53 protein-coding genes and 1 riboswitch (1 of these 54 running past the window's edge) are annotated in these 56,984 nt (G+C 73.1%); of the genes, 16 read left to right on the forward strand and 37 right to left on the reverse strand.

Annotated elements, in window-relative coordinates; genetic code table 11:
• A partial coding sequence (locus tag ACIGZJ_RS15810; RefSeq protein WP_396457747.1) for a hypothetical protein occupies window positions 1-647 on the forward strand: 647 nt, incomplete at its 5' end.
• A 126-nt stretch (window positions 648-773) separates the two neighbouring features.
• Here the strand turns inward: ACIGZJ_RS15810 and ACIGZJ_RS15815 are convergent.
• Both ACIGZJ_RS15815 and ACIGZJ_RS15820 read right to left on the reverse strand, forming a co-directional pair.
• Window positions 774-1,445, reverse strand: coding sequence for a GNAT family N-acetyltransferase (locus tag ACIGZJ_RS15815; RefSeq protein WP_396457748.1), 672 nt, complete (start codon window positions 1,443-1,445; stop codon window positions 774-776).
• 135 nt (window positions 1,446-1,580) lie between these two features.
• Window positions 1,581-2,393: a hypothetical protein gene (locus ACIGZJ_RS15820; RefSeq protein WP_396457749.1), complete on the reverse strand. Its 813-nt coding sequence runs from the start codon at window positions 2,391-2,393 to the stop codon at window positions 1,581-1,583.
• Window positions 2,394-2,572: 179 nt separating this feature from the next.
• On the opposite strand from ACIGZJ_RS15820, the gene fxsT (ACIGZJ_RS15825) reads away from it, so the two are divergent.
• Complete coding sequence (fxsT, locus tag ACIGZJ_RS15825; RefSeq protein WP_396457750.1) at window positions 2,573-4,591, forward strand: FxSxx-COOH system tetratricopeptide repeat protein; 2,019 nt, start codon at window positions 2,573-2,575, stop codon at window positions 4,589-4,591.
• Window positions 4,592-4,720: 129 nt separating this feature from the next.
• Window positions 4,721-6,862 (forward strand): tetratricopeptide repeat protein, encoded by a 2,142-nt coding sequence (locus ACIGZJ_RS15830; protein ID WP_396457751.1) that lies wholly within the window; start codon window positions 4,721-4,723, stop codon window positions 6,860-6,862.
• A gap of 112 nt (window positions 6,863-6,974) precedes the next feature.
• Here the strand turns inward: ACIGZJ_RS15830 and ACIGZJ_RS15835 are convergent, their stop codons facing one another.
• Complete coding sequence (locus tag ACIGZJ_RS15835) at window positions 6,975-7,922, reverse strand: zinc-binding alcohol dehydrogenase family protein (protein ID WP_396457752.1); 948 nt, start codon at window positions 7,920-7,922, stop codon at window positions 6,975-6,977.
• 170 nt (window positions 7,923-8,092) lie between these two features.
• On the opposite strand from ACIGZJ_RS15835, the gene ACIGZJ_RS15840 reads away from it, so the two are divergent.
• The 7 genes from ACIGZJ_RS15840 to ACIGZJ_RS15870 all read left to right on the forward strand — a co-directional run bounded on the left by ACIGZJ_RS15840 (window position 8,093) and on the right by ACIGZJ_RS15870 (window position 17,081).
• Entirely contained in the window at window positions 8,093-8,557 is a 465-nt protein-coding gene (locus tag ACIGZJ_RS15840; protein WP_396457753.1) for a MarR family winged helix-turn-helix transcriptional regulator, read from the forward strand.
• Between the two features lie 249 nt (window positions 8,558-8,806).
• Window positions 8,807-9,949, forward strand: a complete 1,143-nt coding sequence (locus ACIGZJ_RS15845) for a tetratricopeptide repeat protein (protein ID WP_396457754.1) — start codon at window positions 8,807-8,809, stop codon at window positions 9,947-9,949.
• Window positions 9,950-10,014: 65 nt separating this feature from the next.
• Window positions 10,015-10,941, forward strand: a complete 927-nt coding sequence (locus ACIGZJ_RS15850; RefSeq protein ID WP_396457755.1) for an NADP-dependent oxidoreductase — start codon at window positions 10,015-10,017, stop codon at window positions 10,939-10,941.
• A 64-nt stretch (window positions 10,942-11,005) separates the two neighbouring features.
• The gene (locus ACIGZJ_RS15855) at window positions 11,006-11,941 is read left to right on the forward strand and encodes an AraC family transcriptional regulator (protein WP_396457756.1); all 936 of its coding nucleotides are present in this window, start codon (window positions 11,006-11,008) and stop codon (window positions 11,939-11,941) included.
• Between the two features lie 103 nt (window positions 11,942-12,044).
• Complete coding sequence (locus tag ACIGZJ_RS15860) at window positions 12,045-14,147, forward strand: tetratricopeptide repeat protein (RefSeq protein WP_396457757.1); 2,103 nt, start codon at window positions 12,045-12,047, stop codon at window positions 14,145-14,147.
• 118 nt (window positions 14,148-14,265) lie between these two features.
• Entirely contained in the window at window positions 14,266-16,599 is a 2,334-nt protein-coding gene (gene fxsT / locus ACIGZJ_RS15865; protein WP_396457758.1) for an FxSxx-COOH system tetratricopeptide repeat protein, read from the forward strand.
• A 59-nt stretch (window positions 16,600-16,658) separates the two neighbouring features.
• Window positions 16,659-17,081, forward strand: coding sequence for a hypothetical protein (locus ACIGZJ_RS15870; protein ID WP_396457759.1), 423 nt, complete (start codon window positions 16,659-16,661; stop codon window positions 17,079-17,081).
• A 72-nt stretch (window positions 17,082-17,153) separates the two neighbouring features.
• Here ACIGZJ_RS15870 and ACIGZJ_RS15875 read toward each other — a convergent pair whose 3' ends face one another.
• On the reverse strand, window positions 17,154-18,392 hold the full coding sequence (locus tag ACIGZJ_RS15875) for an MFS transporter (protein WP_396457760.1): 1,239 nt from the start codon (window positions 18,390-18,392) through the stop codon (window positions 17,154-17,156).
• A 56-nt stretch (window positions 18,393-18,448) separates the two neighbouring features.
• Here ACIGZJ_RS15875 and ACIGZJ_RS15880 point away from each other — a divergent pair, with 56 nt between their 5' ends.
• Window positions 18,449-19,450 carry a helix-turn-helix domain-containing protein gene (locus tag ACIGZJ_RS15880; RefSeq protein WP_396457761.1) on the forward strand — a complete coding sequence of 334 codons (1,002 nt, stop codon included), beginning with the start codon at window positions 18,449-18,451 and terminating at the stop codon, window positions 19,448-19,450.
• A 154-nt stretch (window positions 19,451-19,604) separates the two neighbouring features.
• Here ACIGZJ_RS15880 and ACIGZJ_RS15885 read toward each other — a convergent pair whose 3' ends face one another.
• The 3 genes from ACIGZJ_RS15885 to def form a co-directional block, all read right to left on the reverse strand.
• Entirely contained in the window at window positions 19,605-21,050 is a 1,446-nt protein-coding gene (locus ACIGZJ_RS15885) for an RsmB/NOP family class I SAM-dependent RNA methyltransferase (protein WP_396457762.1), read from the reverse strand.
• Window positions 21,051-21,156: 106 nt separating this feature from the next.
• Window positions 21,157-22,092 carry a methionyl-tRNA formyltransferase gene (fmt, locus tag ACIGZJ_RS15890; RefSeq protein WP_396457763.1) on the reverse strand — a complete coding sequence of 312 codons (936 nt, stop codon included), beginning with the start codon at window positions 22,090-22,092 and terminating at the stop codon, window positions 21,157-21,159.
• A 43-nt stretch (window positions 22,093-22,135) separates the two neighbouring features.
• Complete coding sequence (gene def / locus ACIGZJ_RS15895; RefSeq protein WP_396457764.1) at window positions 22,136-22,681, reverse strand: peptide deformylase; 546 nt, start codon at window positions 22,679-22,681, stop codon at window positions 22,136-22,138.
• A gap of 244 nt (window positions 22,682-22,925) precedes the next feature.
• Here def and ACIGZJ_RS15900 point away from each other — a divergent pair, with 244 nt between their 5' ends.
• On the forward strand, window positions 22,926-23,540 hold the full coding sequence (locus tag ACIGZJ_RS15900) for a hypothetical protein (RefSeq protein WP_396457765.1): 615 nt from the start codon (window positions 22,926-22,928) through the stop codon (window positions 23,538-23,540).
• 114 nt (window positions 23,541-23,654) lie between these two features.
• On the opposite strand, the gene ACIGZJ_RS15905 is transcribed toward ACIGZJ_RS15900, so the two are convergent.
• The 14 genes from ACIGZJ_RS15905 to pyrR all read right to left on the reverse strand — a co-directional run bounded on the left by ACIGZJ_RS15905 (window position 23,655) and on the right by pyrR (window position 40,398).
• Window positions 23,655-25,742 carry a primosomal protein N' gene (locus ACIGZJ_RS15905; RefSeq protein WP_396457766.1) on the reverse strand — a complete coding sequence of 696 codons (2,088 nt, stop codon included), beginning with the start codon at window positions 25,740-25,742 and terminating at the stop codon, window positions 23,655-23,657.
• A 178-nt stretch (window positions 25,743-25,920) separates the two neighbouring features.
• Window positions 25,921-27,129 carry a methionine adenosyltransferase gene (gene metK / locus ACIGZJ_RS15910; RefSeq protein WP_392933968.1) on the reverse strand — a complete coding sequence of 403 codons (1,209 nt, stop codon included), beginning with the start codon at window positions 27,127-27,129 and terminating at the stop codon, window positions 25,921-25,923.
• Window positions 27,130-27,280: 151 nt separating this feature from the next.
• Window positions 27,281-28,516, reverse strand: a complete 1,236-nt coding sequence (gene coaBC / locus ACIGZJ_RS15915; protein WP_396457767.1) for a bifunctional phosphopantothenoylcysteine decarboxylase/phosphopantothenate--cysteine ligase CoaBC — start codon at window positions 28,514-28,516, stop codon at window positions 27,281-27,283.
• 212 nt (window positions 28,517-28,728) lie between these two features.
• The gene (gene rpoZ, locus ACIGZJ_RS15920) at window positions 28,729-28,995 is read right to left on the reverse strand and encodes a DNA-directed RNA polymerase subunit omega (protein WP_387952142.1); all 267 of its coding nucleotides are present in this window, start codon (window positions 28,993-28,995) and stop codon (window positions 28,729-28,731) included.
• Window positions 28,996-29,032: 37 nt separating this feature from the next.
• On the reverse strand, window positions 29,033-29,590 hold the full coding sequence (gene gmk, locus ACIGZJ_RS15925; RefSeq protein WP_396457768.1) for a guanylate kinase: 558 nt from the start codon (window positions 29,588-29,590) through the stop codon (window positions 29,033-29,035).
• A 48-nt stretch (window positions 29,591-29,638) separates the two neighbouring features.
• Window positions 29,639-29,965 carry an integration host factor, actinobacterial type gene (gene mihF / locus ACIGZJ_RS15930; RefSeq protein ID WP_030056187.1) on the reverse strand — a complete coding sequence of 109 codons (327 nt, stop codon included), beginning with the start codon at window positions 29,963-29,965 and terminating at the stop codon, window positions 29,639-29,641.
• A gap of 327 nt (window positions 29,966-30,292) precedes the next feature.
• On the reverse strand, window positions 30,293-31,126 hold the full coding sequence (pyrF, locus tag ACIGZJ_RS15935) for an orotidine-5'-phosphate decarboxylase (protein ID WP_392933959.1): 834 nt from the start codon (window positions 31,124-31,126) through the stop codon (window positions 30,293-30,295).
• A gap of 95 nt (window positions 31,127-31,221) precedes the next feature.
• On the reverse strand, window positions 31,222-32,322 hold the full coding sequence (locus ACIGZJ_RS15940; RefSeq protein WP_396457769.1) for a quinone-dependent dihydroorotate dehydrogenase: 1,101 nt from the start codon (window positions 32,320-32,322) through the stop codon (window positions 31,222-31,224).
• A 117-nt stretch (window positions 32,323-32,439) separates the two neighbouring features.
• Window positions 32,440-35,751, reverse strand: a complete 3,312-nt coding sequence (gene carB, locus ACIGZJ_RS15945) for a carbamoyl-phosphate synthase large subunit (protein WP_396457770.1) — start codon at window positions 35,749-35,751, stop codon at window positions 32,440-32,442.
• Complete coding sequence (carA, locus tag ACIGZJ_RS15950) at window positions 35,744-36,901, reverse strand: glutamine-hydrolyzing carbamoyl-phosphate synthase small subunit (protein ID WP_392933952.1); 1,158 nt, start codon at window positions 36,899-36,901, stop codon at window positions 35,744-35,746. The genes carB and carA overlap by 8 nt, the downstream gene beginning before the upstream one ends.
• Complete coding sequence (locus ACIGZJ_RS15955; protein WP_396457771.1) at window positions 36,898-37,464, reverse strand: hypothetical protein; 567 nt, start codon at window positions 37,462-37,464, stop codon at window positions 36,898-36,900. Before ACIGZJ_RS15955 ends, carA begins: the two co-directional genes overlap by 4 nt.
• Window positions 37,461-38,765: a dihydroorotase gene (locus tag ACIGZJ_RS15960; RefSeq protein WP_396457920.1), complete on the reverse strand. Its 1,305-nt coding sequence runs from the start codon at window positions 38,763-38,765 to the stop codon at window positions 37,461-37,463. Before ACIGZJ_RS15960 ends, ACIGZJ_RS15955 begins: the two co-directional genes overlap by 4 nt.
• Before the next feature lie 26 nt (window positions 38,766-38,791).
• The gene (locus tag ACIGZJ_RS15965; protein ID WP_396457772.1) at window positions 38,792-39,769 is read right to left on the reverse strand and encodes an aspartate carbamoyltransferase catalytic subunit; all 978 of its coding nucleotides are present in this window, start codon (window positions 39,767-39,769) and stop codon (window positions 38,792-38,794) included.
• 5 nt (window positions 39,770-39,774) lie between these two features.
• Entirely contained in the window at window positions 39,775-40,398 is a 624-nt protein-coding gene (gene pyrR / locus ACIGZJ_RS15970; protein WP_396457773.1) for a bifunctional pyr operon transcriptional regulator/uracil phosphoribosyltransferase PyrR, read from the reverse strand.
• A gap of 328 nt (window positions 40,399-40,726) precedes the next feature.
• On the opposite strand from pyrR, the gene ACIGZJ_RS15975 reads away from it, so the two are divergent.
• Window positions 40,727-41,230 (forward strand): transcriptional regulator, encoded by a 504-nt coding sequence (locus ACIGZJ_RS15975; RefSeq protein WP_031072501.1) that lies wholly within the window; start codon window positions 40,727-40,729, stop codon window positions 41,228-41,230.
• Between the two features lie 112 nt (window positions 41,231-41,342).
• Here the strand turns inward: ACIGZJ_RS15975 and ACIGZJ_RS15980 are convergent, their stop codons facing one another.
• The 6 genes from ACIGZJ_RS15980 to ACIGZJ_RS16005 form a co-directional block, all read right to left on the reverse strand.
• The gene (locus ACIGZJ_RS15980; protein WP_396457774.1) at window positions 41,343-42,320 is read right to left on the reverse strand and encodes a hypothetical protein; all 978 of its coding nucleotides are present in this window, start codon (window positions 42,318-42,320) and stop codon (window positions 41,343-41,345) included.
• A 180-nt stretch (window positions 42,321-42,500) separates the two neighbouring features.
• Window positions 42,501-43,328, reverse strand: a complete 828-nt coding sequence (locus ACIGZJ_RS15985) for a thioesterase family protein (protein WP_392933938.1) — start codon at window positions 43,326-43,328, stop codon at window positions 42,501-42,503.
• 127 nt (window positions 43,329-43,455) lie between these two features.
• A complete protein-coding gene (nusB, locus tag ACIGZJ_RS15990) occupies window positions 43,456-43,893 on the reverse strand; it encodes a transcription antitermination factor NusB (protein WP_350521226.1) in 438 nt (145 codons plus the stop codon).
• 4 nt (window positions 43,894-43,897) lie between these two features.
• Entirely contained in the window at window positions 43,898-44,461 is a 564-nt protein-coding gene (gene efp / locus ACIGZJ_RS15995; RefSeq protein ID WP_396457775.1) for an elongation factor P, read from the reverse strand.
• Window positions 44,462-44,544: 83 nt separating this feature from the next.
• A complete protein-coding gene (locus ACIGZJ_RS16000; protein ID WP_396457776.1) occupies window positions 44,545-45,651 on the reverse strand; it encodes a M24 family metallopeptidase in 1,107 nt (368 codons plus the stop codon).
• 76 nt (window positions 45,652-45,727) lie between these two features.
• Window positions 45,728-46,867: a HoxN/HupN/NixA family nickel/cobalt transporter gene (locus ACIGZJ_RS16005; protein ID WP_396457777.1), complete on the reverse strand. Its 1,140-nt coding sequence runs from the start codon at window positions 46,865-46,867 to the stop codon at window positions 45,728-45,730.
• Between the two features lie 32 nt (window positions 46,868-46,899).
• Window positions 46,900-47,093, reverse strand: a riboswitch (cobalamin riboswitch).
• 95 nt (window positions 47,094-47,188) lie between these two features.
• Between ACIGZJ_RS16005 and ACIGZJ_RS16010 the strand changes: the two genes are divergently transcribed.
• Window positions 47,189-47,593, forward strand: coding sequence for an ArsR/SmtB family transcription factor (locus ACIGZJ_RS16010; RefSeq protein WP_396457779.1), 405 nt, complete (start codon window positions 47,189-47,191; stop codon window positions 47,591-47,593).
• Between the two features lie 67 nt (window positions 47,594-47,660).
• Here ACIGZJ_RS16010 and ACIGZJ_RS16015 read toward each other — a convergent pair whose 3' ends face one another.
• Both ACIGZJ_RS16015 and ACIGZJ_RS16020 read right to left on the reverse strand, forming a co-directional pair.
• Window positions 47,661-48,140: an SRPBCC family protein gene (locus tag ACIGZJ_RS16015; protein ID WP_396457780.1), complete on the reverse strand. Its 480-nt coding sequence runs from the start codon at window positions 48,138-48,140 to the stop codon at window positions 47,661-47,663.
• A complete protein-coding gene (locus ACIGZJ_RS16020) occupies window positions 48,137-48,616 on the reverse strand; it encodes an RNA polymerase sigma factor (RefSeq protein WP_396457781.1) in 480 nt (159 codons plus the stop codon). Before ACIGZJ_RS16020 ends, ACIGZJ_RS16015 begins: the two co-directional genes overlap by 4 nt.
• 171 nt (window positions 48,617-48,787) lie before the next feature.
• Here ACIGZJ_RS16020 and ACIGZJ_RS16025 point away from each other — a divergent pair, with 171 nt between their 5' ends.
• Entirely contained in the window at window positions 48,788-49,249 is a 462-nt protein-coding gene (locus ACIGZJ_RS16025) for a DUF3995 domain-containing protein (RefSeq protein ID WP_396457782.1), read from the forward strand.
• Between the two features lie 96 nt (window positions 49,250-49,345).
• On the opposite strand, the gene ACIGZJ_RS16030 is transcribed toward ACIGZJ_RS16025, so the two are convergent.
• The 8 genes from ACIGZJ_RS16030 to mltG form a co-directional block, all read right to left on the reverse strand.
• Window positions 49,346-50,155 carry an Fpg/Nei family DNA glycosylase gene (locus ACIGZJ_RS16030; RefSeq protein WP_396457783.1) on the reverse strand — a complete coding sequence of 270 codons (810 nt, stop codon included), beginning with the start codon at window positions 50,153-50,155 and terminating at the stop codon, window positions 49,346-49,348.
• A gap of 86 nt (window positions 50,156-50,241) precedes the next feature.
• Window positions 50,242-51,144 (reverse strand): ATP-binding protein, encoded by a 903-nt coding sequence (locus tag ACIGZJ_RS16035; RefSeq protein WP_396457784.1) that lies wholly within the window; start codon window positions 51,142-51,144, stop codon window positions 50,242-50,244.
• A gap of 151 nt (window positions 51,145-51,295) precedes the next feature.
• Window positions 51,296-51,724, reverse strand: coding sequence for a type II 3-dehydroquinate dehydratase (aroQ, locus tag ACIGZJ_RS16040; RefSeq protein WP_396457921.1), 429 nt, complete (start codon window positions 51,722-51,724; stop codon window positions 51,296-51,298).
• A gap of 8 nt (window positions 51,725-51,732) precedes the next feature.
• Window positions 51,733-52,821: a 3-dehydroquinate synthase gene (gene aroB, locus ACIGZJ_RS16045; RefSeq protein WP_396457785.1), complete on the reverse strand. Its 1,089-nt coding sequence runs from the start codon at window positions 52,819-52,821 to the stop codon at window positions 51,733-51,735.
• A complete protein-coding gene (locus ACIGZJ_RS16050) occupies window positions 52,814-53,335 on the reverse strand; it encodes a shikimate kinase (protein WP_396457786.1) in 522 nt (173 codons plus the stop codon). The genes aroB and ACIGZJ_RS16050 overlap by 8 nt, the downstream gene beginning before the upstream one ends.
• Entirely contained in the window at window positions 53,332-54,516 is a 1,185-nt protein-coding gene (aroC, locus tag ACIGZJ_RS16055) for a chorismate synthase (RefSeq protein WP_396457787.1), read from the reverse strand. The genes ACIGZJ_RS16050 and aroC overlap by 4 nt, the downstream gene beginning before the upstream one ends.
• A 153-nt stretch (window positions 54,517-54,669) precedes the next feature.
• On the reverse strand, window positions 54,670-55,500 hold the full coding sequence (locus tag ACIGZJ_RS16060; RefSeq protein WP_396457788.1) for a shikimate dehydrogenase: 831 nt from the start codon (window positions 55,498-55,500) through the stop codon (window positions 54,670-54,672).
• 34 nt (window positions 55,501-55,534) lie between these two features.
• Entirely contained in the window at window positions 55,535-56,938 is a 1,404-nt protein-coding gene (mltG, locus tag ACIGZJ_RS16065; protein WP_396457789.1) for an endolytic transglycosylase MltG, read from the reverse strand.
• A 36-nt stretch (window positions 56,939-56,974) separates the two neighbouring features.
• Here mltG and ACIGZJ_RS16070 point away from each other — a divergent pair, with 36 nt between their 5' ends.
• On the forward strand, window positions 56,975-56,984 hold the 5' portion of the coding sequence (locus tag ACIGZJ_RS16070; RefSeq protein WP_396457790.1) for a hypothetical protein. 497 nt of this gene lie beyond the right edge of the window; only the first 10 of its 507 coding nucleotides appear in the window; its start codon is at window positions 56,975-56,977; its stop codon lies beyond the right edge, outside the window.

Here is a 56,984-nt window from a genome sequence, read left to right on the forward strand (position 1 = left end):
GGTCCGCCCAGGTGCTGGCGATCGGCAACGACGGCAACGTCTACCACCAGACCCGCTTCACCAACGGCAGTTGGAGCGGATTCGCCCCGCTCCCCGGGATCGGCACCCCGACCATGGCGGCCTGGGACGTCGCCATCGCCGGCCTGCCCGACGGGTCCGCCCAGGTGCTGGCGATCGGCAACGACGGCAACGTCTACCACCAGACCCGCTTCACCAACGGCAGTTGGAGCGGATTCGCCCCGCTCCCCGGCGTCGGAACCCCGACCATGGCGGCCTGGCGGGTGGCCCTCGCGGGGCTGCCGGACGGCTCCTCGCAGGTGCTGGCGATCGGCAACGACGGCAACGTCTACCACCAGACCCGCTTCGCCAACGGCAGTTGGAGCGGCTTCGCCGCGCTCCCCGGCAACGGCACGCCCACCGTGGCCGCGCGGACGGTCGGCATCGCCGGCCTGCCGGACGGTTCGTCCCAGGTAGCGGTGATCGGCAGCGACGGCAACGTCTACCACAAGACCCGTTTCAACAACGGTGGTTGGTCCCTCTTCGGTGCCGTCCAGGGCCCGTACGGCGCCAGTACCTTCCCGGCCCAGCGCGCTGCGATCGCCGGCCTGCCGGACGGCTCCAGCCAGCTGGTGGTCACCCGGAGCTGACCCGGGCACGCCCGGCCACCCGGCGCGCCCACCCCACGCGCCCACCCCAGCACCCGCCCCTGCCTTGGCAGTTCCCAGGGCAGGGGCGGGCGCCGACGGCGAACAGCGCCACGCCCGGTCGGCCGACTACCCCCGCGCCGAGCGGGCGGCGACGCGCTTCTCCAGCCGCGCCCGACAGTCCGGCCACTCCTCGGCGGTGATCGAGAACATCGCGGAGTCCCGCAGCCGACCGGCCTCGCCCGGCGCCCACGACCGGGACCAGTTCCGCAGCACGCCCTCGAACCGCGCGCCCACCCCGCTGAGTGCGGCCCGCGAGCGGCTGTTGCGCGCGTCCGTCTTCAAGTCCAGGCGCGCCACACCCCAGTTCTCGAACGCGTGGCGGAACAGCAGCAGCTTGGACTCGGAGTTCACCCCCGTACCCTGGGCCGACGCCGCGAGCCAGGTGTAGCCGACCTCGACCGCGAACAGCCTTTCGACTGCTACCAGCCCCTCGACCGCGAACTGCCCCTCGCCTTCGCCCGGAGCCCAGACCCGCGGATCCAGGAAGGCCGTGGCACCGACCACCCGGTCCGTCGCCCGCTCCACCTGCGCGTACGGCACCACCGTTCCGGCTGCGGCCTTGGCCAGTTGGGACTCGACGTACTCGCCGACCTCGGCCGCGCGGGGCACCCAGGTGAACCGGTACCCGCCCCGATCCTCCTCCGCCGCCTCGGCCAGGCCCTCCGTGTGGCGGCGGTCCAGCGGCTCCAGGCGCACCAGCGCGCCTTCAAGTACCGGTCCCTCAAAGACGAAAGCCATCAATCCCCACTCCGTGCCGCTCCGAACGATCTCCACCGACGGCCCGAAGGCTGTCAGACCCGCCCCGACACGTCATGCGAATTACGGACCGGAACCACCAGCCCACCACGTCGGAGACACCACGACGCCCACCGCTCAGGCGGACTTGGGGAAGTCCTTGCGCTTGATCTTCGCCCGCCGCCCGTCCGGGTGGTGGAACACGATCCCCTCGGCCAGGCTGCCCGGCGCGTACCGGCTCTCCAACCCCGCGAGGTAGTCGCGCAGTTCCCGGTAGCTGCGAGGCACGTCCCCGTACGCCGGGATCTCCAGGTTGAACGGCACACAGCGGTACTCGTCCAACTGCAGCGGGTTGCCCTGGATCCGCGGCCCGAGCGCCTCGCAGGCGTGCTCGCCGTCCGGCCACCCGGCGACGTCGGTGTTGCGGGCCGCGGTCAGGATCCACCTGTCCTCGGGGCCGTGCTCGTCCGTGTCGACGTACCAGCCGTCCGTGATGCCCTGCTGCTTCTGCACCTTGCTGGGGTTGCGCCGCTTCTCCACCCGCACCAGCCGGCCCGCGCGGGTGGTCAGCCTGACGTTGGTGCCGTCGAGCTTCTCGGTCGGCGTGCCCTCGCCGTCGAACACCCAGGCGCACTCGGCGCGGGGGCGGTCCACCACCCGGAAGTCGCCGTCCCGCTCGAACAGCGTGGGGATCTTCTCCATGACCTGTATGCCCTTTCTGACCTGACCGACGAGTTCCTCGTGGGTGATCGCCCCGCCGGCCAGCCCTGCGGCCAGTGCGCGGACCAGGTCCGCGACCGAGACCTCGGCCTCGACGGCGACGCGCTTCAGCGCCTTCTTCTCCTCGGGCGACACCCAGGCGACAAGCCGGGACCACCCCTCGGGCGGAGTCCACCGCGCGAGCCGCTCCGGATCCTTGCGTGGGCGTCCGCGGCCTTTGACCTCATCCATGGCGGTCAGCGTAGGGATCGTTTTGATGTTGTGTCAATTGGCATAACAGAAAATAGCAGCCCTCTCGGAGCCGCCGACGCCGGCCGCCGACGCCGACCGCCCACGCCCCGCCGACTCCCGTCGCCCGGTGCGAGAATGGCCACCACTACGTCGGCCGACTTCTCCTCGGGGTGGATCTGTTGAGCGACACACCGGCCGTCACCGCGTCCGGCGCCAGGTCGGCCGCCGCCCAGCACATCGGTGCGGCCTTCACCGGCGACACCCACATCGTGCTGCCCGTCGACGTCCTCAACGCGGCCCGCACCATCACCGTCGAGCGCGGTACCGGCAACCTCGCCCCGCGCCCGGTCTGCGTGGGCCGCGACGAGGACCTCGCCTGGCTGCGCCGCGTCCTCACCAGCGACGGCAGCTCGGCCGTCACGCAGTCCCCCGCCGTCCACGGACTCGGCGGCATCGGAAAGACCACCCTCGCCCTGCACTACGCCCACCGCCACCGCGACAGATACACCCTGGTCTGGTGGATCAACGCCGAATCCCCGGCCCGCATCGAGCAGTCCCTCGCCGCACTGACCATGCAGCTCTACCCCGCATGGGCCGACGCGGCCTCCGAACAGGCCCGCACCGCCTGGGCCACCACCTGGCTGCACTGCCACCACGGCTGGCTGCTCGTCTTCGACAACGCCGAGGACCCGGCCGACCTGCGCCCCTACACCGGCGCCCTCGCCGGCGGCCACCACCTCATCACCACCCGCCGCGCCACCGGCTGGCCGCGCACCACCCCCACCAGGCCGCTGGGGACCCTCGCTCCCGAGGAGGCCGCCCACCTGCTCTGCGCCCACGCCCTCGGGGACACCGAACCGACCCCGGACGAGCTACAGGACGCGCGCCTGCTGGCCGCCGACCTCGGCCACCTCCCGCTCGCCCTCGACCAGGCCGGCGCCTACCTCGTCCAGCACCCCACCGTCACCCTCGATTCCTACCGCCGCACCCTGGACACCAAGTTGGCCAAGGCCGCCGACGGCGTCGACCCCGAACGCACCATCGCCACCATCTGGACGCAGACCCTCACGGCCCTCGAAGACCGCAGCCCCCTCGCGATCACCGTGCTGAACACCCTCGCCTGGCTCGCCCCCGACGACATCCCCCTCGCACTCCTCCGCCACCTCGGCCCCGAGGAGCAACTCGCCGAAGCCCTCGGCCTCCTGCGCACCTACAGCATGGTCACCCTCACCCGCGACACCGTCGGCGTCCACCGCCTCGTCCAGACCGTCCTGCGCAAGCAACCCGGCCACCCCGGCCGGCTCGATGCCGAACACGCCCTCGACACCGCCCTCGACGCCCTCCCGGAACCCCCCGACCTCGCCCCGGCGCCCGACTGGGACCTCCTCATCCCCCATCTCACCGCCCTCGCCGACACCACCCCGTCCGACCACCACGAGGACCGCGCCGGACTGCACTACGACACCGCCGCCCAGTACCTCTACCGCCAAGGCCACGACGCCCGCACCATCCCGCTGCGGCTGGCCCACCTCAGGCAGTGCGAGCTGATGCTGGGCGGCCTTCACCACTACTCCCTCTCCGCACGCAACAACCTCGGCGCAGCCCATCGAGCCGCAGGCGACCTCGAACGTGCCACCTCCCTCTACGTGACGACCCTCGCCCAGAGCGAGGAGGTCCTCGGCCACACCCACCCCGACACCCTGATGAGCCGTAACAACCTCGCCGCCGCGTACCAGCAGGCCGGCGACCTCGAACGTGCCACCTCCCTCTATGTGACCACCCTCGCCCAGAGCGAGGAGGTCCTCGGCCACACCCACCCCGACACCCTGCTCAGCCGTAACAACCTCGCCGCCGCGTACCAGCAGGCCGGCGACCTCGAACGCGCCATCGCCCTTCACGTGACGACCCTCGCCCAACGCGAGCACGTCCTCGGCCACACCCACCCCGACACCCTGATGAGCCGTAACAACCTCGCCAGCACCTACGCATCGGCGGGCGACCCCGAACGCGCCGTCCCCCTCCTCGAAACCACCCTCGCCCAGTGCGAACAGGTCCTCGGCCACACCCACCCCCAGACCGTCACCACCCGCAACAACCTCGACTTCATCCGTCGGCAACCCGTCACCACCCAACCCGACCAGGCCACCCAGCCCACCCGACCCCGCTGGTGGCAGTGGCGCAGGCGCAAGGCCGACTGACCCGCCGCCGCCCCCGATCCGCCCGATCCGCCCGATCCGGTGCGACAATGACCCCCGACCTTTCGGCCAACTTCTCCTCGGGGTGGATCTGTTGAGCGCCGCACGGGCCAGCACCAGGGCAGTCGCACCGTGACCGACCCCTACCAGCCGATCACGGCGGCGGGCGACCGATCGGCCGCGGCCCACACCATCCACACCGCCGTCACCGGCGACCTCGTGCTGCCCCTCGACGTCCTCAACGCCGCCCGCACCATCGGCACCGAACGCGGTACCGGCAACCTCTCCCCGCGACCGGTCTGCATCGGCCGCGACGAGGACCTCGCCTGGCTGCGCCGCATCCTCACCAGCGACGGCAGCTCCGCCGTCACCCAGGCACCGGCCGTCCACGGCCTGGGCGGCATCGGCAAGACCACCCTCGCCCTGCACTACGCCCACCACCACCGGGACGCCTACACCCTGGTCTGGTGGATCAACGCCGAATCCCCGGCCCGCATCGAGCAGTCCCTCGCCGCCCTCGCCCGGCTCCTCTACCCCGCCTGGGCGGACGGGGCGTCCGAGCAGGCCCGCGCCGCCTGGGCCACCCACTGGCTGCACTGCCACCACGGCTGGCTGCTGGTCTTCGACAACGCCGAGGACCCGCAGGACGTCGCCCCCTACACGGGCGCCCTGGCCGGCGGCCACCACCTCATCACCACCCGCCGCGCCACCGGCTGGCCCCGCACCACCCCCACCCGGCCGCTGGGAACGCTCGCCCCCGAGGAGTCCGCCCAACTCCTGTGCGCCTACGCCTTCGAGGCCACTGAACCGGGCCCGCACGACCTGCACGACGCCCGCCTTCTCGCCGCCGACCTCGGCCACCTCCCGCTCGCCCTCGACCAGGCCGGCGCGTACCTCGCCCAACACCCCACCGTCAGCATCGACACCTACCGGCGCACGCTCGGCACCAGACTCGCCCAGGGCGCCGACGGCATCGGCCCCGAACGCACCATCGCCCGCATCTGGACCCACACCCTCGCTGCGCTGGAGGAGCAAAACCCGCTCGCCGTCACCGTGCTGAACACGCTCGCCTGGCTCGCCCCCGACGACATCCCCCTCGCACTCCTCGGCCACCTCGGCACCGAACAGGAGCTCGCCGAGGCCCTCGCCGCCCTGCGCACCTACAGCATGGTGGCCCTCACCCGCGACACCGTCGGCGTCCACCGACTCGTCCAGACCGTCCTGCGCGGCCAACCCGACCACCCCGGCCGCCAAGAGGCCGAACACGCCCTCTGCCAGGCCCTCGACGCCCTCCCCGATCCCCTCGGCTACGACCCGGCCCCCGACTGGGACCTCCTCATCCCCCACCTCACCGCCCTCGCGGACACCACCCCGCCAGGCTCCTACGACAACCCCGCCACCCGGCACTACTACGTCGCGGCCCAGTACCTCTACCTCCAAGGCCACGACGCCCGGACCGTCCCGCTCCGGCGCGCCGACCTCGTGTACTTCGAGCAGTCCCTGGGCGAGCTCCACGCCGACACGCTGCTCAGCCGCAACAACCTCGCCCTCGCCTACGAGTCGGCCGGCGACCTCGACCGCGCCATCCCCCTGTTCGAGACCACCCTCGCCCAGTGCGAGCAGGTCCTCGGCCACACCCACCCCCAGACCCTCACCGCCCGCAACAACCTCGCCAGCGTCTACGAGACGGCGGGCGACCTCGACCGCGCCATCCCGCTCTACGAAGCCACCGTCGCCCAAAGCGAGGAGGCCCTCGGCCACACCCACCCCGACACCCTGCTCAGCCGCTGCAACCTCGCCTACGCCTACTACGTGGTCGGCGACGTCGACCGCGCCATCCCGCTCCTCGAAACCACCCTCGCCCAACGCGAACAGGTGCTCGGCCACACCCACCCGGACACGCTCATCACCCGCAACAACCTCGCCAGCGCCTACGAGACGGCGGGCGACCTCGACCGCGCCATCCCGCTCTACGAAGCCACCCTCGCCCAAAGCGAGCAGATCCTCGGCCACACCCACCCCGACACCCTGACCACCCGCAACAACCTCGCCTACGCCTACAGTTCGGCCGGCGATCACGACCGCGCCATCCCCCTCCTCGAAACCACCCTCGCCCAACGCGAACAGGTCCTCGGGCCCACCCACCCCCAGACCACCACCTCCCGCAACAACCTCGCCCACGCCCTCCGGCAACGCGACGCCGACCAGCCCGTCCACCGCCTCCGCCGCCTCTGGCGGCCGTGGCGGCAGTGGCGCAGACGCAGGCCCCGCTGACCAACCCGCTGCACCCGCTCACAGGCGGACCGCCGGACGGGGAGGCGCCCTCAGGCACAGGCCGCAGCACCCCATGGATCCGGCAGGCCCCCGCCCCGTCCCCGGCGGCCCGTCAGGCGACGCGGAGGACGCTCTTGCCGAGGGTCGCCCCCTCGGCCAGGCGCTGGACGGCGACGGCAAGCTCCGCCAGGTCGTACTCGGCCGTGACGTCCACCTGCACCCGGCCGTCGGCGACGAGGCCGAGGGCTCGGCGGGCGCTGTCGGCCAGCCGCTCGGGGTGGGTGCGGCTGAGCAGGTTGCTGTTGTAGGTCAGGAGTGAACGACCCTGCATGAGCAGGTCGTTGGCGTCGGCGAGGACCGGTTCGTAGGTGGCGAGGTTGCCATAGGCGACCAGGCGGCCGTGTGCCGCGAGCCGGTCGAGGCCGGACCGGCGGGTCGGACCGCCGACCGGGTCGAGGATCACGTCGAAGGGCTCGTCGTCCGGCCCGGCCGGGAGCTCCCCCCGCAGCACCAGCCGGGTGTAGCCGAACCGGGCGGCGTAGTCGGCCCGGGCGGCGCTGCCGACCACACCGACGATCCGGTCGGCGCCGGCCAGTCGGGCGAACTGGGCGGCGAGCGTGCCGACCCCGCCGGCGGCCGCGTGGATCAGCACGCTCTCGCCGGGCCGGACGCGTGCGGCGGTGTTGACCAGGTCGTAGGCGGTCGGCGCGGCCCATCCGAGGCCGGCGGCGGTCCGCAGCGACAGGTCGCCGATGCCGAGGGCGAGCTCGGCGGAAGCCAGCACCACCTCGGCACAGGCGCCGGCGGTGGTCAGTGCGGTGACGGGCTCGCCGACGCGGTTCGGGTCGACGCCCTCGCCGACCGCGGTGATGTGCCCCGCCGCCTCGAAGCCGGGCACGAAGGGGCGCGGCACCGGAAAGTGGCCGTCCCGGACCATGATGTCGCCCCACTGGATCCCGGCGTAGGCGACGCGGATCGCCACCTGGCCGGGGCCCGGGGCGGGCTCGTCGAGGTCGACGACGCGGTAGCGGTCCTCGGCGTCCAGAATGACAGCCTTCATCGTTACATCCCCCTGCGCTGACTCAGTATCCTTATAGTCGAGACCGTAGATGTGTAAGGTGCCTGTGTCAACACATGAATCTTCCATTGGACGGGAACCGGCAGCCGGTCTTCGACAGCCGGAAGTCAGCAGGCAGCAGGCAGCAGGCTGAAGCCAACGGATGGGAGTACATGGTGGGATCCCCGGTCGAGGACGACCTCTGCACCCGGATCAGGCGGTCCGAGCAGGCACTGATGGCGCACCACGAAGCGGTGCTGCGCACCTACGGACTGACCATGACGCAGTACACCGTGCTGCTGGCCCTCGCGCGCGAGGGCGGCCTGTCCGGCTCCCAACTGGCCCGCTCCTGCGGGGTGACCCAGCAGAGCATGAGCAGCGTGCTCGCCACCATGGAGACCAAGGGCCTGATCCGCCGCGACACGTCCCCGGTGCACGCCAAGGTGCAGATCGCCAGCCTCACCGACGAGGGCCGGGCGCTGCTGGATCAGGCCTTCCAGGAGGTGGTCGTCCTGGAACGCGCGCTCAGGGAGGCGTTCACGCCCACCGAGCACGCCTCGCTCTGCGAACTCCTGGAACGGGCCACCACCGTGCTGGTGCAGCAGACCCGCCGCGCGGGTTCCCCGCCCGTGTCCTGAGAGCCCCGACCGCCGCACCGGGGACCGTCCCGGGTGCGAGAATGGCCGCCACGTCCTCGACCAACTTCTCCTCGGGGTGGACCTGTTGAGCGACACACCGGCCGTCAGCGCATCCGGGGCCCACTCGGTGGCCGCGCACACCATCGGCCATGCCTCCACCGGCGACCTCGTCCTGCCCCTCGACATCCTCAACGCGGCCCGGACCATCGAGACCGATCACGGCACCGGCAACCTCGCCCCGCGACCGGTGTGCGTGGGCCGCGACGAGGACCTCGCCTGGCTGCGCCGCGTCCTCACCAGCGACGGCAGCTCCGCCGTCACCCAGGCGCCGACCTCGGCCACCTCCCGCTCGCCCTCGACCAGGCCGGCGCCTACCTCGCCCAACACCCCACCGTCAGCATCGACACCTACCGTCGCACCCTGGACGCCAAGTTGGCCAAGGCCGCCGACGGCGTCGGCCCCGAACGCACCATCACCCGAACCTGGACCCACACTCTCGCTGCGCTGGAGGAGCGCAGCCCCCTCGCGATCACCGTGCTGAACACCCTCGCCTGGCTCGCCCCCGACGACATCCCCGTCACGCTGCTCGGCCACCTCGGCACCGGGAGAAACCTCGACACCGAGGAGCAACTCGCCGAAGCCCTGGGCCTCCTGCGCACCTACAGCATGATCACCCTCATCCGCGACGCCGAACGCGTCCTCGACACCGCCCTCAACGCCCTCCCCGAGCCCGAGCAGCACCGGCCCGCCCCGGCCTGGGACCGGCCCGTCCCCCACCTCACCGCGCTCGCCGCCACCACCCCGCCCGACCACCGGGAGGACCTCGCCGCCCGGCACTACTTCACCGCCGCCCAGTACCTCTACCACCAGGGCCACGACGCCCGCACCATCCCGCTGCGGCACACCGTGCTCGCCGACTGCGAGCAGCGGCTGGGAGACACCCACCCCGACACGCTCACCAGCCGGCACAACCTCGCCGCCTCCTACGACTCGGCGGGCCACCTCGACCGCGCCGTCGCCATGTACGAGGCGACCCTCGCCCAGAGCGAGACGATCCTCGGCCATACCCACCCCCACACCCTCGCCACCCGGAACAACCTCGCCGCGGCCTACCAGTCGGCCGGCAGGGTCGAACTCGCCGTCGCCCTGGCCGGGCAGAACCTCGCCCAGTGCGAGGCGGTCCTCGGCGAAACCCACCCCGACACCATCACCACCCGCAGCGACCTCGCCTTCGTCTACACGCTGCTGGGCAGGCTCGACCGCGCCCTCCTGCTCTACGAGACCGTCCTCGCCCAACGCGAACACTCAGCCGGCCTGGAGGCTCAAACAGCAAGACGCTGGGACATCTTCGGGAGACAGAAGGATATTCATCAGATCGTTCGATCTTCCTAGAGTTGAGGACATCGAGAACGAAGCGGCCGGACGAACCGGCCGACCGATCACCCAGGAGTCCTCCCATGCGTGCAGTCGTCCAGAAGACCTTCGGCGGCCCCGAGGTCCTTGAGACCGTCGAGATCGAGCGCCCCACCCCGCTCGGCGGCGAGGTCCTCGTCCGCGTCCACGCGAGCGGCATCAACCCGGTGGACGTGGCGGTCCGTTCGGGCGCCTACCCGCTGCTCGGCGAGCCGCCGTTCGGCGTCGGCTGGGACATCTCCGGCGTCGTCGAGGAGGCCGGCCCGGGCGCCCGGTTCAAGCCCGGCGACGAGGTCTACGGCATGCCGTTCTTCCCCCGCGCCGCCACCGGGTACGCCGACTACGTCGCCGTCCCCTCGCGGCAGGTGGCCCGCAAGCCCGCCACGCTCGACCACGTCCACGCCGCCGCCATCCCGCTCGCCGCCCTCACCGCCTGGCAGGGCCTGGCCGACGCGGCCCGGGTGGGCGAGGGCCAGCGGGTCCTGATCCACCGTTCGGCCGGCGGCGTCGGCCACTTCGCCGTCCAGATCGCGAAGGCCCGCGGCGCCCACGTCATCGGCCTGGCGAGCGAGGCCAAGCACGAGTTCGTCCGCGGCCTGGGCGCCGACGAGGTGATCGACTATCGGACCACCGACTACACCCGGGCGGTGCGCGACGTCGACGTCGTCTTCGACTCGTCCTCCGAGGGCACCCGGGCCCTCGACGTGCTGAAGCCCGGCGGCACCCTGGTCAGCATCATGGAGCACTGGAACCAGCAGCTGGCCGCGGAGATCGAGGCGGCCGGCCGCCGGTTCGCGGGCATCTCGGTCGAGCCCGACTACGCCTCCCTGGAGGCCATCGCCGCCCTCGTCGACGCGGGCCGCATCCGCCCGCACGTGACCGAGACCTTCCCGCTCACCGAGGCCGCCAAGGCCCACGAGCTGGTCGGGTCCGGCAGCGTCCAGGGCAAGGTCGTGCTCACCGTCGTCTGAGCGGCGTCCTACAGTGGAGACCGGACAAGGGGGCGGCGTCGGCCGCGGCAGGAGGGGGACGGCGTTGGACATCCTGAGCGAGGCGCTGAGTTCGATGCGGACGGGACAGCCCACGTCCGTCCGCACCGAGGGCCGCGCCCCCTGGGGCCTTCGCCTCCCCCCGGTCGCGGGCGCCGGGTTCCACGTGGTGCTGTACGGGACGTGCTGGCTGGTCCCGCTGGCCGACGCAGCCGACGCGGAGCCGATCGCGCTGAGCCCCGGCGACGTGGTCTTCCTTCGCGACGGCCGCGGCCACATCCTCGCCGACCACCCCGCCACCCCGGCCGAGCCGGAACGCCCGACGCAGTACCGGCCGAGCACCCCGATCGGCACGGTCACCCTCGGCGGCGACGGCCCCCGGACCAGCCTGCTCTGCGGCAACTACCACCTGGACCAGGGCCGTCCGCACCCGCTGGTCCGTCAGCTGCCCGAGATCATCCACCTGCCCACCCGGCACGGGCGGCACCCCGAGCTGAGCGCGGCGGTCCAACTCCTCGGCACGGAGCTGGAGAACCCCCGGATCGGCTCGACCGGCATCGTCCCCGCGCTGATCGACTCGCTCCTCCTCTACATCCTGCGCGCCTGGTTCGAGGACCAGCCCCCGGCCGCCGCCGCCGGCTGGGTCGCCGCGCTCGGCGACTCCGCCGTCGCCCCGGCCCTCTCCGCCATCCACGAGGCCCCCTCGGCCCAGTGGACCGTCGAGTCGCTGGCCGACCGGGCGGGGCTCTCCCGCGCGGCCTTCGCCCGCCGCTTCACCACCCTGGTCGGCGAACCGCCCATGGCCTACCTGACCCGCTGGCGGATGACCACCGCGGCCCGGCTGCTGCGCGAGTCCGAGACCCCGCTGACGACCGTCGCCGCGCGGACCGGGTACGGCTCCGAGTACGCCTTCGCGAAGGCCTTCAAGCGCGAGTACGGCCAGGCACCCGGCGGCTACCGGCGTGAGGCGCGCGCCGCCTGAACCGGGCCCCGCGGGTGCGAGAATGGCCGCCGGACCTCGGCCGACTTCTCCTCGGGGTGGATCTGTTGAGCGCTGCACGGGCCGGCACCACGGCGGGCGCACCGTGACCGAACCGCATCCGCCGATCGCGGCGGCGGGCGACCGGTCGGCCGCCGCCCACACCATCGGCACCGCCTTCACCGGTGACATCGTGCTGCCGCCCGAGGTCCTCAACGCCGCCCGCGACATCCAGGCGCCGCCGTCCACCAGCAACCTCGCCCCGCCACCGCACTGCGTGGGCCGCGGGTACGAACTCGGCTGGCTGCACAGCACCCTGAACACCAACGGCGGCACCGCCGTCACCCAGGCGCCCACCGTGCACGGCCTGGGCGGCATCGGCAAGACCACCCTCGCCCTGCACTACGCCCACCGCCACCGGGACGACTACACCCTGGTCTGGTGGGTCAACGCCGAATCCCCCGCCCGGATCGAGCAGTCCCTCGCCGCGCTCACCATGCAGCTCCACCCCGCCTGGGCCGGCCGGGCAACCGAACCGGAGCGTGCCGCCTGGGCCGTCAACTGGCTGCACTGGCACCCGGGTTGGCTGCTGGTCTTCGACAACGCCGAACACCCCCGCGACCTCCGGCCCTACACCGGCGCCTTCTCCCACGGCCGGCACCTGATCACCACCCGCCGCGCCACCGGATGGTCCCGGGGAGTCCCCACCCTGCCCCTCGGCACCCTCGGCCCCGACGACGCCGCCCAAGTCCTCTGCTCCTACGCCTTCGAGGACACCGACCCCACCCCGCAAGACCTCCACGACGCCCGCCTGCTGGCCGCCGACCTCGGCCACCTCCCGCTCGCCCTCGACCAGGCCGGCGCCTACCTCGCCCAGCATCCGACCGTCAGCATCGACGCCTACCGCCGCACCCTGGGAACCAAGTTGGCCAAGGCCGCCGACGGCATCGACCCCGAGCGCACCATCGCCCGGATCTGGACCCAGACGCTGCTGGCCCTCGACGAGCACGACCCCCTCGCCGCGACCGTCCTGAACACGCTCGCCTGGTTCGCCCCCGACGACATCCCCGTCACCCTCCTCCGCCACCTCGGCAGCGAGGAGGAGCTCGCCGAAGCCCTCGGCGCCCTCCGCAGCTACAGCATGATCACCCTCACCCGCGACACCGTCGGCGTCCACCGCCTCGTCCAGACCGTGCTGCGCGAGCAGCCCGGCCACCCCGGGCGCAGCGAAGCCGAACACGCGCTCGACCTGGCGTTCAACGCCCTTCCCGAGCCCCTCGACTACGGCCCGGCCCCGGTCTGGGACCGCCTCGTCCCCCACCTCACCGCCCTCGCGGACACCACCCCGCCCGGCCACCACGACCACCCCGTCGCCCGGCACTACACCCTCGCGGCCCGACACCTCGACCGCCAGGGCCACAACGCACGCACCATCCCGCTACGGCAGGTTCTCCTCACCTACTGCGAACAGCTCCTGGGCGAAACCCACCCCCACACCCTGACCAGCCGCAACGGCCTCGCCCTCGCCTACAGGTCGGCCGACGAACTGGACCGCGCCATCCCCCTCTACGAAACCAACCTCGCGTATTTCGAGGAGGTCCTCGGCCCCACCCACCCCCACACCCTCACCGGCCGCAACAACCTCGCCACCGCCTACAAGTCGGCGGGCGACCTCGAACGCGCCATCCCCCTCCACGAGACCACCCTCACCCAACGCGAACAGACCCTCGGCCCCACCCACCCCGACACCCTCGTCAGCCGCAACAACCTCGCCCTCGCCTACAGGCGGGCGGGCGACCTCGAACGCGCCGTCCAGCTCCACGAAACCACCCTCGCCCAACGCGAAGAGGTGCTCGGCCACACCCACCCCAGCACGCTCCGAAGCCGCAACAACCTTGCGTTCACCTACAGGTTGACCGGTGACCTCAACCGCGCCGTTCCCCTCCTCGAAACCACCCTCGCCCAACGCGAAGAGGTGCTCGGCCACACCCACCCCGATACCCTCGTCAGCCGCAGCAACCTTGCCCTCGCCTACATGTGGGCCGGCGACCTCGAACGCGCCATCCCGCTCCTCGAAACCACCCTCACCCAACGCGAACAGGTCCTCGGCCACACCCACCCCCACACCCTCGTCAGCCGCAACAACCTCGTCTTCGCCCTCCAACGAGCCGATGCCGCCCAAGCCGGCCACCGCAAGGCCCCCAACTGACCCCGTCCACACCGGCCGACCCGGAACAGCCCCCACCCCGGCCCCACCCCGCCCGGCTCCCACTCCGATGCGACAATGACGGCGAGAATCCGTCCAACCTCCGTCCAAGGTGGGTCCCTTGACAGCCGACGACCGCCCGGACGCCGTCCCGGGCCCGCGTTCCATCACCGCGCAGCACATCACCACCGCCATCACCGGCGACATCGTGCTGCCCGCCGAGGCCTTCAACACGGCCCGCACCATCGAGGCCCCGCCCGGCGCCGCCAACCTCGCCCCGGCCCCCGCCTGCCTCGGCCGCGAGGAGGAACTCGCCTGGATCCAACGGACGCTGGCCTCCGACGGCGGCACCGCCGTCACCCAGGCCCCCGCCCTCCACGGCCTCGGCGGCATCGGGAAGAGCACGCTCGCCCTGCACTACGCCCACCGGCAGCGCCACGCCTACACCCTCACCTGGTGGATCAACGCCGAGTCCCCGGCCCGGATCGAGCAGTCCCTCGCCGCCCTCGCACTCTTCCTCCACCCCTCCTGGGCCGCCCAGGCCGCCGAGCAGGCCCGCACCGCCTGGGCCTCCAACTGGCTCCAGTGGCACCCGGGTTGGCTGCTCGTCTTCGACAACGCCGAGGCCCCGCAGGATCTCGCCCCCTACACCGGCGCCCTCACCGGCGGCCACCACCTCATCACCACCCGCCGCGCCACCGGCTGGCCCCGGGGAGTCCCCACCCTGCCCCTCGGCACCCTCGCTCCCGACGACGCCGCCCGACTCCTCTGCTCCTACGCCTTCGAGGACACCGACCCCACCCCGCGCGACCTGCACGACGCCCGCCTGCTGGCAGCCGACCTCGGCCACCTCCCGCTCGCCCTCGACCAGGCCGGCGCCTACCTCGCCCAGGTCCCCACCACCATCGAGACCTACCGCCGCACCCTCGGCAGCAAGCTCGCCAAGGCCGCCGACGGCATCGACCCCGAACGCACCATCGCCACCATCTGGGCCCACACCCTCGCCACGCTCCGGACCAGGCACCCGCTCGCCGTCACCGTCCTCAACACCCTCGCCTGGTTCGCCCCCGACGACATCCCCCTCACCCTGCTCGCCCACCTCGACGAGGCCGGGGACCAGGACGACCTCCACGAGGCCCTGGCGGTCCTGCGCACCTACAGCATGATCACCCTCACCCGCGACACCATCGGCATCCACCGCCTCGTCCAGGCAGTCCTGCGCGCCCAGCCCGAACACCCCGGGCGCGAAGCGGCCGAACAGGCCCTCGGCCGGGCCCTCGACAGCGCCCCCTTGACCGGCGCGGCCTGGGATCCCCTGATCCCCCACCTCACCGCCCTCGCCGCCACCACCCCGCCCGGCCACCGCCCGAACCCCGCCGCCCGGCACTACACCACCGCGGCCCAGTACCTCTGGGCGCAGGGTCTCGACGCCCGCACCATCGCGCTCCGCGAGGCCGATCTCGCCCACCGCGAGGAGACCCTGGGCGACCTCCACCCCGACACGCTCACCTCCCGCTGCAACCTCGCCGCGGCGTACCACGAGGCGGGCGACCTCGCCCGCGCCATCCCCCTGAACGAGACCGCGCTCGCCCAGTGCGAACAGGTCCTCGGCCCGACCCACCACGACACGCTGAGCAGCCGCAACAACCTCGCCAACGCCTACGAGACGGCCGGCCACCCCGGCCGCGCCATCCCCCTCCACGCGACCAACCTCGCGATCCGGGAGCAGGTCCTCGGACCGACCCACCCCGACACGCTCGTCAGCCGCAGCAACCTCGCCACCGGCTACCACCAGGTCGGCGACCTCGAACGCGCCCTGCCCCTCGTCGAAACCACCCTCGCCCACCGCGAGCAGACCCTCGGCCCCGCCCACCCCCACACCCTGAGCAGCCGCGGCCAGCTCGCCTACGTCTACGAGTCGTCCGGCGACCTCTACCAGGCCATCACCCTCTTCGAGACCACCCTCGCCCAGCAGGTGCAGGTCCTCGGCGACGCGCACCCCGACACCCTGCTCACCCGCCACAACCTCGCGTTCACCTACGCGTCGGCCGGCGCGCTCGACCGCGCCATCCCGCTGTGCGAGTCCAACCTCGCCCAACGCGAACAGACCCTCGGCCCCGCCCACCCCGACACCCTGAACAGCCGCAACCACCTCGCCAGCGCCTACGCGTCGGCGGGCGACCTGGACCGTGCCATCCCGCTCTTCGAGGCCAACCTCGCGCAGAGCGAGCGGGCCCTCGGCGAAACCCACCCGCAGACCCTGGCCAGCCGCGCCAGCCTGGCCAGCGCCTACACGTTCGCAGGCGACCTCGACCGCGCCATCCGCATCCTCGAAACCACCCTCACCCAACGCGAACAGACCCTCGGCGCCGACCACCCCGACACCCGGACCACCCGCGAGCGGCTCCTCCGCGCCCGCGCCCAACGGGACGACCCCGAAGGCCGACACAGCTAGGTCCCCGGGTGCCACAATGGACGCCGAACACTCGCCGACTTCTCTTCGGGGTGGACAGCTTGAGCACCGAGATCGCCGAACTGATGACCCAGGCCGGCCCGTACCTGTCGGCGGCCGTGAGCGCCTACGGCACCGCCGTCCTGACCCGGGCCGAGGACTCGGCCGTCGACGCGACCGCCAACCTCGGCCGCCGCATGCTGCAGCGCGTCTGGCGTCGCGGCTCCGCGACCGAGCAGTCGGCCCTCGCCGTGGCGGTCGAGGAGGCCGCCGCCGACACCGAGGACTCGGACGCGGCCGCCGCCCTGCGCCAGCAGATCAAGCGGGCCCTGCGCGAGGACGCCGAACTGCTCGCCGAGATCGCCAGGTTGGTCGCCGACCAGCCGAAGCCCTCGATCTCGATCAACGCCATCGGCACCCGCTCCATCGCCGCCCAGCACATCGGCACGGCCATCACCGGCGACGGGCACCGCCCCGCGCAGTGACCGCGACTCGCCCACTCCACGGAGCCCACCACCGCCGCGTCGAGCCATCAACCCACTGACTCCGCACACCCGTTACCGGCACTCCACCACAGCGGCGGACCGGCCGCCCACTCGCACCGCGCCCAGGTGCCGGGCGAGGGCGGCCGCCGCCGTCAGCGCGACCACCCCGCACACCCCGGGCCACCCGACCGCCCCGTAGGCCCGCGCCCCCGTCCAGGAGCCGAGGGTTCCGCCGAGGTAGCCGCAGGTCATGTACGCGGTGTTGAGCCTGCTCCGCGCGTCGGGGCGCAGCGCGTAGATCCGTACCTGGTTCGCGACCATCCCGCACTGCATCCCGAGGTCGAGCAGCAGCGTGCCCGCCACCAGCGCCGCGAGGCCGACCGTCCCGCCTGCGCCGCCGGCCAGCAGGATGGCGGCCGAGCCGGCGACCGCGAGCAGGCAGACCAGGTTGACGGCGTCCGGCCCCCTGCGGTCCACCTGCCGTCCCGCGAACGGCGTGGCCAGCATCGTCGCCGCGTTGACCAGGGCGAGGGTCCCGACGGCCGGCGTGCCCAGGCGGTAGGCCGGGCCGGTGAGGAGCAGCGCGACCCCGGTCCAGACCGCGGAGAACCCGGCGAACACCGCGGCCTGGTAGAGGCAGGATCGACGCAGTTCGGGCTCGGCGCGCAGCAGGCGCAGCGGTTCGGAGAGCAGCGCCGGGTAGCGCTGCCGCGAGGTCGGCGCGGTCGTCGGGAGCAGCCGGGCGAGCACGGCCGCGAGGATCAGGGAGAGGGCGGCCGCCACCAGGTACGGCGCTCGCCATCCCAGCCACTCGCCGAGCGGTGCGCCGACGGTGCGGGAGAGCAGCATGCCGCCGATGGATCCGCTGAGCAGGGTTCCGCTGACCACTCCGCGCCGTTCCTCGCCGACCAGTCCTACGGCCATCGGGCCGATGACGGGGGCGGCCACGGTCGCGGCGCCGGTCAGGACGGCGGCACCGGCCAGCGGCGGCAGGGCGGGTGCGGCGCCGGCGGCGGCCAGTCCGAGGCCGGCGAGGCCGAGCAGGGTGGCGATCAGCCGGCGGTGCGGGATCCGGTCCCCGAGCGGTACGAGAAGGAAGATCCCGGCCGCGTAGCCGAGTTGGGTCGCAGTGACGACCAGGGCCGCCGATCCGGGGGACACCTGGAGGCCTTCGGCGATCAGCGGGCTGATCGCCTGGGGGAAGTAGACGTTGCCCACGGCCACCCCGCAGGTGAGGGCCAGGAGCAGGATCATCCGGCGGCCGGTGAGTGCCTCCGCCCGCTCGGCGGGCCGTGCGGTTCGCTCTGTCATGCTCCGAAGTCCAGGCCACAACGGCGCGCAGGCCAAACGATGTAGCTTTCCGCTTAATGATCCGTTTCCACCTCGACGTCGAGGACCTCACCGACACCCGGTTCGCGATCTCGCCCCTGCAGGAGGTGATGGGCAGCCTGTGGGCGCTGCGCGATCCGGGCCGCTTTCCGCTTCACCGGCCGTGGCGCGGGTCCGTGCTCGACCGGATCGACCCTTCCGACCTGCGGCTGCTGTTGTCGCTGGTCGGGGAGAGCCGCGCCCTGCCCGACTTCCTGACGCCGCGGCCGTCGACCTTCGCGCCCGTCTTCGAGGAGCAGTTGGCGGTCGTCCGCCGCACGCCGCTGGAGCTGGTCCGCCGCGACCTGCTGGCGACGCATGCGCCGGGCCCGCTCCCCGAGGCGCTGCACGCGGCAACCGCCCCGGGGAGCGCGCCCGTTCGCGCGCTCCTGCACTCGCTGTGCGAACTCCTGCAGCGCTACTGGGAGCTGGCCCTGCGGCCGGTCTGGCCGCAGCTGCGGCTCGTACTGGAAGGTGATGTCACTTACCGGGCGCGGCAGTTGGCGACGGGTGGCGCGCGCCTGCTGTTCTCCGACCTGCATCCGAACCTGCGTTGGCACGGCGGCGTGCTGCACATCGACCGGATGATCGGCCGGCACCAGGTGGCGGCCGGCGGCCGGGGCCTGCCGCTGGTGCCGTCCGTGTTCGCCTACAAGCCGGTGCCGCCGCTCGACCGGGACGAGCCACCGATGCTGACCTACCCCAGCCGCGGCATCGCGACGCTCTGGCCCGGCCGCGAGGCACCCGACCCCGAGGCGCCCGGCCCCTCGGCGCTCTCGGCCCTCCTCGGCGCACCGCGCGCCCGGTTGCTCACCCTGCTGGCCGAGCCCCTGACCACCGGCGAACTCGCCCGGAGGCTCGGCGTCACCCCGAGCGCCGTCTCCCAGCACCTGCGCGCCCTGCACGCCACCGGCCTGCTGACCCGCATCCGCGACGGCCGCCACGTCCTCTACCGCCGCAGCCCCCTCGGCGACCAACTGACCGGCCTCCCGAGCCCCTGACCACCACCGCGTCGCACACGCGGTCCGGTTCGCCGGGGCCTGCGGGCTCGGCCGCCCCGTCACAGGACGTCGGACCGGCCGGCCTCCCGGGACGAGGCCCCGGACGTCCCGCCACGGGACGCCCGGGAGGCCTCGCCGCCCCCGGCCGACGAGGTCAGGCCGTACGGCGCAGCAGCGCCAGGTACATCGCGTCCGTGCCGTGCAGGTGCGGCCAGAGCTGGACGTCCGGCCCTTCGCCGAGGGACGGGACGCCGGGCAGGAGCGGCCGGGCGTCGATCCACTCGACCCGGCCGCCCTCGGCCCGCAGGACGTCGTCCACGACGGCGCGGGTCTCGGCGAGGTGGGGCGAGCAGGTGGCGTAGCCGACGACGCCGCCGATCCGGGTGGCGTCGATGGCCGAGCGGAGCAGGTCGCGCTGGAGCGGTCCGAAGCCGGCGACGTCCTGCGGACGGCGGCGCCAGCGGGCCTCCGGCCGGCGCCGCAGCGCGCCCAGGCCGGAGCAGGGCACGTCCACGAGGACGCGGTCGAAGCCGCCGGAGCGCCACGCCGGGCGGGTCCCGTCGGCGGCGATCACGGTGTAGGGACCGGGGTTGCCCTCAAGGGTCCGCGCGACGAGCCGGGCCCGGTGCGGCTGCTTCTCGCTGGCGACCAGGGCGGCGCCGCGCTCGGCCGCGAGCGCGGCGAGCAGGGCCGCCTTGCCGCCGGGGCCGGCGCAGCCGTCCAGCCAGAGCCGGTCGGGGCCGTCCAGCGGTGCCGCCGCGAGGGCGAGCGCGACGAGCTGGCTGCCCTCGTCCTGGACGCCGGCCCGGTTCTCCTGGACCGCCGCCAGCGCGCCCGGGTCGCCGCCCTCGGCGAGCCGCAGCGCGAACGGGGACCAGCGGCCGGGCTCGGCCTCGGGGAGCGCGTCGGCCAGCTCGCCGACGGTGGCCCGGCCGGGGCGGGCCACCAGGGTGACCTCGGGGCGCTCGTTGTCGGCGCGCAGCAGCTCCTCCAGGGCGGTGCGCCCGGAGGCGTCGGGCTGCCAGCGGCCGAGCGAGTCCCAGAGCGCGGAGACCACCCAGCGGGGGTGGGAGTGGACGACGGCGAGGTGGTCCTCGGCGTCCTTGTCGTACGGCGGGGCGACCTTGGCGATCCACTCGTCCAGGTCGTGGGCGCTGATCCGGCGCAGCACGGCGTTGACGAACTTCGCCTTGCCGTCGCCGAGCACCACCCGGGCCAGTTCGACGGTGGCCGAGACGGCGGCGTGGCTGGGGATGCGGGTGGTGAGCAGCTGGTGGGCGCCGAGCGAGAGGACGTCCAGGACCGGCGGGTCGACCTTGCCCAGCGGGCGGTCGATGCAGGCGGCGATGATCGCGTCGTAGGTGCCCTGGAGCCGGAGGGTGCCGTAGACCAGCTCGGTGGCGAGGGCGGCGTCACGCCGGTCCATGCCCTTCTGCTCGGCCTCGCGGAGCAGGGAGGGCAGGATCAGGTTGGCGTAGGCGTCGCGCTCGTCGACGGCGCGCAGCGCGCGGAACGCGACGATCCGGGCCGGGTCCTTCTTCGGACGGCGGTGCGGACGGGGGGCGCGCTGGGCGCCGGAGCCGGTGGTGGGCGTGGTCATGGAGTGCCTCAACGTGCTACGGGGGTTATCAGTCGAACAGTAACGCTAAATCCGGGCGCCGGCCGCCGGGCCCGGCCCGGGAGGATCCCGGGCTCCCCGGGCCCGGTCAGCCCTCGAACCGCTCGCCGGACTCGATCCGGGCGCCTCGGGCCCAGTCCGCGGCGCGCATCGGCTTCTTGCCCTGCGGCTGGACCTCGCCCAGCTCGATCTCGTGGCTGCCGGTGCCGACCCGCACGCTGTTCTTGGCGACGGCCAGCTCGCCGGGGGTGAGCGCGCTCGCGTCGGTCAGCAGCCCGACGGCGCCGGAGACCTTCAGCCGCTCGCCGCGGAACACGGTCCACGCACCCGGCGCGGGGGCGCAGCCGCGCACCAGGCGGTCGACCCGCAGGGCGGGGTGGGTCCAGTCGATGCGGGCGTCCTCGACACTGATCTTCGGCGCGAGCGTCACGCCGTCGGCGGGCTGGGCGACGGCGTGCAGGGTGCCGTCGGCGATGCCGTCCATGGTGGCGGTGAGCAGCCGGGCGCCGGAGTGCGAGAGCCGGGTGAGCAGTTCGCCGCTGGTGTCGGTCGGGCGGATCTCCTCGGTGAGGATGCCGTACACCGGGCCGGAGTCCAGGCCCTGCTCGATCAGGAAGGTGGACGCGCCGGTGACCTCGTCGCCGGCCAGCACCGCGTGCTGCACGGGCGCCGCGCCGCGCCAGGCGGGGAGCAGCGAGAAGTGCAGGTTGACCCAGCCGTGCTTGGGGATCTCCAGCGTCCCGGGGCGCAGCAGCGCGCCGTACGCGACCACCGGGCAGCAGTCGGGGGCGAGTTCGGTGAGCCGGGCGACGAACTCGGGGTCGCTGGGCTTCGCGGGCTTGAGGATCTCGATCCCGGCCTCCTCGGCGCGCTGGGCGACGGGGCTGGCGACCAGCTTGCGGCCGCGCCCGGCGGGGGCGTCGGGGCGGGTGACCACCGCGACGACCTCGTGCCGGTCGGAGGCGAGCAGGGCGTCCAGGGCGGGGACGGCGACCTCGGGGGTGCCGGCGAAGACGAGGCGCATCAAGTGCCTTTCTGCTGAGGGATGTTCGAGGAGTGGGGCGGGGTCAGCGCGCTGCGCCGAAGGTGCCGTGCGGGGAGATCTTCACGACCGGGGCGGGGCCGCCGGCCCAGTCCGTCTCGCGGATCGCCTTCAGCGCGGCCTTGCGCTGCTCGCGGTCGAGGCGGTCGATGAAGATGATGCCGTCGAGGTGGTCGGTCTCGTGCTGGATGCAGCGGGCGAGCAGTTCGGTGCCCTCGATGGTCACCGGGTCGCCGTACATGTTGAAGCCCTTGGCGACCACGCCGTAGGCGCGCTTGGTGTCGTAGCGCAGGCCGGGCAGCGAGAGGCAGCCCTCGGGGCCGTCCTGCTCCTCGTCGGTCAGCGCCAGGTCCGGGTTGATCAGGTGCCCGGTGACGCCGCCCACATGGTAGGTGAACACCCGCAGGGAGATGCCGAGTTGAGGTGCGGCCAGGCCGGCGCCGGGGGCGTCGAGCATGGTGTCGGTGAGGTCCTTGACGAGGTTGCGCAGCTCCTTGTCGAAGGTGGTCACCGGCTTCGCGGTGGCCCGCAGGACGGGGTCTCCGAAGATGCGGATCGGCTGGATCGCCACGGGGTACGGGCTCCTGTCCGTCGGGGGTCGCGGGCTGCTGGGCATCGGCTGGCCGTCGGCAAGTCTATGCAATCCCGACCGGTCCGCTTCGGTCGCGCCCAGGCATCTGGCATATCCCGAGTGGGCCCGCTGCGTGACCCCGGCCCCCGGTCCGGCGTTGGTCAAGTGAGATTGACCGGGGCCGGGGCGCACGGGACACCGCGCTCCGGCCGAGCTGAACCGTACGGAAGGTGGCACGTAAGCCATGGCCGAGCAGATCAACCACGACGCCCGGGCGCGGGCGAGCCTGCACCTGCTGGTGCGGGACATCGAGCGGGTGAGGCGGCAGGTCGACGCGCTGCGGACGCTCACCGCCCAACTGGGCAACGTCTACCGGCCCCGGCGGCCCAGCACCTCGGCCGGGTTCGTGGTGTACGGGCGGGCGCCCGCCCCGACGGTGCGCCTGGCGCAGGAGCTGCGCGAGAGCGTGGAGACGCTGGTGGCGGCGGCGGTCGAGTTCGACCGGGCCCTGGGCTTCTCATGGGACTCGGTGGGCTCGGCCCTCGGGGTCACCAAGCAGGCGGTGCACCGGCGGTACGGGATGCGCAGGCCGACCAGCGAGCTGCTGGCGGCGGGCGGGGTGCCGGCGGGCGGCGTACCGGGCGTGCCCGGGCCGAGCCGACCGGACCGCTCCGAGGAGCTGCCCGGTCATGCTCCGGGCCATGCTCCCGGCCACGCCCCGGCGGCCGGACCGGCCCCGACCGGCCTGGGCGCCACCGTCCCGGCGGCCCGGCAGGGCGGCCTGGACCGCAGCGCCCTCGACCGCGCCGGCCTGGACCGCACCGGCCTGGACCGCACGGGCGTCCCGCTGCGCGGCTGAGCAGGGCGGACCCGACGGGTGGTCGATCACCGACGGCCGATGATCGACCACCCGCAGCCACCCCGCACCACCCCGACCAAGCCCCACCCCACGAGCGCCCACGACCGCCCCACCTCACCCGATGTCCAGCGGATCGATCCGCACCTTCACCGGATCCGGCGTCCGCAAGGCGATCCGCGCGATCTGCGCCGCCTTCAGCGCCGCCGCCAGCGCCGCCCCCTGCCCGGGCGGCACCCGCAGCAGCGCCCGCTCCTGCTCCTCCCCCCGCAGCGCCGGAGCCTGCACCGGCCCCAGCACGTCCGCCTCGGCCGGCAGCCGCACCAGCCCCAGCAGGTCGGCCACCGCCGCCGGACTCCCCGCCACCGAGGCCATCCGCGACACCGGCGGAAAGTGCAGCTGCGCCCGCTCCTCCAGCTCCAGCCCGGCGTGCCCCAGCGGATCCCACCGCACCAGCGCCTGCACCGGCCGCGCACCCGGATCGGCGACCACCACCACCGTGCCGCCCTCCGCCGCCGGCCGCACCAGCGCGGCCGCGGTCAGCCAGAGCCGCAGCGTCTCCTCCCCCGCCCGCAGGTCGGGCCGCCCCAGCAGCGCCCAGCCGTCCAGCAGCAGCCCGGCCGCGTACCCGCCGCCGCCCTCGACCACCGGCTCGGCGCCCGGCGTGGAGATCACCAGCGCGGGCTCCGCGGGCACGGTCGCCAACACCGCGTCCCGCCCCGAGGTCCGTACCGGGATCCGCGGAAAGGCCTTGCCCAGCTCCTCCGCCGTCCGCCGCGCGCCGACCACCTGGGCCCGCAGCCGGAACGAGCCGCACTCCTGGCAGTGCCAGTCCGCCTCGGCCTCCCCGCACCATCCGCAGCGCAGCGGCGCATCGGCGGCCGCCGACTCCAGCGGGCCCTCGCACCGGCGGCAGCGGGCCGGCGTCCGGCAGCGTCCGCAGGCCAGCCGGGGCACGTACCCGCGCCGGGGCACCTGGATCAGCACCGGCCCGCCGGCCGCCAGGGCGTCCCGGGCGACCTCCCAGGCCACCGAGGGCAGCCGGGCGGCCTGCGCGGCCGCGTCCCGGTGCTGGTCGAGCTCGGTGACGGTCCGGACCCGGGGCGCCACCTGCCGCACGGTCTCCCGCTCGGCGGCCAGCGGCCGCGCCCAGCCCGTGTTCACCAGCTGGGCGCCCTCCACCGTCACCGCGTGCCCGCCGAGCAGCACGCCCGCGCCCTCCTCGGCCGCGCGCAGCAGTGCCACCTCGCGCACGTGCGGGTGCGGGGCGCGCGGGTCGCTGTGGCTGCCGTCGCCGTCCGACCAGACGACGACCAGCCCGAGGTCCCGGACCGGCGCGAACATGGTGGCGCGGGTGCCGATGGCGGCCTGGACCGAGCCCCGGCTCACCGTCAGCCAGCGCCGGTAGCGCTCCTGCGGCCCGAGGTCGGCCGCCAGGGTGGCGTGCCGCCCCTCCCCCAGCAGCTCGGTGAGCGCCCGGTCGACCCGCGCCGTGGTCCGGCCGTCGGGCAGCACGACCAGCGCCCCGCGCCCGCTCGCCAGCGTCGCGGCGACGGCGCGCGCGATCTCGTAGGGCCAGCCGGGCCCGGGCAGCGCCGTCCAGACGGCGCGCGGCGACCCGCCGCCGACCAGCGAGGCCAGGAACTCCGCCCCCGCGGGGTAGCGCGACCAGCCGCCCGGCAGCGGGGCCTCCGGGCGCGGCAGGGGTTCGGGCGAGGGCTCGGCCTCCGCCTTGGCGTGCCGCGGCGGTACGGCGAGCTGCAGGACGTCCGCCAGGGTGCCCGCGTACCGGTCGGCGACCGTCCGGCAGAGCCGCAGCAGCTGCGGGGTGAGCACCGGCTCGGGCGAGAGCACCTGGGCGAGCGGCGCCAGCGGCCCGGGAAAGTCGCTCTTCTCCAGCCGCTCGACGATGAACCCGTCGTGCAGTTCCCCGCCCTCGCGCTGGCCCTTGACCACGCGCGCCCCGAATCGCACCCGCACCCGGGCGCCGGGCCGGGCGTCCTCGGCCATCGCGGCCGGCACCTCGTAGTCGAAGAACTTGTCGATGGTCAGCAGGCCCTTGTCCACCACCACCCGGGCCACCGGCAGGTGCTCGGCCCGCTTGGCACCGCGCCAGGTACGGGGCTTCGCCCGGCGGACCGTCTCCCGGATGAACGCCAGCTGCTCCGGCGCCCCGCCCTCGTCACTCCCCTGCGTGCTGCTCATCGCTCCCAGTACTACCAGGTCCCACCGACAGGGCCCGCCAACGGACCCCGCCGACACAACGCCGCAGGCGGCGGCCACCCCGGTTGCGGGGCGACCGCCGCCTGCGGCCAAAACACCTGCGGTCAGAACCACCTGCGGCCGAAGCCGCCTGCGGTCACATCAGGCCATGCGTCGGACGTCAGTCCTGCACGGCCTTCTTCAGCAGCTCGACCCGGTCGGTCCGCTCCCAGGTGAAGTCCGGCAGCTCACGGCCGAAGTGGCCGTACGCCGCGGTCTGCGAGTAGATCGGACGCAGCAGGTCCAGGTCGCGGATGATCGCGGCCGGGCGGAGGTCGAACACCTCGGTGACGGCCTTCTGGATCGAGAGGACCGGCACGGTCTCGGTGCCGAAGGTCTCCACGAACAGGCCGACCGGCTCGGCCTTGCCGATCGCGTACGCGACCTGCACCTCGGCGCGGCGGGCGAGGCCCGCGGCGACGATGTTCTTCGCCACCCAGCGCATCGCGTACGCGGCCGAGCGGTCCACCTTGGACGGGTCCTTGCCGGAGAAGGCACCGCCGCCGTGGCGGGCCATGCCGCCGTAGGTGTCGATGATGATCTTGCGACCGGTGAGGCCGGCGTCGCCCATCGGGCCGCCGATCTCGAAGCGGCCGGTCGGGTTGACCAGCAGGCGGTAGCCGTCGGTCACCAGCTTGATGCCCTGGTCGGCCAGCGCCTTCAGCTCCGGCTCCACGACGAACTCGCGGATGTCCGGGGTGAGCAGCGAGTCGAGGTCGATGTCGCTCGCGTGCTGCGAGGAGACGACCACGGTGTCCAGGCGGACGGCCTTGTCACCGTCGTACTCGATGGTGACCTGGGTCTTGCCGTCGGGGCGCAGGTACGGGATGGTCCCGTTCTTGCGGACCTCGGACAGGCGACGCGAGAGGCGGTGCGCGAGGGTGATCGGCAGCGGCATCAGCTCGGGCGTCTCGTCCGACGCGTAGCCGAACATCAGGCCCTGGTCGCCCGCGCCCTGCTTGTCCAGGTCGTCCTCGTCGCCCTCGACCCGGGCCTCGTACGCGGTGTCGACGCCCTGCGCGATGTCGGGCGACTGGGCACCGATGGACACCGACACGCCACAGGAGGCGCCGTCGAAGCCCTTCTTGGAGCTGTCGTAGCCGATCTCCAGGATCTTGTCCCGGACGAGCTGGGCGATCGGCGCGTACGCCTTGGTGGTCACCTCGCCGGCCACGTGCACCTGGCCGGTCGTGATGAGCGTCTCCACGGCGACCCGGGAGGTCGGGTCCTCCCGGAGGAGAGCGTCAAGGATGGTGTCGCTGATCTGGTCAGCGATCTTGTCGGGGTGTCCCTCGGTCACGGATTCCGAGGTGAACAGGCGGCGAGACACAGCGCTCCCTGGGGTTGCAGCGGCTGCTGACTGAAGGCCCCCGGCGAACCGGGGACATCCGGAAAGACTTGATTCCTGGATTCTAACGGGCACCTACCGGCAACCGTCACCCGCTTCCATAAAGAGAGACTCGAGAATCACTAGTGTTCGTTCATCCCTCGATCGCCGGGAGACGCTTCCCGATCAAATCCCACACCACATCGGCAAGCGCTTCCTTGGGACCCACCGGAACGGGTGTCTCACTACCGTCCGAGCCCAGAACCACGGCCTCGTTGACGTCCGTACCGAAGGCCTTGCCGTCGCCGACCTCGTTGACCACCAGCAGGTCGCAGCCCTTGCGGGCGAGCTTGGCGCGGCCGTTGGCGAGCACGTCGTCGGTCTCCGCCGCGAAACCCACGACCAGTTGGCCCGAACGGGGACGGTGCGCGGAGAGCTCGGCCAGCACGTCCGGGTTGCGCACCAGCGCGACCGGGGCCGGCTCGACCCCCTCGACCTTCTTGATCTTGCCGGTGGCGTACTCGGCGGGCCGGAAGTCGGCCACCGCCGCCGCCATCACCACGGCGTCCGCGTCCGCCGCCGCCGCCAGCGCGGCCTCCCGCAGCTGCAGCGCGGTCGAGACGTGCACCACGTCGACCCCGGCCGGGTCGGGCAGCTCCGCGTTGGCCGAGACCAGCGTCACCCGGGCGCCCCGGGCGGCGGCCGTGACGGCCAGCGCGTAGCCCTGCTTGCCCGAGGAGCGGTTGCCGAGGAAGCGCACCGGGTCCAGCGGCTCACGGGTGCCGCCGGCCGAGACCACCACGTGCCGGCCCGCCAGGTCGTCGACGGCCCCGCCCCGGCGCAGCACCGCCCGGCAGGCGTCGAAGATCGCGCCCGGGTCGGGCAGCCGGCCCTTGCCGGTGTCGACGCCGGTCAGCCGCCCGACGGCCGGCTCCAGCACGATGGTGCCGCGGCGGCGCAGCGTGGCGACGTTCTCCCGGGTGGCCGGGTGCTCCCACATCTCGGTGTGCATCGCGGGTGCCAGCACGACCGGGCAGCGCGCGGTGAGCAGGGTGTTGGTGAGCAGGTCGTCGGCCAGCCCGTGGGCGGCCTTGGCCAGCAGGTCCGCGGTGGCGGGCGCGACCACGACCAGATCGGCCTGCTGGCCGATCCGCACGTGCGGCACCTCGTGGACGCGGTCCCAGGTCTCGGTGGCGGCCGGGCGGCCGGAGAGCGCGGCCCAGGTGGCCTCGCCGACGAAGTGCAGTGCGGCGGCCGTCGGCACCACGGTCACCTGGTGGCCGGACTCGGTGAAGCGGCGCAGCAGCTCGCAGGCCTTGTAGGCGGCGATGCCGCCGCTGACGCCGAGGACGACGCGCGGGGCGTCCGTCCGGTCCGAAGTCGCGCTCATTTTCCCGCTTTCCTCCGCCTCTGGGACTTGGCTCACCCTACGACCCTGCGGCGATCGGCCGCACTGTGGTGGACCACACAGCCCCCGGGCATGCCGAAGGGCCCGGCGGAAACGATTCCGCCGGGCCCTTCGAAGCTCTACCGAGGCCACGGTCCACCTGCGTCGACCGGGCCTCGAAGGCCCCAGCCCTGCCCGGGTCCACCGGAAGGGGCTCAGGCCCCCTCGATCGCCTCGGCGGTCAGCATGCCCGCGTTGATCTCGCGCAGCGCGATCGACAGCGGCTTCTCGTGCACGTGAGTGTCGACCAGCGGGCCGACGTACTCCAGCAGGCCCTCACCGAGCTGCGAGTAGTACGCGTTGATCTGACGCGCGCGCTTGGCGGCGTAGATCACGAGGCTGTACTTGGAGTCGGTGGCCTCAAGCAGCTCGTCGATCGGCGGGTTGATGATGCCCTCGGGCGCGGTCATAGAAGAGGACACGCGAAAACCTTCCGAAAGGGTGGAAAAGACAGACAGGTCAGGCTACACCGAGCAAGGCTAGCAGTTCGGCCGCTACCTGTTCGACGGAGGTGTTGACAAGGGTCGTGTCGAACTCCTCTTCGGCGGCCAGCTCGACCGTGGCGGCCTCCAGACGCTTTTCGATCACGTCCTGGGCCTCGGTGCCCCGGCCGGTCAGCCGGCGGACCAGCTCGTCCCAGCTCGGCGGAGCCAGGAACACCAGCTGCGCCTCGGGCATCGACTCGCGCACCTGGCGGGCGCCCTGCAGGTCGATCTCCAGCAGGACGGGCTCGCCGCGCTCCAGCTTCTCCAGCACCGCCGAGCGGGGCGTGCCGTAGCGGTTGCCCGCGAACACGGCCCACTCCAGCAGTTCACCGTTGGCGATCAGCTTGTCGAACTCGTCGTTGTCGACGAAGTGGTACTGGACCCCGTTCTGCTCGCCGGGCCTCGGGTGGCGGGTCGTCGCCGACACCGAGAGCCAGACCTCGGGGTGCTGCTTCCTCATATGAGCGACGACCGTGCTCTTGCCGACCCCCGAAGGGCCGGAGAGCACGGTCAGCCGCGGACGCTCACTCATGCACCGATTATCCCGGATCGCGGACGATCCCGGGACCACGGGGCACGGTCAGGCGGCACCGCCGCCGAACTCCCGCTCCAGGGAGGCGATCTGGTTCGTACCGAGGCCGCGGACCCGGCGGCTCTCACTGATGCCGAGGCGCTCCATGATCTGCTTGGCACGGACCTTGCCGACGCCCGGAAGGGACTCGAGAAGGGCCGAGACCTTCATCTTGCCGATCACGTCGTTGTCGGCCTTGCCGGCCTTGATCACCTCGTGCAGGGAGGCGCCGGAGTGCTTGAGCCGGTTCTTGACCTCGGCGCGCTCCCGGCGAGCCTCGGCGGCCTTGGCGAGCGCGGCTGTGCGCTGTTCAGGGGTAAGGGGCGGAAGAGCCACGCCGTTCACCTCAGGGTGTGGAAGGAAGGGATTGAGCTATGACTGGTTTGGTTCCCAGGGCGCCGGCCGCAGGGGAACCCAATGGCTCTGACCTGCGAGAGCAACGGTATTCGCGGCTCTTCGACGACCTATCGCCGGACACTACCCGGATTGCGGCGCCACGTCAGGAAAAGAACACGAAAAGTCCTGGTCAGCCAAGGCCGACCAGGACTTTACCGGGCAAAACGACCCCGATTCAGGCTCTTTCGAAGGGGCGATGTGACGGCGCTCACGTCAAGCCGTCAGGGCTCACGCCACCCCGTCGCGCCACTGCGCAGGGTCACCGGGTCACTTCACGGCGTCCGCGTACTCGTCGACGAAGCGCTGCGCGGCCTCCCGCAGGGCCGGCACCGACGGCCCGTGCCGGAGCACGTCCCGGCTGACGCTCGGCACCACGTTGCGCACCGAGGCGCCGAACACCCGGGGCAGGTCCGCCATGGTCGCGCCCTGGGCTCCGATCCCGGGGGCCAGCAGCGGGCCGTTGATCGCCAGGTCCGCGCCCGCGTCCGCGAGGGTCGCGCCCACCACCGCGCCGAAGGAGCCGAGCGGCTCGGCGCCGGCGTTCTCGGCGGCCAGCTGCCGCAGCACCGAGGCGGCCACCGACTCGCCGTCCGCGCCGCGGGCACGCTGCACCTCGGCGCCCTCCGGGTTGGAGGTGAGCGCCAGCGCGAAGACGCCCGCGCCGTTGGCCGCGGCCAGGTCGAGCGCCGGGCGCAGCGAGCCGAAGCCCAGGTAGGGGCTGACGGTCACGGCGTCCGAGAACAGCGGGCTCGCCGGGGAGAGGAAGGCCTCGGCGTAGGCGGCCATGGTGGAGCCGATGTCACCGCGCTTGGCGTCCATCAGGACGAGGGCGCCGGCCGCGCGGGCCTCCTCGACGGACTTCTCCAGAACGGCGACGCCCCGGCTGCCGAAGCGCTCGAAGAAGGCGGCCTGCGGCTTGAGCACGGCCACCCGGTCGGCCAGCGCCTCGACCACGGTGCGGCTGAAGGTCTCCAGGCCCGCCACGGAGTCCTCCAGTCCCCAGGCGGCGAGCAGGGAGGCGTGCGGGTCGATGCCGACGCACAGCTGGCCGCGGGTGTCGAGGGCGTGGCGCAGACGGGCACCGAAGGGGGCGAGGGTCATGACGTCCTTTCCGGGACGGTCGGCGGGGCGGTCGCAAGTGGCGGAGTCACAGGCGGCGGGGTCGTACGTGGGCGCCAGGGCCCACGCCAGGGGGTTCAGGAGGCCTTGGCGCTGCCCACGGCGGCCGCCAGGTTGCGGAAGCCCCCGGCGCGGACCTTGGCGGACAGGCCCTTGTGGATGCGGCGGCACCAGAACGGCCCCTCGTAGATGAAGGCGCTGTAGCCCTGCACCAGGTCGGCGCCGTGGACGATCCGCTGCCAGGCGTCCTCGGCGGTCTCGATGCCGCCGACCGAGACCAGCGTCAGCCGCCCCTCGGTGCGGGCGCGCAGGCGCTGCAGCACCTCCAGCGCGCGGGCCTTGAGCGGGGCGCCGGAGAGGCCGCCCATGCCGATCTCCTCGATCCGGGCGGCGCTCTCGCGCAGGCCCTCGCGGCCGATCGTGGTGTTGGTGGCGATGATGCCGTCCAGGCCCAGCTCCAGGGCGAGGTCGGCGACGGCGTCGACGTCCTCGTCGGCCAGGTCGGGGGCGATCTTGACCAGCAGCGGGACGTGGTGCGCGGTGGAGCGGTCGGCGGCCTCGCGGACGGCGGCCAGCAGCGGGCCGAGGTGCGAGACGGCCTGGAGGTTGCGCAGCCCGGGGGTGTTCGGCGAGCTGACGTTGACCACCAGGTAGTCGGCGTACTTGGCGAGGCGCTCGGTGGACTTCACGTAGTCCTCGATCGCGTCGGCTTCCTCGACCACCTTGGTCTTGCCGATGTTGATGCCCACGACGGGCGTGGAGCTGGTGTGCGGACGGGCCGCGAGGCGGGCGGCGACCCGGGCCGAGCCCTGGTTGTTGAAGCCCATCCGGTTGATCAGCGCGCGGTCCTCGACCAGCCGGAACAGCCGCGGTTCGGGGTTGCCGGGCTGGGCCTCGCCGGTGATGGTGCCGATCTCGACGTAGTCGAAGCCGAGCATCGACAGGCCGTCGATGCCGACGCCGTTCTTGTCGAAGCCGGCGGCCAGGCCGAACGGGCCGGGCAGGTCCAGGCCGAGGGCGGTGGTGCGCAGCGCGCGGTCGCGCGGGGCGAGGACCAGGCGGGCCAGGGTGCGCAGGCCGGGTACCGAGGAGGCCAGCCGGATCCAGAAGAAGGCGAGGTGGTGGGCCTTCTCGGGGTCCATCTTCTTGAAGACGAGGTCGAACAGGAGTTTGTACACGGCGAGTCCCAACGAAGGAGCGGGCGAAGTCCGTCGGAAGAAGGATGGGGGTGGCGACGGGCCGGGGCATGGAAGTGGGGGGCACCCGGCGGTTCGGTGCCCCCCACGGAGGTGGTGCTACTTGGCGCGGCCGGCGTTGATCAGCTCGGCGTGCTCCTGGAGCGACATGACCCCGACCTCGTCGCGCAGCAGCGCGTCGATGCCCTGGACGGCGGCGCCCATGGCCTGGACGGTGGTCAGGCAGGGCACGGCGCGGGCGACGGCGGCGGTGCGGATCTCGTAGCCGTCGAGGCGGCCGCCGGTGCCGTACGGCGTGTTGATGATGAGGTCGACCTCACCGTCGTGGATCAGCTGGACGATGGTCTTCTCGCCGTTGGGGCCCTCGCCCTCGCTGTGCTTGCGCACCACGGTGGCGGGGATGCCGCCGCGCTGGAGCACCTCGGCGGTGCCCGAGGTGGCGAGCACCTCGAAGCCGAGGCTGACCAGGGCGCGGGCCGGGAAGACCAGGTTGCGCTTGTCGCGGTTGGCGACGGAGACGAAGACCTTGCCCTTGGTCGGCAGCGCGCCGTAGGCGCCGGCCTGCGACTTGGCGTACGCCGTGCCGAAGACCTTGTCGATGCCCATGACCTCGCCGGTGGAGCGCATCTCCGGGCCGAGCACGGTGTCCACGCCGCGGCCGTAGATGTCGCGGAAGCGGCTCCACGGCATCACGGCCTCCTTGACGGAGATCGGGCAGTCGGCGGGCAGGGTGCCGCCGTCGCCCTCGGCCGGGAGCAGGCCCTCGGCGCGCAGCTCGGCGATGGTGGCGCCGAGCGAGACCCGGGCGGCGGCCTTGGCCAGCGGCACGGCCGTCGCCTTGGAGGTGAACGGCACGGTGCGGGAGGCGCGCGGGTTGGCCTCCAGCACGTAGAGGATGTCACCGGAGAGCGCGAACTGGATGTTGATCAGGCCGCGGACGCCGACGCCGCGGGCGATCGCCTCGGTGGAGGCGCGCAGCCGCTTGATGTCGTAGCCGCCGAGGGTGATCGGGGGCAGGGCGCAGGCGGAGTCGCCGGAGTGGATGCCGGCCTCCTCGATGTGCTCCATGACGCCGCCGAGGTAGAGCTCGGTGCCGTCGTAGAGCGCGTCGACGTCGATCTCCACCGCGTCGTCGAGGAAGCGGTCGATCAGCACCGGGTGCTCGGAGATCAGGCCGGCGTGCCGCTCCAGGTAGGAGGCGAGCGAGGCCTCGTCGTAGACGATCTCCATGCCGCGGCCGCCGAGCACGTAGGACGGGCGGGCGAGCACGGGGTAGCCGATCTCGTCGGCGATGGCCTTGGCCTCCTCGAAGGAGAAGGCGGTGCCGTGCTTGGGGGCCGGCAGGCCGGCGTCGCGCAGGACGCGGCCGAAGGCGCCGCGCTCCTCGGCGAGGTCGATCGCCTCGGGCTGGGTGCCGACGATCGGCACGCCGTTGTCCTTGAGCGCCTGGGCCAGGCCGAGCGGGGTCTGGCCGCCGAGCTGGACGATGACGCCCGCCAGCGGTCCGGCCTGCTGCTCGGCGTGGACGATCTCCAGGACGTCCTCCAGGGTGAGCGGCTCGAAGTAGAGCCGGTCGGAGGTGTCGTAGTCGGTGGAGACGGTCTCCGGGTTGCAGTTGACCATCACGGTCTCGTACCCGGCGTCGGCCAGCGCGAAGGAGGCGTGGACGCAGGAGTAGTCGAACTCGATGCCCTGGCCGATGCGGTTCGGGCCGGAGCCGAGGATGATCACTGCGGGCTTGGTGCGCGGGGCGACCTCGCTCTCCTCGTCGTAGGACGAGTAGAAGTACGGGGTCTTGGCGGCGAACTCGGCGGCGCAGGTGTCGACGGTCTTGAACACCGGGCGGATGCCGAGGGCGTGCCGGACCTCGCGGACGACGTCGGCGCGCAGGCCGCGGATCTCGCCGATCTGCTGGTCGGAGAAGCCGTGCCGCTTGGCGTGGCGCAGCAGCTCGGGGGTGAGCTCGCCGGCCTCGGCCAGCTCGACGGCGATCTCGTCCAGCAGGAAGAGCTGGTCGACGAACCACGGGTCGATCCTGGTGTACTCGAACACCTCCTCCGGGGTGGCACCGGCCCGGATGGCCTGCATGACGGTGTTGATCCGGCCGTCGGTGGGGACGACCGCCTTCTCCAGCAGCGCGGCCTTGTCGCCGACCGGGCCGACCCAGGTGAACTGGGAGCCCTTCTTCTCCAGCGAGCGCAGCGCCTTGTTCAGCGCCTCGGGGAAGTTGCGGCCCATGGCCATGGCCTCGCCGACCGACTTCATGGTGGTGGTCAGCGTCGCGTCGGCGCTCGGGAACTTCTCGAAGGCGAACCGCGGGACCTTCACCACGACGTAGTCGAGGGTCGGCTCGAAGGAGGCCGGCGTCTTCTCGGTGATGTCGTTGGGGATCTCGTCCAGGGTGTAGCCCACCGCGAGCTTGGCCGCGATCTTGGCGATCGGGAAGCCGGTGGCCTTGGAGGCGAGCGCCGAGGAGCGCGAGACGCGCGGGTTCATCTCGATGACGATGACCCGGCCGTCCACGGGGTCGACCGCGAACTGGATGTTGCAGCCGCCGGTGTCGACGCCGACCTCGCGGATGACGGCGATGCCGATGTCGCGCAGGATCTGGTACTCGCGGTCGGTGAGCGTCATCGCCGGGGCGACGGTGATCGAGTCACCGGTGTGCACGCCCATCGGGTCGAAGTTCTCGATGGAGCAGACGACCACGACGTTGTCGTTCTTGTCGCGCATCAGCTCCAGCTCGTACTCCTTCCAGCCGAGGATGGACTCCTCCAGGAGCACCTCGGTGGTCGGCGAGAGGGTCAGGCCCTGGCCGGCGATGCGGCGCAGGTCCTCCTCGTTGTGGGCGAAGCCGGAGCCGGCGCCGCCCATGGTGAAGGAGGGCCGGACCACGACCGGGTAGCCGCCGAGGGTGTCGACCCCGGCCAGCACCTCGTCCATGGTGTGGCAGATGACCGAGCGGGCGGACTCGCCGTGGCCGATCTTGGCGTTGACGGCCTCGACGACGCCCTTGAAGAGCTCGCGGTCCTCGCCCTTGTGGATCGAGTCGACCTTGGCGCCGATCAGCTCGACGTTGTACTTGGCGAGCACGCCGTTGGCGTCCAGCGAGATCGCGGTGTTGAGCGCGGTCTGGCCGCCGAGGGTGGGCAGCAGCGCGTCCGGGCGCTCCTTGGCGATGATCTTCTCGACGAACTCCGGGGTGATCGGCTCGACGTAGGTGGCGTCGGCGATCTCCGGGTCGGTCATGATCGTGGCCGGGTTGGAGTTGACCAGGATGACCCGCAGGCCTTCGGCCTTGAGCACCCGGCAGGCCTGCGTGCCGGAGTAGTCGAACTCCGCGGCCTGGCCGATCACGATCGGGCCGGAGCCGATGACCAGGACGGACTTGATGTCGGTGCGCTTAGGCACGCTGGCCCTCCATGAGCTTCACGAAACGGTCGAAGAGGTAGGCCGCGTCGTGCGGGCCGGCTGCCGCTTCGGGGTGGTACTGCACGCTGAAGGCGGGCACGTCGAGCGCCTGGAGGCCTTCGACCACATCGTCGTTGAGGCAGACGTGGGAGACCTCGACGCGGCCGTAGGGCGTGTCGCTCACCTTGTCGAGCGGTGCGTTCACGGCGAAGCCGTGGTTGTGCGCGGTGACCTCGACCTTGCCGGTGGTGCGGTCCTGCACCGGCTGGTTGATGCCGCGGTGGCCGTACTTGAGCTTGTAGGTGCCGAAGCCCAGCGCGCGGCCGAGGATCTGGTTGCCGAAGCAGATCCCGAAGAACGGGGTCTTGCGCTCCAGCACGCCCTGCGCCACGGCGACCTGGTGGTCGGCGGTGGCCGGGTCGCCCGGGCCGTTGGAGAAGAAGACGCCGTCGGGGGCGACCGCGTACACGTCCTCGATCGTGGCGTTGGCGGGCAGCACGTGCACCTCGATGCCGCGCTCGGCCATCCGCTGCGGGGTCATCGCCTTGATGCCGAGGTCCAGCGCCGCGACGGTGAACCTCTTCTCGCCGACCGCGGGCACCACGTAGGGCTCGACGGTGGCGACCTCGGCGCACAGGTCGGCGCCCTTCATCTCGGGCGCCTGCTGCACCCTGGCGAGCAGCGCGGCCTGGTCGGCCAGCGCCTCGCCGGAGAAGATGCCGCAGCGCATCGCGCCGCGCTCGCGCAGGTGCCGGGTGAGCGCCCGGGTGTCGATGCCGCTGATGCCGACGACGCCCTGGGCGACCAGCTCGTCGTCCAGCGATCGGCGCGAGCGCCAGTTGGAGGCGACCCGGGCGGGGTCGCGCACGACGTACCCGGCGACCCAGATCTGCTTGGACTCGTCGTCCTCGTCGTTCCAGCCGGTGTTGCCGATCTGCGGGGCGGTCATCACGACCACCTGGCGGTGGTACGACGGGTCGGTGAGGGTCTCCTGGTAGCCGGACATGCCGGTGTTGAAGACCGCCTCGCCGAAGGTCTCGCCGACCGCGCCGTAGGCCTGGCCGTGGAAGGCCCTGCCGTCCTCCAGGACGAGCACGGCGGGCACGCGCTCCCGCCGTTGGCGCTGCGTGGTGGGGGCAGGTGCGGTCATTGAGCGGCCTCTTCCGTCTTCTTCGTCGTCGTACGTGTGGCAAGGTGGGCGATCGCCTCGACCCAGGCGGCGTGCTCGTCCGGGTGGTCGAACCGGAACCCGGAGTCCAGCTCGGTGCTCTCGTGCGTCCAGGTCACGACGAGCAGCCCGGCCGGGACGACCTTGCCGGCGATCCCGGAGTCCGTCCGGGCCCCGGTCAGCTGTCCGGCGGGGATCCAGAGGTCCACGTCACCGGGGCGCCGGACCAGCAGGCCGTCCTCGCCGAGGGTCAGATCGGCGCGGCTGCGGGTGCCCAGGCCGTGCGCGACGACCCGGTCCAGCCAGTTCCCGGCGGTGGTGCTGCCGTGGTAGCGGCCGCTGGTCTCCAGGATGGTCCGGCCGGCGCCGTCCGGCACGGCGGGCAGCGGCGGGATGCCGGACTGCAGGGTGCGCCGCCAGTTCCAGCCCTGGCGCATCAGCCAGTAGACCAGGCCGATCACCAGCATCAGGCCGACCGCCCAGCCGATGTACCCGGGCCAGTTGGAGACCTTGGCCTGCTCCTGGGCGAGGAGGGCGGGACTCATACGAGGCCGCCCTGCTCGGCCAGCTCGCCGGCCAGCACGGTGGCGGTGCCGCGCAGGAAGGTGGCGTGCACCCGTCCGGGCAGGTCGAGGCCCCGGTAGGGGGTGTTGCGACTGCGGGTGGCGAAGCTGTCGGGGTTCACGGCACCACGGTACGCGGGATCGAACAGCACCAGGTTGGCAGGCTCACCGACCGAGACGGGCCGTCCGTGGCCGGCCAGCCGGCCGATCCTGGCCGGGCGGTGCGACATCCGGTCGGCGACGCCCTCCCAGTTCAGCAGGCCGGTGTCGACCATGGTCTGCTGGACGACCGACAGCGCGGTCTCCAGGCCGACCATGCCCATCGCGGCGACGGCCCACTCGCAGTCCTTGTCCTCGGCCGGGTGCGGCGCGTGGTCGGTCGCGACGGCGTCGATGGTGCCGTCGGCGAGCGCCTTGCGCAGCGCCTGGACGTCCTCGGCGGTGCGCAGCGGCGGGTTGACCTTGTACACCGGGTCGTAGGAGCGGACCAGCTCGTCGGTGAGCAGCAGGTGGTGCGGGGTGACCTCGGCGGTGACGTCCCAGCCCTTGGCCTTGGCCCAGCGGATGATCTCCACCGAGCCCGCCGTGGAGACGTGGCAGACGTGCAGGCGCGAGCCGACGTGCGCGGCGAGCAGCACGTCGCGGGCGATGATCGCCTCCTCGGCGACGGCCGGCCAGCCGCCGAGGCCCAGCTCGCCGGAGACCTGGCCCTCGTTCATCTGGGCGCCCTCGGTGAGCCGCGGCTCCTGGGCGTGCTGGGCGACGACGCCGTCGAAGGCCTTCACGTACTCCAGCGCGCGGCGCATGATGACCGCGTCGTCGACGCACTTGCCGTCGTCGGAGAAGACCCGCACACCGGCGGCGGAGTCGTGCATCGCGCCGAGCTCGGCGAGCTTCTTGCCCTCCAGGCCGACGGTGACGGCGCCGACCGGCTGCACGTCGCAGTAGCCGGACTCCTGGCCGAGCCGCCAGACCTGCTCGACCACGCCGGCGGTGTCGGCGACGGGGAAGGTGTTGGCCATCGCGTGCACGGCGGTGAAGCCGCCCTTGGCGGCGGCCTGGGTGCCGGTGAACACCGTCTCGGCGTCCTCGCGGCCGGGCTCGCGCAGGTGGGTGTGCAGGTCGACCAGGCCGGGCAGGACGACCAGGCCGGTGGCGTCGATGTCGATGTCCGCCTCGATGTCGAGGCCGGTGCCGATCGCCTTGATGACGCCGTCGGCGAGGTGGAGGTCCTGCGGGTCGCCGCCGAGGATCTGGGCGTTGCGGATCAGGTAGGTGACCATGGTGTCGGTTCGCTCGCTTCGCTCGTTCACTGGGCGGTCTCGCTGGAGTCGGTGCGGGGGGCGTCGGCGAGGGTGGCTCCGCCGAGCAGCAGGTACAGGACGGCCATCCGGACGGAGACGCCGTTGGCGACCTGCTCGACCACCGTGCAGCGCGGTGAGTCGGCGACCTCGGCGGTGATCTCCATCCCGCGGACCATCGGACCGGGGTGCATCACGATGGCGTGCTCGGGCAGCTGCGCCATCCGCGGGCCGTCCAGGCCGTAGCGGCGGCTGTACTCGCGCTCGGTCGGGAAGAACGCGGCGTTCATCCGCTCGCGCTGCACCCGCAGCATCATCAGCGCGTCCGTCTTGGGGAGCACGCTCTCCAGGTCGTAGCTGACCTCGCAGGGCCAGTTCTCGATGCCGATCGGCACCAGCGTCGGCGGGGCGACGAAGGTGACCTGGGCGCCGAGGGTGGTGAGCAGGTGCACGTTGGAGCGGGCGACCCGGCTGTGCAGGACGTCGCCGACGATGGTCACCCGGCGGCCCGCGAGGTCGTGGCCGGCCCCGGGGTTGAGGTGGCGGCGCATGGTGAAGGCGTCGAGCAGCGCCTGGGTGGGGTGCTCGTGGGTGCCGTCACCGGCGTTGATGACGCTGCCGTGCAGCCAGTCGGACTGGGCCAGCCGGGCCGGCGCGCCGGAGGCGTGGTGCCGGATGACGACCGCGTCGGCGCCCATCGCCTGCAGGGTGAGCGCGGTGTCCTTGAGGCTTTCGCCCTTGGAGACGGAGGAGCCCTTGGCGGAGAAGTTGATGACGTCGGCGGACAGCCGCTTCTCGGCGACCTCGAAGGAGGTCTTGGTGCGGGTGGAGTCCTCGAAGAACAGGTTGACGACGGTGCGGCCACGGAGCGTGGGCAGCTTCTTGACGGCCCGTCCGGAGAGCTGGGCCAGCTCCTCGGCGGTGTCCAGGATCAGCAGCGCGTCGTCGCGGGTGAGATCGGCGGCGGAGACGAGGTGGCGCTTCACGCGGGCTACTCCGGGAGGTGCGGTTCGGACGGCTGGGCGGCCAGGGCCTGCGAGGAGCGGGCGGTGTAGTCGCGGTCGCCGACCAGGACGGCGTCCACGCCGTCGGTGTCGGCGAGGCGGACCTGCACGGCCTCGCGCAGCGAGGTGGGGAGGTTCTTGCCCACGTAGTCGGCGCGGATCGGCAGCTCGCGGTGGCCGCGGTCGACCAGCACGGCGAGCTGGACGGCGCGCGGGCGGCCGATGTCGTTGAGCGCGTCGAGCGCGGCCCGGATGGTGCGGCCGGAGAAGAGCACGTCGTCGACGAGGATGACGAGCTTGCCGTCGATGCCGCCGGACGGGATCTCGGTGTGCTCCAGGGCGCGCGCGGGCTTCAGCCGCAGGTCGTCCCGGTACATCGTGATGTCCAGGGTGCCGAGCGGGATCTCGGTGCCGGTGATCTGGGCCAGCCTGGCGTGCAGGCGGCGGGCCAGATGGACGCCCCTGGTGTGGATGCCGAGCAGCACGACGTCCTCCGCGCCCTTGGCGCGCTCGACGATCTCGTGCGCTATCCGGGTGATCACCCGGGTGATGTCCGTACCGTCCAGCACCTGGTGCGGCGGCCGTGGCGTCGATTCGTGGTGTGCGGTCATGCCGAAGCGGACCTCCTTCCCCGCCTCACTGGACGGGCCTTAAAGGATGTCTGGAACGCCCCCGCCGACGCGGCGCGGGCTCCGGCCATGCTACCAGCGCGGCCGGCGGCAAATGGACCTCCACCATTCCGCTTCACCCGGTTAACGCCTGCGACGCGCCCCCGATGCGGGCCATTCGCACGACTGCCCCATTCGGCTTGACGCAACTACCTCACTCTACGTAACCTCACAGTGAGTTACGAGACTGGCGTCGAACCCACCGGTAACGACGTCGGCAATCGCCCGTGACCCACCACTGAACGCGAAGCAATCTCGTCCGGGGAGATCAATGTCCAGCGACTACGCGAAGCAACTCGGAGGCAAGCTCCGAGCGATCCGCACTCAGCAGGGGCTCTCCCTGCACGGTGTCGAGGAGAAGTCCCAGGGGCGATGGAAGGCAGTCGTCGTCGGCTCGTACGAGCGCGGCGACCGTGCGGTCACCGTGCAGCGGCTGGCCGAGCTGGCGGAGTTCTACGGCGTCCCCGTGCAGGAGCTGCTGCCCGGCGGCACGCCCGGCGGCGCGGCCGAGCCGCCGCCGCGCCTGGTGCTGGACCTGGAGAGACTGACCCAGGTCCCCTCCGAGAAGGCCGGTCCGCTGCAGCGCTACGCGGCGACCATCCAGAGCCAGCGCGGCGACTACAACGGCAAGGTGCTCTCGATCCGCCAGGACGACCTCCGCACGCTGGCCGTGATCTACGACCAGTCGCCGTCGATCCTGACCGAGCAGCTGATCTCCTGGGGCGTGCTGAACCCCGACGCGCGCCGCGCGGTGCGCGAGGAGGAGGCGAGCTGACCGCTCGCCCCACCGGCTCCACAGGCGGCCCGTGCAGGGCCTGCAGAAACGTCACGGCGCGGCCCCCGGCATTCCACCGGGGACCGCGCCGTCGCGCTTTCCACCGCGGGGCTCAGCAGACCGTGCCGAGGCTGAAGCCCGGCTCCGCCGGCACCCCGTCCAGCCGCACCGCGGCCGCGGTGGGCGCCCAGTCCTGACCGCCGCTCGCCCAGGCCCACGCGATCGGCCGGTACTCCCCGCAGGCCGCCGCCGAGCCCTGCGAGCCGTGCAGTACCGCCAGGCCGGGCAGCTCCCGGGCCAGGCCCGCGCAGAGCACCGCACAGACCAGCTCCAGGTCCTCGTCGTTGATCCGGACGACGCCGTCCTCCCACTGCAGCACCCGGGCCGCGGCGGACAGCCGCCCGCCCGGCGCGTCCACCGCCACGCGCAGCTCGTAGACCCCGCAGCCGGCCCCGACCAGCATCCGGCGGAACACCTCGGCGCCGCGTTGGTAGGCCTCCCGGACCGACCGCGCCTGCACCGCCCCCGCGGCGTCCGTACCGGCCCCGCCGTCCGCACCTGCACCGCCGCCCGCGCCGCCCGCACCGGCCGGACCCTCCGCGTAGAGGCCCCCGTCGAGCAGCAGGTCGGCGTGGCGCAGCGTCAGCCCGTTCTCCCGGGCGCGGGCCAGCCGCGGGAGGAAGTCCCCGGTCAGCTCCTCGCCCTGATAGGCCAGCAGCTGGGTCTGCAGCGGGGGGTTGACCAGGTAGCGGTCGCGGGCGGCCGGCTCGGCCGGATCGACCCCGTGCAGCAGGCAGAACTCCGCGAAGTCCTGCGGGTGGAACATCCGGGCCCGGACCGTGCGGAAGCGCCGCCGCGCCTCGGTGAGCAGTTCGGCGGTGTCGCACAGGTACCGGTCGTAGTCGGGGGCGTCGGACAGCTTCCAGGCCCGGGCCCGCTCGAAGTCGGCCTCGCTGGTCAGGATGCCGATGACGAAGGCCTGCTCACCGCGGTCGGCCCGGCGCCGCTCGTGCAGCGACCGCGCCCGGGGGCGGGGGCCTGCGGCGGCGGTGCAGTCGGTGGTGCGGCGGGCGCGGCCGTTGCGGCTCATCGAGGGCTCCTGGGGGCGGGTGCGGTCAGCGGCGGGGGTGCCGCTGACCGTTGTCCTCCCCAACCCCGCGTGCCGCACACGTACGGCGTGTCACAGGAATGTAACCGACGGTGAGCCGTGCGTGCCGGGCGCCCTGACCGGGCCCCAGGGCCCGTCTTCAGGCGCCCGCGCGGGGGCGGGTCAGGCCTGGCGCGGCACCCGGGCCAGCTGGCGGGACTGCGCGACCAGGCGTCCGGACTCGTCCCAGACCTCGGCGTCCTCCTCGAAGTAGCCGCCGGCCAGGTTGCGGGTGGCGTGCGTCACCCGCAGCCAGCCGGGTACCGGCCTGGCCCGCAGGTGGACGGTGAGCTCGACGGTGGGCGCCCAGCCGGGCATCCCGAGGTCGAAGGTGACGGGCGGCAGCGCGTCGGCGACCAGCAGGAGCAGCAGCGGGTCGGGGTCGCGGCCGTCGGCGAGCTTGAACCAGCCCTGGATCCGCCCGTTGCCGGACGGCTGTCCGAGCGCCCAGCCGACGGTGGCCGGGTCGAGTCTGAGGTCGAAGCGCTCCAGCAGAGCGGCCTGCTCGATCAGCTGGCGGGGGGCGTGCTCCATGCCGATGCACTGGTCCGGCGGCGGCAGCTGCGGCGGGGTCGCACTGGTGCGCACCTCGCCGTCGGCGGTGGCGAGGTCGCCGTGGCTGGCGACCACCCGCAGCCGCTCCACACCGTCCTGGCTGAGCGAGGCGGTGCCGGTGGACAGGCCGCGGCCGGTGCGCAGCACCTCGGTGCGCACGGTGGCCGGGCCGGGGCGGGAGGCCGAGAGGTAGTAGCCGCTGATCGAGACCGGGTCGGGGTGGTCGCCGTGCTCCAGGGAGAGCGCGTGGCCGGCCATCGCGAGCAGCAGTCCGCCGTTCACCCCGCCGCCGATCTGCCAGCCGGTGCCCAGGTCGCCGTCGTAGCGGCCGGGCTCGTCCGGGTGCGGGGTGAGCGCGATGCCCTGGTCGAACTCGCTGCGGGTCGCCGTGGTCATGGGGGTGGCCTGCCCTTCACTGCGGGGGTTACCGGTGAGTAGGGGCCCAACATACGCCACCCGGTTGAACGCACGACGGCCGCCGGACCATTTCCGGTCCGGCGGCCGTCGGCCACTGCGCGTCCTACTACCGCCGAATGCTCGGCTTCAGCTCCAGGAAGCGGGCGAGCAGGCCGTTGACGAAGGCCGGGGAGTCGTCCGTGGAGAACTCCTTGGCGATCTCGACGGCCTCGTCCAGGACGACCGCGTCCGGGACACCGTCCTCCCAGATCAGCTCGTACGCGCCGAGCCGCAGGACGTTGCGGTCCACGATCGGCATCCGGTCGAGCGTCCAGCCCACCGCGTACTGCGAGATCAGGTCGTCGATCCGGCGGGCGTGCTGAACGTAACCCTCGATCAGCTCCATGGTGTACTCGCCGACCTGGGGGGTGCCCTCGTCGGGCTTGGGGTCCCGGGCGCGGGCCACCCAGTCGGCGAGGACCTGCTGCGGGTCGACCCCGCGGTGGTCGGCCTCGAAGAGGATCTGGAAGGCCCGCGTGCGGGCCTTGCTGCGTGCGGCCGACACGGACTTACTTCACCCGGCCGAGGTAGCTGCCGTCGCGGGTGTCGACCTTGATCTTCTCGCCGGTGACGATGAAGAGCGGGACGGCGATCTCGGCGCCGGTCTCCAGGGTGGCCGGCTTGGAGCCGCCGGTGGAGCGGTCGCCCTGGACGCCGGGCTCGGTGTGCGAGATGGTCAGCTCGACCGAGGCGGGGAGCTCGACGTACAGCGCCGAACCGTCGTACATGGCGACGAGGGCCTCGAAGCCCTCGAGCAGGTACTTCGCGGCGTCGCCGACGACGGCGGGCTCGATCGTGGTCTGGTCGTACGTGTCCGTGTCCATGAACACGAAGTTCTCGCCGTCCTTGTACGAGAACTGCATGCCGCGCTTGTCGACATTGGCGGTCTCGACCTTGGTGCCGGCGTTGAAGGTCTTGTCGACGACCTTGCCCGTCAGGACCTCCTTGAGCTTCGTGCGCACGAAGGCCGGGCCCTTGCCGGGCTTGACGTGCTGGAACTCGACGACGGACCAGAGCTTGCCGCCCTCCAGCTTGAGGACCATGCCGTTCTTGAGATCGTTCGTGGAAGCCACGGGCGCACTAACTCCTGGATATAGCTGTCAAGGAACCAAGGGTTGCGTCCTGCCGCCCGCAGCAGCCGCACGACGGCCGCGGGTCACAGGGCGAGGAGCTCCTTGGTGGTGATGGTGAGCAGCTCGGGTCCGCCCTCTTCGAGGGGGCGCACCACGAGCGTGTCCTCGATCCGGACACCGCCCTTCCCCGGGAGGTGGACCCCAGGACCGACGGTGACCGGCACGCGGCTGTCCAGTTTACCCATGTCCGAGGGCCCCAGGCGCGGCGCCTCCCGGATCTCCAGCCCGATGCCGTGGCCGACCGGGTGGGGAGAGGCCTCGGTGTGCCCCGCGGCCTGGAGGATCTCCCGGGCGGCCTGGTCGGGTACGTACTGCTCCACGCCCGGGCCGAGCGCCTCCCGGGCGGCCCGCTGGGCCCGGAACACCAGCCGGTGCAGCTCCACCTGCCAGGGCGCGGGCGCGGCCCCGATCACGAAGGTCCGGGCGGTGGAGACGCCGTAGCCGCGGTACTGGGCACCGAGCACGACGGTGAGGAAGTCGCCCTCCTCGACCCGGCGGTCGGTGGGCTGGTGGGCCTGCTGCCCGGAGTGGCTGCCGGTGCCGACGGAGACCGGGAAGGCCGCCCGGTCGGCGCCGTGGTCGATCATCCGGCGCTCCAGCTCCATCGCCAGGTGCCGCTCGGTGCGGCCGACGAGGATCGACTCCAGCAGCTCGCCGAGCGCCTGGTCGGCGATCTCGGCCGCGATCCGCAGGTCGGCGATCTCGTGCTCGTCCTTGACCGCGCGCAGCCGTTCGACGGCCTGCGCCAGGTCCGCCAGCCGGACGCCCTCGGCCAGCCCGGCCACCGCGCGGTGCCGGCTGACGGTCAGGTCGTGCTCCTCGACCGCCAGGTCCGCGACCCGCAGCCGGACGGCCGCGGCGGCCGCGGCCAGCACGGTGTCCGCGCCGGCGGCCACCGGCAGCTGGGTGAGGTCCTCGCCGATCGCGCGGTCCCCGGTGTCGTCCGGCGGCAGGTCGTCCGGCAGGGCCAGCACCACCCGCTCCCGGGTGAGCAGCACACTCGCCCCGCACGGCGGGCATCCGGTCAGGTACCGGACGTTCGCCGGCCGGGTGATCAGCGCCGCATCGGCCCCGGACGCACTGCAGTGCTCCCTCAGCCGCTCCCGCCGGCCCGCGTACGCATCAGCCATGCGTCGAGCCTACGGAGCCCCACCCCGATCCGCCCGCCGAGCAGACCCGACCGGGCAGCCCCCGCCCCGGGCGGCCTCAGACCTCCGTCGGAGCCGGAGCCGGAGCCCCGTCCGGGGACGGGGTCCAGCGCTGTTCGACCCTGGCCAGCCGCCAGTACGCGATCGCCGCGCCCCAGACCACCACGAAGAGGCCGACGAGCACGTAGCCGACGTTGTCCAGCGACAGCTCCGCGATCCACCCGCTGACCGGGTCGGTCAGATCCAGCTTCTCGTGCAGCACCCCGACCAGCTCGATCGTGCCGATGACGAAGGCCACCGCGATCGACAGCCCGGTGATGGTCAGGTTGTAGAACACCTTGCGCACCGGGTTGGAGAACGCCCACTGGTAGGCGAAGTTCATGAACGTCCCGTCCAGGGTGTCGAACAGGCTCATCCCCGCCGCGAACAGCAGCGGCAGGCAGACGATCGCGTACCAGGGCAGGCCCGCCGCCGCGCCGGAGCCGGCCATCACCATCAGCGTCACCTCGGTCGCGGTGTCGAAGCCGAGGCCGAGGACCATGCCCACCGGGAACATCTGGCCGGGCCGGGTGATCGAGCGGGTGGCCCGGTTCAGCACCCGGGCCAGGAAGCCGCGCGCGTTGAGGTGCTCCTCCAGCTCCGCCTCGTCGAACCGCCCGGCCCGCATCGACCGGAACACCTTCAGGATGCCCAGCAGGGCGACCAGGTTGAGCGCGCCGATCAGGTAGAGGAAGGCCCCGGAGGCGGTGGTGCCGACCACTCCGAGCCACTTGTGGGTGGCGGACTCGTCGTCCATCAGCGTGTTGGCCAGCTGGGCGCCGCCCGCCACCAGGGCGGCCATCAGGACCACCATCGAGGAGTGTCCGAGGGCGAACCAGAAGCCCACCGAGACGGGCCGCTTGCCGTCCGCCATCAGCTTGCGGGTGGTGTTGTCGATCACCGCGATGTGGTCCGCGTCGAAGGCGTGCCGCATGCCGAGCGTGTACGCGGTGACACCCAGGCCCACCCCGAAGACCTGGGTGCCGACCGCGTACTCCTGGGGGGCGACCAGGAAGACGAGCGTCCCGAAGGCCACCACGTGCATGGCCAGGATCACCCCCATGAGCCCTGCCGTGCGGATCGTGTCCTCCCGCCGCCAGCGGAAGGACGGCAGCACGGCGGACGGCGCCGGCGCAGCGGCGGTTTCGGGCAGGGTCATCGTGGGATCACGCTCCAGCACCTCGTGGAATGACGTTCGTGAGATGCCGTGGCCGGTCTCCTGGCTTACGGGGCGTCCGTACCCGCCTTCCCAGGTGCGCGAGGCACCCAGTGGCGTCGTGGATAGGACGACTCCCCCCGATCACAGTGGCGAGGGCCGCTCCGGACTGGGGACCTCTGAAGGTCCGTCACCGGTCTTCCCGAACACCACGGCGGGCAACACCGTAGGGCCCCTCGCAACACCCTTGCAAGGCTGCGCACCTGCGCAGGTGTCCAGGATCACAGCCCGGCGGCCACCCGGGCCGGCTGCAAGAATGGGCCCATGCATCTCGTACCGGCCGACCGCGAGGGCCGGCGCACCATCGACGGGCACCGGGTCTGCGAGGCCATCGCCGCGATCGGCGACACCGCGCACGTCCGCTCCTGGGCCGAGCGGTTCTCCCTGCTCGCCGATCCCGGCCGACTCGCCCTGCTGCTCGCCCTGCACCGGGCCGGCCCGCTCGCCGTCAGCGACCTGGCGGTGGCCACCGGGATGCGCGATCCGGCCGTCTCCCAGGCGCTGCGGCTGCTCCGCACGGCCGGCGCCGTCACCGGCGACAAGGACGGACGCGTGGTGCGCTACCGGCTCGTGGACGACACCCTGCGCCCCCTGCTCGACGAGTGCGCCGCCGCCGAGCACCACGAGCCCGTCATCGAGCAGCCCGGACCGGCCACCGCCACGGGCTGACCCGCCCTCCGCCGCGCTCGGCGCCGTCCCGCCCGGGTGTGGAACCGACCCGTGAGCCGGACCGCCCTCAGCCTTCCCGGACCAGGCGTTCGAAGCGGCGCAGCGAACGGTCCGCCAGCGGCTCGGTGACGGGGTGGAGGGCGCGGGCGAGCAGGGCCGCGCCGGGCAGCCGGAACGCCCCGAGGAAGGCGAAGCGGGTGCCGTCCGACTCGGGCCTCGCGGCCAGACCCCCGAGTAGGAAGCGGCTGCGCATCAGGCACCAGCCCGGCGCCTGCTCGACGTCGAAGCGGGCGCGCAGACGGGAGTGGCCGACCACCAGGGCCTGCCGGCGGCCCTCCGCCGGGCCCTCGCCGAGGCGGACCGACCGGATGTCGGGCAGCCAGCGCGGCAGTCGGCCCTCCAGGTCCGCGGCCACCGCCCAGACCTGGTCGAACGGGACGTCGATCACCGTCTCGTGGACGGCGCCGCCCGGGGTGGCGGCGGCGATGACGTGCAGGCGGCGGACCGGGTCGAAGTCGGCTACCGGCCAGGGGATGCGCTCGGTCACTGCTGCCACGCCCTTCGGAAGCTGAGTCGGGCCCGGGACAGCCGGGACTTCACGGTGCCGGTCGCCACGCCCAGCAGGTCGGCGGTGGCCCGCTCGTCCAGGCCCTCGATGTCGCGCAGCACCAGGACGGCACGGTGCTCGGGGGTGAGCCGGGCGAGGACGTCCTCGATGTCGGTGGCGAGCTGCGGATCGCCGGGGCGGGGCAGCTCGGAGAGGTCGGCGGGGACGCAGCGGGCGACCCGCCGCACATGCCGGACCGCCTCGCGGACGGCGATCGAGCGGACCCAGCCGAACAGCGCGGCCGGGTCCTTGAGCTGGCGCAGTCGGCGGAACACCGCGATCAGCGCCTCCTGGGTCGCGTCCGGCCCGTCGTCCAGCGCGATCGGACCGCAGAGCCGGCGCACGTACGGTGTGACCAGCTCCAGCAGTTCGCTGACGGCCAGCTGGTCGCCGCGCTGGGCGGCACGGACCAGCACGGCGGTATCCGTTGGGGTGTCGGGACCATCCACGTCCGATCAGAGGCGCCGAAACCGCCGGACGTTCCCTCGTCCGCACCGCTTTCCACTGTGACGCTCGCCACGGGAACGTCCGCCCGCCGGGGCGGCTCCTGTGGGGCGACACACTGCCGGGACATCCGAGGGGTCGCCATGAATCGCCGCCGTACCGCCGCGCTCGCCATCGCCACCGTGCTCGCCGCCGACGGGCTGCTGCACGTCTACTGGGCCACCGGCCGCACCTGGCCGGCGCCGGACACCGCGGCGCTGTCGCAGCTGGTGCTCAACGCCGACGTGCCCTTCACCCCGCGGGTGGTGCTGCCGCTCGCCGCGCTGCTGTTCTCGGGCGCCGCGCTGGTGGCGGCCCGCGGCGGGGTAATGCCCGCCACCGCCCGCCGACTGCCGGCCCTCGCCCTGCGGTGGGGTCCGCGCGCGGTCGCGGGCGGACTGCTCGCGCGCGGACTGGCGGGGCTGGTCTGGGCGGCCGGGATCGGAGCCGAGACCGACTCGGCCTTCTACCGGCTCAACCTGGCCGTCTACACGCCGCTCTGCCTGGCCGGCGCCGCGGCCGCGTGGACGGTGGCCCGTGACGCCGGGCAGCGTGCGCCGCGCTGAGCACCCCGCACCCAGGTCCTGTCCGGCCCGCCCCCGGCACAGGGGTGTCCGGGCGCGCACCGGCAGACCCGACGCGCCCGGGCGGGGTGCGCCTGGTCAGACCCGCTGGCAGCCCGGGCACCAGAACAGGTTGCGCGCGGCGTGCGCCTCCGTGCGCACGTCGGTACCGCAGACCAGGCAGGGCATCGCGGCCCGGCGGTAGACGTAGACCTCGCCGCCGTGGTCGTCGACCCGCGGGGGCCGGCCCATCGCCTCGGGGGTGTGCTCCGGCCGGACGGTGTCGATCCGGCCCGCGTCCGCCCCCTCGCGCATCAGGTCCACCAGGTCGGCCCAGATGGCGTCCCACTCGGCGCGGCGCAGGTCGCGCCCGGCCCGGTGCGGGCTGATGCCCAGCCGGAACAGCACCTCGGCGCGGTAGACGTTGCCGACCCCGGCCAGCACCTTCTGGTCCATCAGCAGCGCGGCGACCGTCGTGCGGCTGCCGGATATCCGCCGCCAGGCGAGCTCCGGATCGGCGTCCGCCCGCAGCGGGTCGGGCCCGAGCCTGGCGGCGACGGCGGCCTTCTCGGCCCCGGTGATCAGCTCACAGGTGTTGGGGCCGCGCAGGTCGGCGTAGCCCTCGTCGTTCTCCAGCCGGAGCCGGACCAGCCCCACCGGCTCGGGCGCGGGGCCCGGGGCGAAGGTGAAGCCGCCGTAGAGGCCGAGGTGGATGTGCACCCAGGCGCCCTCCTCGAACCCGAGGAAGAGGTGCTTGCCGGTGGCCTCGGCCTCGGCCAGCACCTGGCCGTCGATCACGGCGGCGTCGTCCGCGAACCGGCCCTGCGGGCTGGACACCCGGACGGGGCGGCCGCCGAAGGCCGTGCGGTTCTCGGCGGCGAGACGGTGGATGATGTGGCCTTCCGGCACGGGCGTCGGCTCCCCCCGTTGGTTCGACTGGACGCGTCCATCATCGCAGTCGGCACCGACACTCCGGCCGGGCCCGCGGTCAGCGGTCAGCGGACCGGGATTCCCATCAGCCGGGCCAGGATGACGCGGTCCAGCTCGGCGGCGGTGGCGGCGACGTCCAGGTGGGAGTTGTCGATGATCGGCAGCCCCGAGTTGTACCAGCCCGCCATCCGCCCGTGGATCCGGGCCACCTCCTCGTCGCTGAGGCGGCGGTTGCCGCTGCGCCGGGCGTTGCGGCTGAGCACCGAGTCCAGGCTGGGCAGCAGCACCACGGGGATCATCCCGGGCCCGATGTGCCGCTTCCAGCCGCCGAGGCCGATCGCCGGGCGGTCGGGGAAGACGGCGTCGTCGATGATGCAGGAGATGCCGTTGGCGAGGTAGTTGCGGCAGGCGAAGCCGCAGGTCCGGCGGGCCAGCCGGTACTGCGCCTCGGAGGCGTTGTTCCAGCCGGACTGCGGGTTGGCGAAGCCGGCCTGCACCCACTCGCGGACGTCGTCCAGGCTGATGTGCGCCGTCGGGGTGGGGCGGCGCTCGGCCCAGTGCCGGGCGACGGTGGTCTTCCCGGCGCCGGCCGGGCCGATCAGCAGGACGGCCAGCGGGCCGGCCGGCGTGTGCTGCTGCGGCGGGTGGGCCGGGAGCTGCACGGGAGCGCCGGAGGGAAGCAGGAAGTGCCCGGTCGACCCCGCGGGCACCGGCGCGCTCGGCGCCGGCCGGGCGGCGGCGGGCACCGGAACACCGACGGGCGGAGCGGGCGGCGGCGGGACCGGCGGCACGGCACCCGGCGGCACCGGACCGGGAGGCACGGCACCCGGCGGCACCGGGGCGGACGGCGCCGGCGGGTGGCCGCCGTACCCGGGCTGCGGCGCGGCGGTGGCGGTACCGGGGTACGCCGGGGCCGGCGGAGCGACGGGACGTGGGGGGAGCTCTCCACCCCCGGAGTACTGCGTCACGGTCACCTCCCGACATCTTTCAGCGGGGACACTACACGGCGGCCCGGCGGCGGGCACAGTCCGCCGCCGGGCCGACGCCGGGCCGTCGGCAGGCCGCTGACCAGGGCTCAGCCCCGGATCACCCGGGAGTCACCGGGGGGTCACCGGGCGGTCAGCGCGTGGTGAGCTGCTCGGCGAGGGCGCGCAGGGCCAGTTCGTACGAGCCGAGGCCGAAGCCGGCGATGGTGCCGGAGGCGACCGCGGCGATGACCGAGGTGTGCCGGAAGACCTCCCGCGCGTACGGGTTGGAGATGTGCACCTCGATCAGCGGCGCCGTCCGCTGCGAGGCGGCGTCGCGCATCGCGTACGAGTAGTGGGTGAAGGCACCCGGGTTGATCACCACGGGCACCCCGCCGTCGGCCGCCTCGTGCAGCCACTCCACCATCTGCTGCTCGGAGTTGGTCTCGTGCACCTCGACCTCGAAGCCGAACTCGCGGCCGAGCGCGGTGCAGCGCTCGACCAGCCCTGCGTACGAGGTGGCGCCGTAGACGTCCGGCTCGCGGCTGCCGAGCCGGCCGAGGTTGGGGCCGTTGAGCACCATCACCCTGGTCACGCGGAGACCTCCGCGTAGGCCGCGACCAGCAGCGACGGGTCGGGGCCCTCCAGGACGGAGGTCCTGCCCAGGCCGTCCAGGACGATGAAGCGGATCAGGTCGCCGCGCGACTTCTTGTCGATCTTCATGGCGTCCAGCAGCTTCGGCCAGGCGTCCGCGCGGTAGGTCAGCGGCAGGCCGACCGAGGCCAGCACCGCGCGGTGGCGGTCGGCGGTCTCGTCGTCCAGCCGCCCGGCCAGCCGGCCGAGCTCGGCGGCGAACACCATGCCGATGGAGATCGCCGCGCCGTGCCGCCACTTGTAGCGCTCGTTGCGCTCGATGGCGTGCCCGAGGGTGTGGCCGTAGTTGAGGATCTCCCGCAGGCCGGACTCCTTGAGGTCCCCGGAGACCACGTCGGCCTTGACCTGGATGGCCCGCTGGATCAGCTCGACGGTGTGCGGCCCGGACGGGCTCTTCGCGCCCTCCGGGTCGGCCTCGATCAGGTCGAGGATGGCCGGGTCGGCGATGAAGCCGCACTTGATGACCTCGGCGAGCCCGGAGACGTAGTCGTGCTTCGGGACGGTCTCCAGGGTGTCGAGGTCCGCCAGCACGCCCACCGGCGGGTGGAAGGCGCCGACCATGTTCTTGCCCTCGGCGATGTTGATGCCGGTCTTGCCGCCGACCGCCGCGTCGACCATGCCGAGCAGCGTGGTGGGCATGGAGACCCAGCGCACCCCGCGCAGCCAGGTCGCGGCGACGAAGCCGGCCAGGTCGGTGGTGGCGCCGCCGCCCAGCCCGACGACCACGTCGCTGCGGGTGAACCCGGTCTGCCCGAGCACCGACCAGCAGTACGCGGCGACCTCGGCGCTCTTCGCCTCCTCGGCGTTGGGCACCTGGAGGACGATCGCCTCGTAGCCCTCGCCGAGCAGGTCCTCGCGGATCGCGTCCGCGGTGGCCTCCAGCGCCTCCGGGTGGATGATCGCCACCCGCCGCGCCCGGGTGCCGATCAGCGGCGCCAGCTCGCCGAGCAGCTGGTGCCCGATCAGCACGTCGTACGGGTCGTGGCCGGCGCTGCCGCCGACGTGAATCCTGACGGTGTCAGTCATGGGGGGTCTTCAGCTCCAGTGCTTCCAGTACGGCGTCCGCGACCTGTCCGGGCGTGCGTCCGGCGGTGTCGACGACGGCGGTGGCCACCTCCAGGTAGAGGGGGCGGCGGGCCTCCATCAGCTCGCGCCAGCGGGCCCGGGGGTTGACGGCCAGCAGCGGGCGGGGGGCGTCCAGGCCGACCCGCTTGACCGCGTCGGCCAGCGGGACCTCCAGGAAGGCCACCGGCAGGTCGCGCAGCAGCGCGCGGGTGGCCTCGGCCAGCACCGCGCCGCCGCCGAGCGCCAGCACGCCGCCGTGGGATTCGGCGGCGGTGCGCACGGCCGCCGTCTCCAGCGCGCGGAAGTGCGGCTCGCCCTCGTCGATGAAGATCTCCGGGATCGGCTTGCCGGCCAGCTGCTCGATGTCGGCGTCGGTGTCCCGGAAGCCGACGCCGAGGCGCTCGGCGAGGGCCCGCCCGACGGTGGACTTGCCACTGCCGGGCGGGCCGACCAGCACCACCAGGGGTGCGGTCATCGGACGATCAGGTTGTCCAGGTAGCCCTGGACGTTGCGGCGGGTCTCGGAGACGTGGTCGCCGCCGAACTTCTCGCTCACCGCGTCGGCCAGCACCAGCGCGACCATCGCCTCGGCGACGATGCCGGCGGCCGGCACGGCGCACACGTCGGAGCGCTGGTGGTGGGCCTTGGCAGGCTCGCCGGTGCGCACGTCCAGGGTCTGCAGGGCGCGCGGGACGGTGGCGATCGGCTTCATCGCCGCGCGGACCCGCAGCAGCTCACCGGTGGAGAGGCCGCCCTCGGTGCCGCCCGAGCGGCCGGAGGTGCGCTTGATGCCCTCGGCGGTCGGCACGATCTCGTCGTGCGCCTGCGAGCCGGGGACGCGGGCCAGGTCGAAGCCGTCGCCGACCTCGACGCCCTTGATCGCCTGGATGCCCATCAGCGCGGCGGCCAGCCGCGCGTCCAGGCGGCGGTCCCAGTGCACGTGCGAGCCGAGGCCGACCGGGACGTTGTAGGCCAGCACCTCGACCACGCCGCCGAGGGTGTCGCCGTCCTTGTGGGCCTGGTCGATCTCGGCGACCATCGCCTTCGAGGCGTCCTGGTCCAGGCAGCGCACCGGGTCGGCGTCCAGCCGGGCCTCGTCGGAGGGCAGCGGCAGCACGCCGGCCGGGGCCTTGGCGGCCGCCAGCTCCACCACGTGGCTGACGATCTCGATGCCGCAGGTCTCCTTGAGGTACGCGCGGGCGACGGCGCCGAGCGCGACCCGGGCGGCCGTCTCCCGGGCGCTGGCGCGCTCCAGGATCGGGCGGGCCTCGTCGATCGAGTACTTCTGCATGCCGGCGAGGTCGGCGTGGCCGGGGCGCGGGCGGGTCAGCGCCTCGTTGCGGGCCAGTCCGGCCAGCACCTCCGGGTCGATCGGGTCGGCCGACATGACCTGCTCCCACTTCGGCCACTCGGTGTTGCCGACCATAATCGCCACCGGGCTGCCCATGGTCTCGCCGTGCCGGACCCCGCCGAGGAAGGTGACCTCGTCCTGCTCGAACTTCATCCGGGCGCCGCGGCCGTAGCCGAGCCGGCGGCGCGCGAGTGCGTCGGCCACCACCTCGGTGGTGACCGGAACGCCCGCGGGCAGGCCCTCCAGCGTCGCGACGAGTGCGGGGCCGTGCGACTCCCCCGCCGTCAGCCAGCGCAACGTACCCAACGGAGCTCCTTCGTCAGCGGACCGGCCACGGCCCCTGCCGCGGCCCGCCCGGGCGTGCCTTCTCCCCTGAATCCTTTCATGCCCGGAGCACCCCCGGGCGCGGAGTCCGGGTGGCGGACGGCCACCGGCCGGGTGGCGGACGCCTCCCCCGCGCTACCGCCCGGCCAGGGCCGCCTCGCCCGCCGCGCGGACGGCGGCCAGCGGGCCCGGGGTACGGCCGGTGAAGCGCTCGCTCTGCAGGACCGCCTGGTGGACCAGCAGGTCCAGACCGCCCAGGACGGTCGCGCCGTGCTTCGCGCAGGCGGCGGCGAGGGCGGTCGGCCACGGGTGGTACAGCACGTCGAACAGCGCGCCCGGCTCGGCCGTCAGCTCCTGCGCGAAGCCGTCGGTGGCCCCCGCCGGGGTGGTGGAGACGGTCAGCGGGTGCGCCAGCGCCTCCGCGCCGCGCTCCCAGTCGGCCGTCCGGACGGCGACGCCCAGCCGCTCGCCCAGCTCGGCCATCTCCCGGGCCCGCTCCGGGCCGCGCACGTAGACCGTCACCTCGCCGGTGCAGACCTGGGCGAGCGCGGCCAGCGCCGAGGAGGCGGTCGCCCCGGCGCCGAGCACGGCCGCGGCCGGCACCTCGGTGATCCCCCGCTCGCTCAGCGCGTTCACCAGCCCGGGGACGTCGGTGTTGTCCCCCACCCGCCGCCCGTCCGCGGTGAACAGCACGGTGTTCACCGCGTCCACCGAGCGCGCGGTCGCGCTCACCTCGTCCAGCAGCGGGATGACCGCCCGCTTGAGCGGCATGGTGAGCGACAGGCCCGTCCACTCGGCCTCGTCCAGCCCGGCGAGGAAACCGGGCAGGCCGGCCTCGTCCACCTCGAAGCGGTCGTAGCGCCAGCCGTCCAGACCGAGCGCCGCAAAGGCGGCCCGGTGCAGGTCCGGCGAGAGCGAGTGGGCGATCGGCGAGCCGAGAACGGCTGCCCGGTGCTTGCTGGTCAACGCTGCTTCTCCGTGGACGGCGGTGCGGTGGCGGCTACTTGGCGGTGGTGCAGTGACCGCCCACCTTGTCGAAGCCCTGGCCGGCCGCCTTGCAGTACTGCTCGACGTAGCCGAAGTGCTCCTTGTCCGTCTCCGAGAACTCGGTACGGGTGGGGGACATCGCGATGAAGTACAGCCACTTGCCCTCGGCCGGGTTGAGCACCGCCTTGATCGCGTCGTCGCCCGGGTTGGAGATCGGCCCCGGCGGCAGGCCCGGGTTGATGTAGGTGTTGTACTTGTTGGACCCGTCCTGGATGTCCTTCTTGTCCAGCTGCTTGCGCCCGAGCGCGTACTGGAGCGTGGTGTCCATGCCGAGCGTGTGGTTGACGGTGGCGCTGGCCAGCCGGTTCTGGATGGTCCTGGCCATCTTGGCGAAGTCGGTCGGGTTGTTGCCCTCGCGCTGCAGGATGCTCGCCTCGATGAGCACCTCGTAGCCGTTCTTGAGGCCCGCCTTGGAGGCCTCCCCGTCCAGGCTCGCGTACTTCTCGGTGGCGTTCTTCACCATCTGCTTGAGCAGGTCCTCGGGCTTCATGCCGTCGGCGATGTTGTAGCGCGTCGGCCAGAGGAAGCCCTCGATGTTGCCGTTCGCGTAGGGCGGCAGGCCGAGGCCGGCCACCTGGGCCTTGGCGACGCCCGCCGTGGTGCCCTTCTGCAGCTTCAGCTTGTCGTCGATCTTGGCGTAGACCTCGGTGGAGTTGAGGCCTTCGGGCAGCACCAGGGCGGCGCCGCCGGCCTGGTCGACCAGGGCCTGGAAGGCGGCCGAGGCCGACATCTCCTTCTTCAGGGCGTAGAAGCCCGGCTGGATGCCCTTGCACTTGGCGTCGTTGTCGCAGACGTTGGTGTACGCCTTGACGCTCTTCACCACGCCGGCGTTCTTCAGCGAGATGCCCACCTGGCCGCCGGTGGCACCCTGCTTGACCTCGATCTGGACGCTGCCGGTGCCCTCGCCCTTGAAGTCCGGCGGCGGGCCGAAGTGGTCCTGGTAGAAGCCGTAGCCCCACCAGCCGCCCGCCGCGACGCCGCCCATCAGGACCAGCGCGACCACCAGGCAGGCGCCACCGTTGCGCCGGCCGGACTTCTTGCCCTTCTCCTTGCGCTTCTTCTTGCCCTCGCGGGAGTTGTCCTCCTCGCCGAGGAAGCCGCCCTGCTCGTCCTCGCCGCCCTCGACGTAGTCGTCGTGGTGGCCGTCCCACTCCTCCTCGGCCGGCTCGGGCTCCACCTCGACCGGGTGGCCGCCGGCCTCCAGCGCGGCGGCCTCGGCCTCCCAGTCGATGCCGTCCGGACCGACGCCGGCCGGCTGCGCGGCCTGCGGTCGGCGCTGGGCCGGGGACTGCGCGCCGGCCTGCGGCCGACCGGGCTGCTGCTGGCCCGGCATCGGCTGGCCCTGCTGCCCGGGCATCGGCTGCCCCTGCATCGGCTGGCCCTGCTGGCCGGGGTGCTGCCCC

Origin of the sequence: Kitasatospora sp. NPDC052868 (genome assembly GCF_044547105.1) — a bacterium.
Lineage (GTDB): Bacteria > Actinomycetota > Actinomycetes > Streptomycetales > Streptomycetaceae > Kitasatospora.

Bases quoted from the DNA above. Each gene is read 5' to 3' on its own strand.
- ACIGZJ_RS15815 (WP_396457748.1), bottom strand. From the start codon at position 1,445: ATGGCTTTCGTCTTTGAGGGACCGGTACTTGAAGGCGCGCTGGTGCGC.
- ACIGZJ_RS15820 (WP_396457749.1), bottom strand. From the start codon at position 2,393: ATGGATGAGGTCAAAGGCCGCGGACGCCCACGCAAGGATCCGGAGCGG.
- ACIGZJ_RS15835 (WP_396457752.1), bottom strand. From the start codon at position 7,922: ATGAAGGCTGTCATTCTGGACGCCGAGGACCGCTACCGCGTCGTCGAC.
- ACIGZJ_RS15840 (WP_396457753.1), top strand. From the start codon at position 8,093: ATGGTGGGATCCCCGGTCGAGGACGACCTCTGCACCCGGATCAGGCGG.
- ACIGZJ_RS15850 (WP_396457755.1), top strand. From the start codon at position 10,015: ATGCGTGCAGTCGTCCAGAAGACCTTCGGCGGCCCCGAGGTCCTTGAG.
- ACIGZJ_RS15875 (WP_396457760.1), bottom strand. From the start codon at position 18,392: ATGACAGAGCGAACCGCACGGCCCGCCGAGCGGGCGGAGGCACTCACC.
- ACIGZJ_RS15880 (WP_396457761.1), top strand. From the start codon at position 18,449: ATGATCCGTTTCCACCTCGACGTCGAGGACCTCACCGACACCCGGTTC.
- ACIGZJ_RS15885 (WP_396457762.1), bottom strand. From the start codon at position 21,050: ATGACCACGCCCACCACCGGCTCCGGCGCCCAGCGCGCCCCCCGTCCG.
- fmt (WP_396457763.1), bottom strand. From the start codon at position 22,092: ATGCGCCTCGTCTTCGCCGGCACCCCCGAGGTCGCCGTCCCCGCCCTG.
- ACIGZJ_RS15900 (WP_396457765.1), top strand. From the start codon at position 22,926: ATGGCCGAGCAGATCAACCACGACGCCCGGGCGCGGGCGAGCCTGCAC.
- ACIGZJ_RS15905 (WP_396457766.1), bottom strand. From the start codon at position 25,742: ATGAGCAGCACGCAGGGGAGTGACGAGGGCGGGGCGCCGGAGCAGCTG.
- coaBC (WP_396457767.1), bottom strand. From the start codon at position 28,516: ATGAGCGCGACTTCGGACCGGACGGACGCCCCGCGCGTCGTCCTCGGC.
- gmk (WP_396457768.1), bottom strand. From the start codon at position 29,590: ATGAGTGAGCGTCCGCGGCTGACCGTGCTCTCCGGCCCTTCGGGGGTC.
- pyrF (WP_392933959.1), bottom strand. From the start codon at position 31,126: ATGACCCTCGCCCCCTTCGGTGCCCGTCTGCGCCACGCCCTCGACACC.
- carA (WP_392933952.1), bottom strand. From the start codon at position 36,901: ATGACCGCACCTGCCCCCACCACGCAGCGCCAACGGCGGGAGCGCGTG.
- ACIGZJ_RS15955 (WP_396457771.1), bottom strand. From the start codon at position 37,464: ATGAGTCCCGCCCTCCTCGCCCAGGAGCAGGCCAAGGTCTCCAACTGG.
- ACIGZJ_RS15960 (WP_396457920.1), bottom strand. From the start codon at position 38,765: ATGGTCACCTACCTGATCCGCAACGCCCAGATCCTCGGCGGCGACCCG.
- pyrR (WP_396457773.1), bottom strand. From the start codon at position 40,398: ATGACCGCACACCACGAATCGACGCCACGGCCGCCGCACCAGGTGCTG.
- ACIGZJ_RS15975 (WP_031072501.1), top strand. From the start codon at position 40,727: ATGTCCAGCGACTACGCGAAGCAACTCGGAGGCAAGCTCCGAGCGATC.
- ACIGZJ_RS15980 (WP_396457774.1), bottom strand. From the start codon at position 42,320: ATGAGCCGCAACGGCCGCGCCCGCCGCACCACCGACTGCACCGCCGCC.
- ACIGZJ_RS15985 (WP_392933938.1), bottom strand. From the start codon at position 43,328: ATGACCACGGCGACCCGCAGCGAGTTCGACCAGGGCATCGCGCTCACC.
- ACIGZJ_RS16000 (WP_396457776.1), bottom strand. From the start codon at position 45,651: ATGGCTGATGCGTACGCGGGCCGGCGGGAGCGGCTGAGGGAGCACTGC.
- ACIGZJ_RS16005 (WP_396457777.1), bottom strand. From the start codon at position 46,867: ATGACCCTGCCCGAAACCGCCGCTGCGCCGGCGCCGTCCGCCGTGCTG.
- ACIGZJ_RS16010 (WP_396457779.1), top strand. From the start codon at position 47,189: ATGCATCTCGTACCGGCCGACCGCGAGGGCCGGCGCACCATCGACGGG.
- ACIGZJ_RS16025 (WP_396457782.1), top strand. From the start codon at position 48,788: ATGAATCGCCGCCGTACCGCCGCGCTCGCCATCGCCACCGTGCTCGCC.
- aroQ (WP_396457921.1), bottom strand. From the start codon at position 51,724: ATGGTGCTCAACGGCCCCAACCTCGGCCGGCTCGGCAGCCGCGAGCCG.
- aroB (WP_396457785.1), bottom strand. From the start codon at position 52,821: ATGACTGACACCGTCAGGATTCACGTCGGCGGCAGCGCCGGCCACGAC.
- ACIGZJ_RS16050 (WP_396457786.1), bottom strand. From the start codon at position 53,335: ATGACCGCACCCCTGGTGGTGCTGGTCGGCCCGCCCGGCAGTGGCAAG.
- mltG (WP_396457789.1), bottom strand. From the start codon at position 56,938: ATGCCCGGGCAGCAGGGCCAGCCGATGCCGGGCCAGCAGCAGCCCGGT.